Source organism: Vibrio sp. SSH13-20, from assembly GCF_040104475.1.
Classification (GTDB): Bacteria; Pseudomonadota; Gammaproteobacteria; order Enterobacterales; family Vibrionaceae; genus Vibrio; species Vibrio harveyi.
Genome location: NZ_JBECOU010000014.1, coordinates 1 through 44462 on the forward strand (window position 1 = coordinate 1; position 44462 = coordinate 44462).

Below are 44462 nucleotides of genomic sequence, written 5' to 3' on the forward strand. Positions count from 1 at the left end.
TACGCTTGAAGGGATAAATAACAAGATAAAGTTAATCAAGCGGATGGGGTATGGCTATCGAGATACCGATTATTTCTTCTTAAAGATAAAAGCGGCTTTCCCCGGAAAGCCGCGATGAACCTTTTTTTTTGCGTGGAACTTTTTTCCTTTTCCTTCCTCTAACTCAATGAAAGCAATGCATTTGAGGTTTCAACCTCGTCAAAACGAACAAAATGCAACCCATTGAGTAAAAACATTTAGCAAACAATCATTTTCCTTCTATTCTTATTTCTGTAACAAAACTGTTGCTTAATGCACCACGTAAGAATAGGAGAGCTCAAGGACTGGTTCCTTCGACAATGATTTTTTGAGGTAATCCTCACGCTATTTGAGATATGACTCTGTCAATTTGTCTAAGGCAGCACAAATCTCTAAAGCCAAGTACCTCAACTGCACTTAATACTATTGCTGTCACAATAATTTTTACGCGAAAAACGTAGAATAACTGGGCTAGGTAAGAGATAAGGAAGAGTAAATATGAGACTGTTTAAGCGCTATACACCAGGTATGATTGCTAAACACATAAGTCGTCTTTTTAAAGGAAGAATCTATATTTACGGAGTCGGTAAGTTCGAGTTTGATAACGGAAAATTGATGTTGCCAGAGAAAGCTGAGAAACGTCACTTTCAGGCAGTAAAAGAGATTAACCAAGAGATTATGAAGCTCAGATGCGCATACGCTTAGCTTAAACATCGATGTAAAAAGAAAGGCTGGATTAACCAGCCTTTTTTGTATCTTTTGTTTGCGAAGCGAAGAACGTATTTATTGACGCGCTAGTTCCGGCAGGTTGCCTTTCAAACCTAATGCACGCTTCATGATTTCATCTTTCGCACCCGGCAGTTGTCCTGCTAGGCTCAAACCAATACCACGAACCAACTTCTTGGCAGGATTCTCACCAGAGAACAGATCACGGAAGCCTTGCATTGCCGCTATCATCTTCGCCGCTTCGGCTTTACGCCAACGCTCGTAACCACGTAGATTACGTTTGGTGCCAATGTCTTGCCCTTGCTTCCACAGTGCCAACACTTCTTGCGCTAAGCTTGCTGCATCTAATAAACCAAGATTCACACCCTGCCCTGCCAGCGGATGAATGGTATGGGCAGCATCGCCAACTAACGCCACGCGTTCAACCACAAAGTCACGCGCATAACGCATCTTAAGTGGGAATGCTGCACGTTCGCCAACTACTTCACACATGCCTAAACGTGCATCGAATTCGCTAGTCAGTGCTTTATTAAACTCTTGCTCGTTCATCGCCAGCAGTTGCTCTGCGCGATTTGGATCGGTAGACCAAACAATCGAACACATGTGAGGATCAGACATTGGAAGGAAAGCTAATGGACCTTGCGGTGTAAAGATCTGACGCGCAACACTGTTGTGTGGGTCAGCGGTTTTCACGTTCGCAACAAGCGCGCTATGACCGTAATCCCAATGCGTTAGTGGGATATCCATTTGGTTACGCAGCCAAGAATTTGCACCATCAGCGCCAACCACTAACTTCGCTGTCATAGCTTGACCATTATCGAGCGTTAGCCAGCTTTCTTGCTCACCCACCGCAAGCGTTGCACAACGAGCAGGCATAAACAGCGTCACGTTATCGAGCTTTTGAACTTGCTCTAGCAGCGCCAATTGAATTACGCGGTTTTCAACGATATGACCAAGATCCGGTTGAGCCATGCTCTGCGCATCAAATGCGATATTCGCGAAGCTGTCTTGCTCCCACACTTCCATCGCATGGTATGGTGAAGCGCGACGCTGCTCGATACCTTGCCAAGCACCAAGCTTGCGAAGGATGGTTTCACTTGAACGGCTCAACGCCGACACACGTACATCTGGCAGTTCATTTAGGGTGTCGTTTGGCACTGCACCTTCGATAACGGCTACTCGCAGGTCACTGTCCTTAAAAGCGGCAGCTAATGCTAAACCCACCATTCCACCACCGATGATGGCGATATCTACACTTTGCATCATTGCTTTTGTTACCTAATTCGTTGCCGTTTATCGTTTCACTAGACCAAGTGTATGGCGTAGCAGCGGCTGCTTAAAAGTAGAAAGGTTATCCATCGTTGCGAGAGCAAGGTTACGCCCAATTCGCATCGCCGGTAAATCATTTGAGAAAATATGCACGAGAGAGCTAGTTAACCAAATCGTTTCGCTGCGATCATCTTCACGGCGCTGGCTAAATCGCATCAAACCTTGGTAGCGACCGGCATCTTCAGCTTGCTTAACCACCTCTTCCGCTAATGATGCCACATCACGAATACCAAGGTTGAAGCCTTGCCCAGCAATCGGGTGAAGCGTTTGTGCAGCATTGCCGACAATAGCAAAGCGGTGCGAAATGTTCTGCTTACGATGACGCAGAAGAAGCGGATAGCTCGCGCGTTGTCCGACTTTCTGCATCGCACCTAGTCGCCAACCAAAATCGTTCTGCAAGCGCTCAAGAAACTCTGCGTCAGACAAGTTCACGACGCTTTGCGCTTCTTCAGGACGCAGACACCATACTAACGACATACGGTTATCACTCATCGGCAACAGTGCGACTGGACCATTCTCTGTAAAGCGTTCAAAAGCGCGACCTTGATGAGGCTCTTGCGTCACAATATTCGCGATCACTGCCACTTGGTCGAAATCATGCTCAGACAGTTCTAAACCGATTTGCTGGCAACATTGCGACACAGCGCCATCAGCAGCCACTAGCAACTTAGCTTCCAGCTTCTCACCGCTGCTCAACTCAATGTGTGCTTTGTCTTGCTCACGCTCGATGTTCGCAACCGAATCAGGGCAAAACAGAGTGATTGCTTTGCTCTTATCCAAGAGCTCTTGGTAGACACGACCTACATCGGCAAGTTCCACTACGTAGCCAAGGGCTTCAACGCCAACTTCGTGCTTGGTAATCTCAGTCATGCCCGCATGAGAGCGGTCAGAAACATGAATATGTTCAATTGGAGTTGCACAAGGCTCGATAGCAGACCACAACTGCAAGTGACGCAGAATGTTAACGGTACCGTAGGACAAAGCAATCGAGCGCGAATCAAAGCCCGGATGTTGATCCGATTGAGCTTTAAAAGGCTCAACAACCGCAATTTGCAGCGCGCCTTTAGATAAACGGTCGATTGCCAACGCAAGTGTGGCACCTGCCATGGCTCCACCAGCAATTACAACGTCATATTGCCTCATGCTAACCTCTAGAAGCTATTCGATAATGGGAAACAAGTGATTAATGAATCGTTGGTTTGTTTTCGTTGCTTTCAGGACGAGCACCAAACTCTGCATGAATAGTTAATACGCAGGCTTTAACGTGTTCGATTACTTGCTCTAACAATAGTGCTTGCTCGCCTAGATCATCATCTTCATCAATGCCCAGTTTGGCAATTTCTTCTAGATCCGCTAAGGCTTCTTTTGCATCGTCTGACGCTTTATCAATCGCAATACCCGCTAAACCCATTCCTGAGATAAAGTGGTTCACAAAATCAGACACACCATCTGCTAGTGCGAACAAACCTTCTTCACCCGCTTCATCAGGAAGCAGCAAAGACAACTCCATAGAAGTGCCAGTTAGCTCGTTAACGGTTACTTGGAACACGCTTTGTGCCAGTGCTAATGCGCTTGATGGCCAGCCCATACCTTCGTTGGTGTAATCAAACAGAATTGGTTGCCAGGTTTGGTCGTTAATCGCCAATCCACCACTGAGCATGCCAACAAGTAGACCATGCAACTCTGCTGGTGTCACAGCAAGGCTTGCAGATTTCAATTCGGCAGCAATAGATTGGTATTCAGGAAGGGTGATTTCACTCATAATCTTGGCTCATTCTTGCGTAATAATGTATCGACATATCCTACCATCAAGCCTAGTCGGCTGAAACGGCTATCAAATTCAATTTTGGACACCATTTGAGCAATTTGCCCAATTCCTGTGTGATCACTTCACCATTTTTCTTTCTGTGAAGGGAAATGCTTGAATCTTAATAGCGGTTTTCCTATAGTTTCCTCCTCGGTAGTTGTATAACGCAACGCCTTAGATAGCGCGAATATAGAGTTTATTCATCATGAGCAATCAAGCGATCGACGTTGAAATCCTTGGCAAAATGACACGAGTGAATTGTCCTGCGGGGCAAGAAGAGTCACTAATTACAGCGGCTAAAGATCTTGATCGTCGATTGAAAGAGATGAGCGAGCGTACTAAGGTAACCAATGAAATTCAGCTACTGACCTTTGCTGCATTGAACATTTGCTATGAATTGCATACCAAATCATACGAATCTAACGGTCAGCAACAAGAAATTACTGAGCGAATGGAAAAGCTCACCGCGTCTTTAGAAAGCGCGCTTAGTAAAGTGAAGCAAGGATAGCAGTAGATACCAAATTTACCCTGGGGTGTGCGTCAGTTGGATTTAAGTCCCTGAGCCGATAAGCAATACCAAAGGGTTAGTACTTGATAGCTATTGAGCAAGCTTGGCATGCACCGAGAAGCCTACGGTTATCATTGCTGATCCGCCTTGAACCAGCTGGTTCAAGGGCCACAATCCTCAACGGCACCCTGGGGTATCCTCTCTATGTCTGACCTATCTCGACAAGAATTCCGCAAACTTATCCGCGAAAAACGCAACGCACTTTGCAGCGATACTCAGTTTCAAGCTGGACGCGATCTCGTTCACCAGTTTTCGCAGTTACCGGAAATCAAAAGCGCACAGCACATTGCTATCTATTTGTCTGCCGATGGCGAGTTAGACACCAAACCTCTGATTGAATCACTATGGCAGCAAGGTAAGTCGATTTACCTGCCCGTCATTCATCCTTTCTCTAAAGGTCAATTACTCTTCTTGCAATACATCGATGATGAACAGTTGATATACAACAAATACGGAATCTTAGAACCTGCGCTTGATATCCGCTTCCTCAAACCAGTTCGTGAGCTTGATGTCATTTGCACGCCACTAGTCGGATTTGACAGTGTTGGGCATCGCCTGGGAATGGGCGGAGGCTACTACGACCGGACGCTTTCACGTTGGTTTAGTACTGGAGAAGGCGCAAAACCTATCGGCATCGCCCATGATTGTCAGCATGTCGAGCATCTTCCCGTCGAAAGTTGGGATATTCCATTACCTAAGATCGTGACTCCAAGCCAAATCTGGCAATGGGAAAAGTAACGCTTAACCGCTATAATCACGCCGCAAACGTTAACGAACATCTATTCAGGAGATTGGCATGACTCAAGATGAAATGAAGAAAGCGGCTGGTTGGGCAGCACTTAAATATGTTGAGAAAGGCAGCATTGTCGGTGTTGGTACTGGCTCTACCGTGAATCACTTCATCGATGCCCTAGGCAGTATCAAAGATGATATCAAAGGCGCAGTGTCTAGCTCTGTTGCTTCTACTGAGCGTCTAAAAGAGCTTGGTATCGAGGTTTACGAGTGTAACGACGTAGCAATGCTAGATATCTACGTTGATGGTGCAGATGAAATCAACGCAGCGCGTGAAATGATCAAAGGTGGCGGTGCTGCACTGACTCGTGAAAAGATCGTTGCGGCTATTTCAGAAAAATTCGTATGTATCGTTGACGGCACAAAAGCCGTTGACGTACTTGGTCAGTTCCCACTTCCTGTAGAAGTTATCCCAATGGCACGCTCTTACGTGGCTCGTGAATTGGTAAAACTAGGTGGTGACCCTGCATACCGTGAAGGTGTAACAACGGACAACGGCAACGTGATCCTAGACGTACACAACATGCAAATCACTAACCCGAAAGAACTTGAAGACAAGATCAACGCCATTGCAGGCGTAGTAACTGTGGGTCTATTCGCTCACCGCGGTGCAGACGTGGTTATCACTGGCACACCAGAAGGTGCGAAAATAGAAGAATAAATCATTAGATGATTTAAATTTTCTGTTATTTCATTACAGACGGCGCCCTAGGGCGCCGTTTTTTCTTCCTTTTTCTAAGAAAAGCATGCCTTATTCCGTAATTTTCTTACCCAAAGCAAAAATTTTTTGTTACTTTATTGAACAGAAGACGCACAAGGAAACGTTTGTCTTCCGACAAAACTGTTAATTATCCCCTTTTTAATAGTTTTGCTTTATGTGCGCCACATTAGCCCACCTTTCCATTTTAAGGACGAGAAAAATGGCCAAAGTTTCACTGGAAAAAGAAAAGATTAAGATCCTCTTGCTAGAGGGACTCCACCCTTCTTCAGTTGAAGTTCTTCAAGCAGCTGGCTACAGCAACATTGAATATCACAAAGGTTCCCTTCCGGAAGAAGAACTGATTGAAGCAGTAAAAGACGTGCACTTCATCGGTATCCGTTCTCGAACGAACTTATCGGAAGAAGTGATCAATGCAGCGAACAAGCTAGTTGCAATTGGCTGTTTTTGTATTGGTACCAACCAAGTTGATTTAGGCGCGGCAGCAAGCCGTGGTATTCCTGTTTTTAATGCACCATTCTCAAACACGCGCAGTGTTGCTGAACTAGTATTAGGTCAGATCCTACTCCTTCTTCGTGGTATTCCGGAAAAGAACGCGCTAGCGCACCGTGGTATTTGGAAGAAGAGTGCAGACAGTTCTTACGAAGCACGTGGTAAGCGTCTGGGCATCATCGGTTACGGTCACATCGGTACTCAGTTGGGTATCATTGCAGAAAACTTGGGGATGCGCGTTTACTACTACGACATTGAAAACAAATTGTCGCTAGGTAACGCTACGCAAGTGTTCACTATGAGTGAGCTTTTGAACAAGTGTGACGTGATTTCTCTACATGTACCAGAAACACCAGAAACCAAGAACATGATGGGCGAAGAAGAGTTTGCTCGCATGAAGCCGGGCGCTATCTTTATCAACGCCGCGCGCGGTACCGTGGTAGACATCCCTGCTCTATGTCATAGCTTAGAATCTGGTCATATCTCAGGAGCAGCGATTGACGTGTTCCCTGTAGAGCCGAAAACTAACGCCGATGCGTTTGAGTCTCCACTGCAGAAGTTCGACAACGTAATCTTAACTCCGCACGTCGGTGGTTCAACGCAAGAAGCGCAAGAAAACATTGGTGTTGAAGTTGCTGGTAAACTAGCGAAATACTCTGACAACGGTTCAACCTTATCAAGTGTGAACTTCCCAGAGGTATCATTGCCTGAGCATCGTGAATGTTCACGTCTATTACACATCCACAAAAACCGCCCTGGTATCCTGACGCAAATCAACACCATCTTTGCTGAAGACGGCATCAACATCGCAGGTCAGTACCTACAAACTGCCGCTGAGATCGGTTACGTAGTTATCGACGTTGAGACTTCTCGCGCAGAAGAAGCACTAGTGAAACTAAAAGGCATCGAAGGCACAATCCGTGCTCGTATCCTTCACTAATCTATTTGAACAAACACAAAAGGCAGGGATTCCCTGCCTTTTTTCGTTTTATTCGTCCGTATTTACTTAAGCATTATTTCAGCCTGTAAACCACATCCACTTGGTCACGAATCACGAGTGTAGAGTCTTGGTAACTGTTTGTACTTTCTCTTGCATCCATTGCCATTGAACGCATCAATACCGGGCGAGCATGCATTTGGTTATAGTTGATCTGCCAAACGTCTCCTAACTTCTTATCAAATCCGGTCGCTAATGAGGCAGCTTTACTCTGCGCGTCTTTAATCGCTGCCATGCGTGCCTTTTGCTGATATTCAGACTGGTTGCTCACTTTTAACTGAATATTGTCGACTTGGTTGATGCCGGCTTTCAGCGCCATGTCCAAGTACTCATTCAAGTTCGCAAGATCATTGACCGTCACGTCAATGCTACGTGATGCACGGTAACCCACAAGTTCCGCCTTGCCCGATTTTGGGTAGTGATATTGTGGAGCCAAGTATAAGTTTGAGCTAGTAATGTTATCTTTTGATAAACCTGCATCTGCAAGGCTCTTAAGAAACGCATCAACTGTATTGTCGACCGATTGCTTCGCTTGCTCTGCTGTCATTGTCGTATCAACTACCTTCACAGAAAAAGTAGCCATATCTGGTGTTGCAACTACCTCACCGTAACCAGTGGTTGATACATGGGCAAAACTTGGTACATCGCTCGCAAACACAGAAATACTGGTAAGGCTTAATGCAGACGCCAATAAACATGAAGACAGTTTCATTCGACAAATCCATCCGTTTTGAAAGATTAAGGTCACTCCAGTGTCAGATTTCATCTCAAGAGACTCGGTGAACACTGTAGCAACTGAGTTGGTATCCTAGCTTCAACGAGGAGAGACGCCAATGAACTGGAGTGTATATAGACTCATCATAGAAACTTCTGCCAATTATCCAAGCGCCCTAAGCGACTTCTAACACAACTTTGACTGTGTTACTTCGCAGTGATTTCAACTTAAAACGCGAGCCAACTGGGAACTTATTGCGGTAAATGTTGTTGAGCGTAACCAATAATCGCTTGTGAGATTTCTTGAAGAACCCCCGTTTCTAGCTGCCAGTGGTGCCAGTAAATTCGATAGGACATCAAAAAACCCGGCGTAATATCAATCAACTTACCATTTTCTAATTCATCGGTGATCTGTAATCGAGGAATCAAACAATAAGCCACACCTGCTAACGCCATCTTGAGGAAAGCTTCTGAGCTACTAATGTTGTGATGGATGACACTGTCAGGTCTTACGTTGAAATGTTCAGTCAAAAACTTCTTATGCAGATCATCATATTGGTCGTAAGACACCGCCGGCGCTTTCGCGAGTGTTTGATTGTTAACCCCTTCAGAGAAATAGCGTTGATAAAATTCTGGGTTGGCGACACAGACATAATCGATGCGACCGAGATAGTCTGCACGACAGCCCGGGATGGCTTGAGATTCCAAACTGATAGCCCCTGCAACCTCACCACTTCTTAGCTTTTCAATTGAGCGCGATTCACCGTAGATGGTTAACTTAAGCTCCACTTGGCGATGCTTCATTACATCCTGCAGCGCAGGTAACAACCATGTTGCGAGGCTATCTGCATTAGTCGCCAAGGAGAGTTGTACAGGGCGAGTGGTAGTGTCGTTCTTCAGTTCAGGGAGGATTTCATGCTCTAGAAGTCTAACGCGGCGATATAGTCCAAGTAACTTCTTACCAATCGGTGTCGGCTTTGGTGGTTGCTCACGGATAAGTACAGGTTGAGCAAGATACTTTTCGAGCTGTTTAATTCGCTGGGAAATAGCTGATTGTGAAACAAATAAGTGTTCTGCTGCTCGGTCAAAACTGCCTTGATGCACGACGGCATCTAAAGCTTCTATCCATTTATAATCCAATCCTCGCACGTGCTTTTCCTCCCTAACAAACGCCAAACACACAAGATAAGTAACACTAATAATATATTAAAATCATTAATTATACTTATTTCAATAAAAGCTTTATCTTCCATTTCTCTGTTGTTCTATTGCTAATTTTTGAGGTGTGTTGTGAGCTTTTGGGTGTTATTACAAGGATTCGGTTTAGGTGCGACGATGATCATTCCAATCGGTGCGCAGAATGCGTACGTCCTTAACCAAGGTATTAAGCGTCAACATCACCTGACGACTGCGACTATCTGTAGCATCCTAGATATGATCTTCATTTCGCTCGGTATTTTCGGTGGCGGTGCGATCCTGTCGCAAAATGAAATCCTACTGACATCGGTGACATTAGGTGGTATCGCTTTCTTGAGCGTTTACGGTTTGCTGTCACTAAAGAGCGCATTCAAACCATCTGATGCATCGGAGTCAAAAAGTGAAGTGGTCGCACGCGGTCGTCGCACTGTAATTCTTGGCGCACTTGCCGTCACCGTTTTGAACCCACACCTATACTTGGATACTGTGGTGATCTTGGGATCCATCGGTGGTCAGTTCGAAGGCAACGATCGCATCGCATTTGCAATGGGAACCATCATGGCATCATTTGCGTGGTTCTACACGCTGTCATTAGGTGCGGCGAAATTAGGTCCGACGCTCTCAAAACCAAAAGTGAAAAAAGGCATCGATATTGCGGTTGCCGTTATGATGTTTACTATCGCTTTTGCTCTCGCAAATGAGCTAATCACCAAATACTGGTAAAGAAAAATAGGAAAGAAATACGACATGGAGTCACTGCAGAAAATCTACCAACTCAATCGAGAGCGGTTTAGTGCGCTCTCCATCCCCTTTCGAGAATGGCAGCATGAAGCCATTCTCGACTTTGAAACCGATATCAAAGTTGCCGCTGAACTCGGCTGGACAGGCACTCACACCAAGAGCCTTTTTCTCAAACTGAAAGGGTTAGGTTACGCCATATACTTGACCGACAAAGACTCGCGTTTAGACTCTAAACAAATCAAAACCATTACCGGCAAACGACCTTCAATTTGTAGTGATGATGAAATGATCGAACAACTAGGCTGCGTACCCGGTGCGGTTTGTCCGATAGGGTTACCAGAGCATGTCACTATCATTGTGGATACTGCACTTTATCAACATGAAGAATTGCTCTATACCCCGGGTTTACCCGAATCGACTTTCGGTTTTGCAGGCAAAGAACTCAAGCGACTACTCCTAGCCGGCAGTAATACTTTATTAGAAATATAAAAGCGCTAGAGATAAAAAAAGCGAGGCAAACGCCTCGCTTTTTATGTTCTCAATCGAAGTGATTAAGCTTCTACTTTGTTCAAGTGAACATCCATTTGTGGGAATGGAATTTCGATGCCTGCTTCGTCTAACGCTTCTTTGATTGCTTGAGTAGAATCGAAGTAAACGTCCCAGTAATCCGCTGTTTTACACCATGGGCGAACCACAAAGTTTACTGAAGAGTCAGCTAGAGCCAGCACACCAATTTGGATTGCTGGATCTTTAAGGATACGCTCATCTTTTTCTAGCACATCACGGATAACTTGCTTAGTTTGTTTAAGGTCAGCGCTGTAAGAAACACCGATAACTAGGTCTACACGACGCGTAGCGTGGCGAGAGTAGTTAGTGATTGCACCACCGATAACTGATGAGTTCGGTACAACAACCATTTTGTTGTCAGGTGTTTTTAGTACAGTTTGGAAGATTTGAATTGCTTCAACACTACCCGCTACACCGCCAATTTCTACGTAGTCACCAGACTTGAATGGACGGAATGCAACAATCAGTACGCCCGCAGCGAAGTTAGATAGTGAACCTTGTAGAGCAAGACCAACAGCAAGACCTGCCGCACCGATTACCGCAACTACAGATGCAGTTTGAACACCGACACGACCTAGTGCCGCGATAAGTACGATAACGAATAGAAGGTAACGAACTAAACCATTGACGAATTCAACAACAGCTTTGTCCATCTTTTTCTTTTCAAGCACTTTTGAAACGCTGTTTGCTACCGCTTTAACGATAATGTTACCGATAAATAGGATCAGCAATGCAGAAATGATGTTCACACCGTATTGAATAAGAAGATCTGAGTTGTTATTTAGCCATGTTTCAGCTTTGCTCAAACCATCTGTTAAAGAGGTATCGATACCCATCGATTCACCTGCCATAATTCGTATCCTCAAAATAAAGATATTAAATCTAATTGCCGTTAATTTATGAACCTTGTTTTTTATAGGTTCTTATTCACAACAACATCCCTATTGTTTTCCTGAACAGTGTCAGATTTTTGGCACAATATCTCAAAACTGAAATTTTGCAAAGTCAGAGTTTAGCAAAGACCTACAAAACAAAGCTTTATCAGAATTTTCTGATACCGGCATGTTACAGAGTACGCAATGGATTTACATTCCGCCACACTTTTTACTTGGTTTTCTGCCACTTGATGCGGAAATGCGCTGAGTTTCGAAATTTGTACCAACATGAAGGGATATGAAGTTAGGCGATCATATAGCAGCTGACTAAGTTATCAATTGCACGCAGAGGAAGAATAGGATTTGTCTCATTGTTTAGACATAAAAAAACCCGCTCTAAGAGCGGGTTTTTAGAAACTCAGTTGAGACGAATTATAGTACGTCTACTGCGTTTAGGTCAGCAAATGCTTTCTCTAGGCGAGCGACCATTGAAGCTTGACCAGCACGTAGCCATACGCGTGGATCGTAGTACTTCTTGTTTGGAGCGTCTTCGCCAGTTGGGTTACCGATTTGACCTTGTAGGTAATCGTGGTTGTCAGCTTCGTACTGACGGATACCATCCCAAGTTGCCCACTGTGTATCAGTATCGATGTTCATTTTGATAACACCGTAGCCGATAGACTCTTGGATTTCTGCTTCAGTAGAACCAGAACCACCGTGGAATACGAAGTTTAGAGCGTTTGGTGCGATACCGAACTTCTCTGCACAGTATGCTTGAGAGTCACGTAGGATAGTTGGAGTTAGAACAACGTTACCTGGCTTGTAAACGCCGTGTACGTTACCGAAAGAAGCTGCGATAGTGAAGCGGTGTGAAACAGCGCTTAGTTTCTCGTATGCGTAAGCAACGTCTTCTGGAGAAGTGTATAGCTCAGATGCGTCCATGTGAGAGTTATCAACGCCATCTTCTTCACCACCAGTACAACCAAGTTCGATCTCGATTGTCATGTTCATCTTAGCCATGCGCTCTAGGTACTTAGCACATGTTTCGATGTTTTCTTCTAGAGACTCTTCAGAAAGGTCTAGCATGTGAGAAGAGAATAGAGGTTTACCAGTTTGAGCGAAGAACTCTTCACCAGCGTCTAGTAGACCGTCGATCCATGGAAGAAGTTTCTTAGCAGCGTGGTCAGTGTGTAGGATTACTGGCACACCGTAAGCTTCAGCTACAGTGTGAACGTATTTAGCACCAGCTACAGCACCAAGGATTTGAGCACCTTGACCTTCAAGTTTCACGCCTTTACCAGCGAAGAAACCAGCACCGCCGTTAGAGAACTGAACAACAACTGGAGCTTTAACTTTTGCAGCTGCTTCTAGTACTGCGTTTACAGAATCAGTACCAACAACGTTTACTGCAGGAAGAGCAAATTTGTTTTCTTTTGCTACTTCAAATACTTTCTGAACGTCATCGCCAGAGATAACACCTGGTTTTACGAAGTCGAAGATCTTAGACATGGATGTAATCCTATTTATCTGTCGTTTTTTAAACAAAACTTGTTAAATTGAAAAATCTTGCAAACGTTTGCTCACAACTGAGGCTATTCTAGCAGAGTTCCACTCTCGTTGCAGCAAACAAGAAAGCGGGAGATGACTCCCCCGCTTTGCGATTATTACTTAGCGCGTGCTTCTAGCATTTCAACTGCTGGAAGTACTTTACCTTCTACAAACTCAAGGAAAGCGCCGCCGCCAGTAGAGATGTAAGATACGTCAGCTTTGATACCGAACTTGTCGATAGCTGCTAGCGTGTCACCACCACCTGCAACAGAGAAACCTTCAGAAGCTGCGATAGCTTCAGAGATACCTTTAGTACCTGCTTCGAAGTTCTTGAATTCGAATACGCCTACTGGACCGTTCCAAAGGATAGTCTTAGCGTTCTTAAGGATTTCTGCTAGTTCAGCAGTTGAATCTGGACCAAGGTCGAAGATCATGTCGTCGTCTTGTACTTCAGAAACGTGCTTGATTTCAGCTTCTGCGTTCTCATCGAATGCTTTCGCACATGCAACGTCAGTTGCTACTGGAATTGCACACTCGTCCATTAGCTTCTTCGCTGTTTCAACTAGGTCTGCTTCGTATAGCGACTTACCAACGTTGTGACCAGCAGCTGCGATGAATGTGTTAGCAATACCACCGCCAACAACTAGTTGGTCAGCGATTTTAGATAGAGACTCAAGAACAGTTAGCTTAGTAGAAACTTTTGAACCACCTACGATAGCAACCATTGGACGAGCAGGCTTGTCCATTGCTTTACCTAGTGCTTCTAGTTCGTTTGCTAGTAGAGGACCAGCACATGCTACGTCTGCGTGCATACCAACACCGTGAGTAGATGCTTGTGCACGGTGAGCTGTACCGAATGCGTCCATTACGAAGATGTCACATAGAGAAGCGTACTGCTTAGATAGTTCTTCTTCGTTTTTCTTCTCGCCTTTGTTAAAGCGAACGTTTTCAAGAACGACTAGTTCACCAGCGTTTAGTTCTAGACCGTTTAGGTAGTCTTTCGCTAGTTTAACTTCGCAGTCTAGTGCGTCGTTTAGGTAGTTAACTACTGGTTGTAGAGAGAACTCTTCAGCGTATTCACCTTCAGTTGGGCGACCTAGGTGAGAAGTAACCATAACTCTAGCACCAGCTTCTAGACAGTGCTTGATAGTTGGAAGAGATGCGATGATACGTGCATCTGAAGTTACTTTACCGTCTTTTACTGGCACGTTTAGGTCAGCACGGATAAATACACGTTTACCTGCAAGATCCAGGTCAGTCATCTTGATTACAGACATGATGTGTCCTCTCAAATATTAAATAATTAAAGTTTTTAAAAACTCGGCAATCCTGCCAAGCCCGTTAATTCTTCAAACTGGTTATTGATATGGAGATACGTCAGATTTATTTCAAGGCTTAAAATAAAAATTTTCTCCATCGCTTATTCACTCTTATTGCTCCACCTGTGAAGAAGCTTGCATTGCTAAAGCGGTATCCAGCATCCGGTTAGCAAAGCCCCATTCGTTATCGCACCAAACGAGCATTTTTACGAGTTGCCCGTTACTCACTCTTGTCTGAGTTCCATCCACAATTGCACTATGGGGATCGTGATTAAAGTCGATGGAAACGAGTGGCGATTCAGTATAGTCAACAATGTCACGTAATGTACACTGAGATGCGTTAACAATGGTTTGATTTACGTCATTAACTTTCACATTTGTACTAATTGTGACACTTAAATCCATCGCAGTGACGTTAACTGTTGGAACTCGAACCGAAATTGCTTCAAATTTGTTAGAAAATTTCGGGAAGATTCTTTCAATTCCTTTATGCAACTTAGTGTCCACCGGAATAATCGATTGACTGGCAGCACGAGTGCGACGTAAATCATTGTGATAAGCGTCGATAACCTGCTGATCGTTCATTGAAGAGTGAATCGTTGTGATAGTACCCGACTCTATGCCGAACGCCTCGTCCAAAACTTTGATGATAGGGACAATACAGTTGGTGGTGCATGAGCCGTTCGACACCACGCGGTGTTCGTCTTTGAGAGTTTCGTGGTTCACACCATAGATAATGGTGTTATCGAGATCGCTTGCGCCAGGGTGTGAGAACAGAACTTTATGAGCCCCTGCTTCAATATGGGCTTGTCCGTCAGCTTGTGAGCCGAAGACGCCAGTACAATCCAGTACGATATCGACTTCTAAGTCACGCCATGGCAAAAGTTCGATTTCAGCAAGGTGGAGGATTCTAATTGGATCGTATTCGCCACTGTCGTGGTGAACGTAGAGGTGTTCTTGGTCATGCGAGATTTTCTTTCCGAAACGACCATGACTAGTATCATACTGAAGAAGATGTGCCATCGCTTCTGGTTGAGCCAGTTCATTAACTGCAACAACCTTGATCTGCTGGTGCTTACCGCTCTCGTATACTGCTCGCAGTACATTACGACCGATACGTCCAAATCCATTGATCGCAACTTTTAGCATTTATCCTTCGCCTCACCAAAAATTCGTGTCACAGATAGTACCTGATACGAAGACTGAACGCATTAAGTAAGTGATCTCCCTCGCGGTAAACTATCTTTTCACTTCCCGAAATATTCATTTCACTAATATATTGATTTCTGACATCGCATGTTTCGCTTGGCATTTTAACTCCTTGTTTGACCACCAAAAGGAAATGCGTATGTCAGGTTTTCCCACTGCTCACTTTTGCAAGCGATGCAATAGAGAAACACCACACTCAGAGGTGCTGGTCCGTAAACCAAGCAGTTACGATACGGATAAATCGATTCTTGGAACCTTAAAACTTTGGGCTCATACCCTGATAAACGGCGGTCACTATTACGATATGGATCGTTATGTCACTTGTAAGGAATGTGGACACAAAGAGAAGGATAACTGGGGAAACGAATTTGAATAGGCACAAAAAAACCGAGCACTAATGCTCGGTTTTTCATTTCTAGCGCTAAATTACGCTAATAGTTCTTTTGCTGTGTTCACTACGTTTTCTACAGTGAAACCAAACATTTCGAACAGTTGGTCAGCCGGTGCAGACTCACCGAATGTTGTCATACCGATGATACGACCGTCGAAACCAACGTACTTGTACCAGAAGTCTGCAATGCCCGCTTCTACAGCGATACGTGCAGTTACGTCAGATGGCAGTACTGATTCACGGTAAGCTGCGTCTTGCTTGTCGAATGCATCTGTTGATGGCATTGAAACAACGCGCACTTTCTTACCTTCAGCGGTTAGTTGCTCAGCCGCTTTCACTGCTAGTTCAACTTCAGAACCAGTTGCAATTAGGATTAGCTCAGGCTTGCCATCGCTGTCTTTCAGGATGTAAGCACCTTTCGCGATGTCCGCTACTTGCTCAGCCGTACGCTCTTGTTGTGCAAGGTTTTGACGAGAGAAGATAAGTGCAGATGGTGCATCTTTACGTTCAATCGCCAGTTTCCATGCAACTGCAGACTCAACTTGGTCACATGGACGCCATGTGCTCATGTTTGGAGTCAGACGTAGAGACGCGATTTGCTCAACTGGTTGGTGAGTTGGACCATCTTCACCAAGACCGATAGAGTCGTGCGTGTAAACTTGGATGTTCTGAACTTTCATCAGAGCAGCCATACGCATAGCGTTACGAGCGTATTCCATAAACATTAGGAATGTTGCACCGTAAGGAACAAAACCGCCGTGTAGTGCGATACCGTTCATGATCGCTGTCATACCGAATTCACGTACACCGTAGTGGATGTAGTTACCAGAGAAGTCGTTCGCTTCTAGAGACTTAGAACCAGACCACATAGTTAGGTTAGAAGGCGCTAGGTCAGCAGAGCCGCCCATGAATTCTGGAAGCATTTGACCAAACGCTTCTAGTGCGTTTTGAGATGCTTTGCGTGATGCGATGTTCGCAGGGTTTGCTTGAAGGTCTGCAATGATTTGATTTGCTTTCTCTTCCCACTGCGCAGGAAGTTCGCCATTTAGACGACGCTTAAGCTCTGCTGCTTCTGCAGGGTAAGCCGCTGCATATGCTTCGAACTTCGCGTTCCAAGCCGCTTCTTTCTCAGAACCTGCCGCTTTAGCATCCCACTCAGCGTATACGTCCGCAGGGATTTCAAATGCTGGGTGTTCCCAACCTAGGAATTCACGCGCTGCTGCGATTTCTTCAGCACCTAGTGGTGCACCGTGACAGTCGTGTGAACCAGATTTGTTTGGTGAACCAAAACCGATGATAGTTTTAGTACAGATAAGTGTAGGGCGTGGATCTGCTTTCGCAGCGATGATTGCTGCGTTGATCGCTTCAGAGTCGTGACCATCTACAGCAGGGATTACGTGCCAGCCGTAAGATTCAAAACGCTTAGGCGTGTCGTCAGAGAACCAACCTTCAACGTGACCATCGATAGAGATGCCGTTGTCATCCCAGAATGCGATCAGTTTGCCAAGACCTAGCGTACCAGCAAGAGAACATGCCTCGTGCGAGATACCTTCCATCAGACAGCCATCGCCCATAAACACGTAAGTGAAGTGATCAACGATGTCGTGGCCTTCTTTGTTGAACTGAGCCGCTAGTGCTTTCTCAGCCATCGCCATACCAACAGCGTTAGTGATGCCTTGACCTAGAGGACCCGTTGTAGTCTCGATACCAGGTGCGTAGCCGTACTCTGGGTGACCAGGAGTCTTAGAGTGAAGCTGACGGAAGTTCTTAAGATCGTCGATAGATAGCTCGTAACCGCTCAGGTGCAGTAGAGAGTAAATCAGCATAGAGCCGTGACCGTTAGACAGTACGAAACGGTCGCGGTCAGCCCACTCTGGGTTAGCTGGGTTGTGGTTTAGGTGAGAACGCCAAAGAACTTCAGCGATATCAGCCATACCCATAGGTGCGCCTGGGTGGCCAGAGTTAGCTTGTTGAACACCATCCATGCTAAGAGCGCGGATTGCATTTGCGAGCTCTTTGTTTGAAAGAACGTTACGAGAAGACATGTCTGCTCCTGAGTGCATTAAGCGAATTGATAAAGGAATGTGGGCACATTAACCGAGTAAACTGGGCATAAAAAGTGCGGACAACATTCTCTCAAAGCCAAAATCCGACTGCAAACGTTTTACTCACCATTTTTGCGGTTTTAACTCAATCTTTTCGCACTTAATAGGTAATTTATTAGAAATTCACCCCATCAAAAGCAAACGATTGGGAAATAAGCTAGGCGAATTCAAATCGAAAAAGAGCTTGTAATTCGACTGTGGGAAATTAAAATAGACGTCTAGATGTAGAAACACCTACAAACTGTATTGTATTTTTCGTGGCAAGCTTGCGTTAGTTAGCCATGAGTAAACCTTAAGATTGGAGCTATCATGGCTAAGCACCTGTTCACTTCTGAGTCGGTATCAGAAGGTCATCCAGATAAAATCGCAGACCAAATCTCTGACGCAGTTCTTGATGCAATTCTTGAGCAAGACCCGAAAGCACGTGTTGCTTGTGAGACTTACGTTAAAACCGGCATGGTTATGGTTGGTGGTGAAGTAACGACTTCTGCATGGGTTGATATCGAAGAAATCACTCGTGAAACTGTTCGTGAAATTGGTTACGTTCACTCTGATATGGGCTTTGATGCGAACTCGTGTGCGGTTCTAAACACCATCGGTAAGCAGTCTCCAGACATCAACCAAGGTGTTGATAAAGCAGACCCTAAAGAGCAAGGCGCAGGCGACCAAGGCATCATGTTTGGTTACGCTACAAACGAAACTGAAATTCTAATGCCAGCTCCAATTACTTACTCTCACCGCCTTGTTCAAAAACAAGCTGAAGTTCGTAAGAGCGGTAAACTAGATTTCCTTCGCCCAGATGCGAAATCTCAAGTAACTTTCCAATACGACCAAGGTAAGATTGTTGGTATCGATGCTGTTGTTCTTTCAACTCAACACTGTGATTCAGTAACAACACCTGACCTACGTGAAGCGGTAATGGAAGAGATTATCAAGCCAGTATTGCCTTCAGAGTGGATCACTAAAGACACGAACTTCTTCATCAACCCAACCGGTCGTTTCGTTATCGGTGGCCCAATGGGTGACTGTGGTCTAACTGGTCGTAAAATCATCGTAGATACTTACGGCGGCGCAGCTCGTCACGGTGGTGGTGCGTTCTCTGGTAAAGATCCATCGAAAGTAGACCGCAGCGCAGCTTACGCAGCACGTTACGTAGCGAAAAACATCGTAGCAGCTGGCATGGCTGACCGTTGTGAAATCCAACTTTCATACGCTATCGGTGTTGCTGATCCAACGTCTATCATGGTTGAAACGTTCGGTACTGAGAAAGTATCACACGAAATCATTATTGAAGCGGTTCGTCAACACTTCGACCTACGTCCATACGGTCTACAAGAAATGCTTAACCTGCTTCAACCTATCTACAAGCAGACGGCAGCATACGGTCACTTCGGTCGCGAAGAGTTCCCATGGGAAGCAACGGATAAAGCAGCTATCCTACGCGATTTCGCAGGCATCAAGTAATCGAGCCACGCAAGAATCGATAAAGCCCTCGCCTCTGGCGGGGGCTTTTTGTTTCTGCCCCTTCTTCTCCTTCTCATGTCTTCTCTTGAACAAAAATTCAGCAATTATTTGTAAATTGCCCCATCTCTGCCAATAGTTAACATAATGTTAAATGCACTTTTCGATGTATATAACGTAAAGAACTATGATGCAGGCTCACGTGGCTAATAGAGTCATGAAAAACGTCAGCCAAACATCTTTATATGGCCTAGGTGCCACCGTGGGAATAAATCAAGGAGGAGTTATGCCTCGTACCGTGAACCCGTCTGACTTCCAAGGTAAACGAAAGGAAGTTCCAGATAATGAATACGCCAGAACCATTCCGTGCAATACCGTTAGCTTATCGGCACCATTCCATTGGCTCGCGTTGGGTCTGCATGACTTTGTCCGCATGCCGCTCATCAGCGCCTTCTACGGCATCTGCTTTATGGCAGCTGCGATTGGTATCGTGCTTCTGGTTCAATGGCAAGGCACGCATCTTGTCGTGATGCCAAGCCTGATTGTTTACATGTTAATCGGGCCATTCTTAGCCCTCGGCTTATATGATGCAAGTTGGGAGAGAGAACGCGGACACAAACCAAGCTTATTCCATTCAATGAAAGCCATTGGACGCAACTCTAGCTCTCAGTGGGCATTTGCTGTGATGCTCGCGGTATGTATGATTTTCTGGATGCGAATTGCTGCCCTGCTCCATGCTCTATACCCTTCTGTACAAGGCGCTCCACTGACTGAGTTCTTGCCTTTCTTAGTTATTGGTTCGCTAGTAGGTTTTGTCTTGGCTTGCGTGGTATTTAGCATTTCAGCTTTCTCAATTCCACTCATGATGGAACGTCGCGTCGATATGATGACTGCCGTTTTCACCAGCTTTAACGCCGTGAAATCCAACATTCCTGCGATGATCGTATGGGCAGCCATAATTTGTGGTGGTATCTTAATCGGCTTCGCGACGTACGGTATTGGTATGCTCTTCACCATGCCAATCCTAGGTTACGGCACATGGCATGCGTACCACGCGACAATTAAGAAAAAACACACGCCTTAGAAAACTGATGCTATGATCCAGCCCTCGCAAACGCGGGGGCTTTTTTATTGAATAAACGGAGTGAGTTGTGGATATAGAACTGAGCTACAAAGCCAAACAAGTGATGGCAGATTGCATCGCGATGGCAGAGCAAGCATTCAAACGTTCTTTTATCATCCCTTCTCTGGCTTTCAATGTTCGTGGTAAAGCAGCCGGCAAAGCCTACTTGCAGTCGAATGAAGTTAGATTGAATCCGAAGCTCTTTAAAGAAAATCCTCAAGCTTTTCTTGAAGAAGTGATTCCACATGAAGTCGCGCATCTCATTACTTATCAAGTGTACGGTCGCGTTCGACCTCACGGAAAAGAGTGGCAAGGCGTGATGGAAGCGGTATTTAAAGTTCCAGCTAAAACCACTCACAGCTTTGATGTGGCTTCTGTACAAGGTAAAACTTTTGAATACCGCTGTGCTTGTATGACTTACCCACTTTCAATTCGTCGTCACAACAAAGTGCAGCGCAAAGAAGCGATGTATTCTTGCCAAAAATGTCGCCAACCGCTGAACTTTACTGGTATTCAGCTCTCGTAACGCCCATCCTTTTCCTCCTTTAGCCTTCAAAAAATAGAGACATACGCACTCAAATTGCTGCTTTTTACTCACTATTGTCAGGTTACTCATCACTAAAGCTAATTTATGCGTGTTAGAATGAATAAAGTCATACTTTATAAAGACTTTAATCATGAAATACCTGTTCTCTCTATTCCTATTTGCGCTTTCTAGTACAGCGATTGCTGCGCCTCCAAGCTCTTTTTCCGCCGCTAAGCGTGAAGCGGTAAAAATCTACGCCGATCACCCAACCAGCTTCTACTGTGGTTGTGACATTAAATGGCAAGGCAAAAAGGGCGTGCCGGATCTCTCTTCTTGTGGCTATCAAGTTCGCAAGCAAGAAAAACGCGCATCTCGCATCGAGTGGGAGCACGTGGTTCCTGCATGGCAGTTCGGCCACCAGCGTCAATGTTGGCAAAATGGTGGACGCAAAAACTGCACAAGAAACGACAAAGTCTTCAAATCTATGGAAGCCGATCTCCACAACCTAACTCCGGCTATCGGAGAGGTAAACGGTGACCGCTCTAACTACAACTTCAGTCAGTGGAATGGCATGGATGGCGTCAGCTACGGTCGTTGTGAAATGCAAGTGAACTTTAAGCAGCGTAAAGTCATGCCACCCGATCGCGCACGCGGCTCAATTGCGCGTACTTACCTGTACATGAGCAAAGAATACGGTTTTAAACTTTCGAAGCAGCAGACTCAATTGATGAGTGCTTGGAACAAAACCTACCCTGTAGATAAATGGGAATGTGAGCGTGATGAACGCATTGCTAAGATTCAAGGCAACCACAACCCATTCGTTCAAGAGGCTTGTCGCGCACTGTAATTCTTCCCGTAATTACCGCAGTACACCTCCACTATTCGAGGCGTTGTCATTTACTGGAATGGAAACGCCTCTTGCCCCTTGTTTTTTCGGTAGAAAGCATCCATGTTAGTGTCTAAACACTCGCGTATGCAGGAAATCGAAACACTATGCGTATCCCTCGAATTTATCATCCAGAAACCATTCAACAACTTGGCATCATTGCTCTAAGCGACGATGCAGCAGGTCACATTGGTCGTGTGCTTCGCATGAAAGAAGGTCAAGAAGTCCTATTATTTGACGGCAGCGGTGCTGAATTCCCAGCTGTCATCAGCGAAGTCAGCAAAAAGAATGTGATGGTTGAGATCTCTGAACGCGTAGAAAGCAGCATTGAGTCACCGCTTGATCTTCACCTTGGTCAGGTCATTTCGCGTGGCGATAAGATGGAGTTCACCATCCAAAAATCAGTAGAACTTGGCGTGAATACAATTACACCGCTGATCTCTGAGCGTTGTGGCGTGAAATTAGACCAAAAACGTTTCGAGAAGAAGCTAGCTCAGTGGCAGAAGATTGCGATCAGTGCGTGTGAACAGTGCGGTCGCAACGTAGTACCTGAAATTCGCCCTATCATGAGCTTAGAAGAGTGGTGCCAAGAAGAGTACGACGGCTTGAAGCTTAACCTGCATCCACGTGCGAAGTACTCAATCAACACCTTGCCAATACCTGTTGAAAAAGTTCGTCTATTAATTGGTCCTGAAGGCGGTCTATCTTCTGACGAGATCGACATGACTCGCGAATATCAATTTGAAGAGACGCTACTCGGCCCTCGTGTTCTGCGTACCGAAACAGCGGCTCTGACAGCAATTACAGCCTTACAAGTTCGTTTCGGCGATCTTGGTTAAAACGGAGAAAAATAATGATCAAACTCGGTATCGTAATGGACCCAATCTCGTCCATTAACATCAAGAAAGACTCTAGCTTTGCCATGATGCTTGAAGCGCAACGCCGCGGCTACGAAATCCACTACATGGAAATGAATGATCTGCACCTAGACCAAGGTAAAGCAATCGCAGACACCAAAGTGGTTGAGTTAAAAGAAGATCCAACGGGTTGGTACGAATTCAAATCAGAGCAGACCATTGAACTGTCTGAACTTGATGCTGTGCTAATGCGTAAGGATCCTCCGTTCGACACAGAGTACATCTACGCAACTTACATCCTTGAGCGCGCTGAAGAGCAAGGCGCACTGATCGTTAACAAGCCACAAAGCCTACGTGACTGTAACGAGAAACTGTTCACAGCTTGGTTCCCAGAGCTAACACCAACCACTATTGTGACGCGTAAAGCTGAGAAGATTAAAGCCTTCCGTGAAGAACACGGTGATGTGATCCTAAAACCACTTGATGGCATGGGCGGCGCATCTATCTTCCGCGTGAAAGAGAACGATCCAAACGTATCAGTTATCATCGAGACACTAACAAACCATGGTCAAAACTACGCGATGGCGCAAACCTTCGTGCCAGATATCAGCAATGGTGACAAGCGCATCCTAGTGGTTGATGGTGAGCCAATGCCTTACTGCCTTGCTCGTATCCCTGCAAAAGGTGAAACACGTGGTAACCTAGCGGCAGGCGGCACAGGTGAAGCTCGCCCACTTAGCGAAACTGATATGAAGATCGCTCAAGCGGTTGCACCGACCCTAAAAGAAAAAGGTCTTATCTTTGTGGGTCTTGATGTGATTGGCGACAAGCTAACGGAAATCAACGTAACGAGCCCAACCTGTATTCGTGAAATTGAAGCGGCTTTTGATATTTCAATCACAGGCAAGCTAATGGACGCGATTGAGCGCCGAGTGAAAGGCGAATAACTCAAACTGTATTACAGTTAAATAAGAGCGTTGTGGATTAACTTAAGCAAACTCATGCACATACCCGTACAGGTGAAAACATGGGGTTTGCTTAAGTATTTTTAATAGCCTTATAAGGTCGAGATGAGAATGAACCTCACAAACCATTTCTTAGTTGCCATGCCGGGAATGAAAGATCCCTACTTCCAGAATAGCGTTATCTACGTCTGTGAACACAACGAAGAAGGCGCTATGGGGTTGATGATCAACGCACCTGTCGATATCACGGTTGGTAGTATGCTCAATCAAGTCGAAGTGCAACCTGTGCACCCTCGCCTGTTTGAAGCAAGCTTAGATAGACCAGTGTACAACGGCGGTCCTGTTTCTGAAGATCGTGGTTTTATCTTGCACAAACCAAAAGACTACTACGAATCAAGCATTCAAATGACTGACGAACTGGCAGTTACCACGTCTAAAGACATCTTGTCAGTACTTGGTACAGAAGCGGAACCAAGCGACTATTTAGTGGCACTTGGATATTCCGGCTGGAGTGCAGGTCAATTAGAAACTGAGTTGGCAGAGAATTCTTGGCTGACCATCGAAGCGACGCCAGAGATCATTTTCGATACTCCAATTATCGATCGTTGGAAAAAAGCAGTCGAGAAATTAGGTATCGATCCAAGCCAGCTATCTTCGGATGCAGGGCACGCTTAACGCGCTTCCACACTCAACCTATTTTATTTAGTTAGATTCGAGACACATTATGTCACGCACAATCATGGCCTTCGATTTCGGTACCAAGAGCATTGGTAGTGCTATCGGGCAAGAAATCACCGGCACGGCTTCCCCACTTAAAGCATTCAAAGCGAATGACGGCATTCCAAACTGGGACGACATCGAGAAACAAATTAAAGAGTGGCAACCAGACCTATTGGTGGTGGGTTTGCCAACAGACTTGCACGGTAAAGACTTAGAAACCATCACGCCACGAGCGAAGAAGTTCGCCAATCGCCTGCACGGTCGTTACGGCTTACCCGTTGAATTGCATGATGAACGCCTATCAACAGCAGAAGCACGCGCAGAGTTGTTCAGTATGGGTGGCTACAAAGCGCTGTCGAAAGGCAATATCGACTGCCAATCAGCGGTCGTGATTCTTGAGAGTTGGTTTGAAAACCTTTGGGGTGAGTAAACACTTCAAGCACAATGAAAAAGGTTGGTTTCGCCAACCTTTTTCGTTTCTGAATTGGATTAATCCATATCGATCTTAACGTTCGCCAAACTGCCCGTAGAGAATGCTTCACCACGTTGCGTCTTCAACATCAAACGCAGATCGTTGGCAGAGTCCGCACTGTGCAATGCATCTTCTTCACTGATCTTACCTTGCATCACTAACTTGTAGAGCGATTGGTCGAAGGTCAACATCCCAAATTCATTGGATCGAGCCATGGTTGCTTTCAACTCATGAAGATCGCCTCGACGGATCAGATCGGATACTCGCGGGCTATTTAATAAGATCTCAAACACGCCATGACGCCCCTGACCGTTCTTATCACGGATCAACTGCTGACCTACTACGCCTTTTAAGTTCATCGACAGATCAAACAAGAACTGATCTTTCTGGTCTTTCGGCACCAAGTGCAAAATACGTTCAAGTGCTTGGTTTGCGTTGTTGGCGTGCAATGTAGCCATGCACAAGTGACCAGTTTCAGCAAAGGTCATTGCGTATTCCATCGTTTCTCGGCTTCGGATCTCACCAATCAAAATCATGTCTGGTGCCTGACGCAACGAATTCTTCAACGCCACTTCATAGCTGTCAGTATCCAAGCCCACTTCACGCTGAGTCACAATACAACGTTTATGCTCATGCACAAATTCAATTGGGTCTTCTACCGTAAGAATATGACCAGTCTTGTTGTTGTTGCGATAACCCGTCATCGCAGCCATGGTGGTCGACTTACCAGAGCCTGTCGCACCAACCACCAGCACCAAACCACGCTTGGCAATTGCAAGATCTTGCAGCACCAAAGGCAACTTAAGCTGCTCAAACGTTGGAATATTGGTTTCAATACGACGAATGACGGCTCCCGGTAATTCACGTTGGAAGAAGGCACTGACACGGAAGCGACCGCAATCACGGACAATGGCAAAGTTCGACTCACGGCTTTTGCGAAACTCTTGTCGTCGCTCCGGGTCCATTGCACTATCAAGCAACAAGGCTACGTCATTTTCGCTCAGCTTATCGCCTTGCGGACGCAATTCGCCATCCACACGAAACAAGATCGGGGCACCGACAGTGATGTATAGATCCGACGCTTTTAACGCCAGCATGCCTTCGAGAAATTTATTCAGATCCATCGTCCGTATTCGCTATTTCCTAAGTAATTCGTTACGAGAATTGCTGCGCTTCAATTTCAACTTTCTTATCCACTTCTTCACGCGATACCATGCCTTGTGCCATCAATTGACGAGCATTCTGCTCCATGGTCTGCATGCCATGCGCCGCACCGGTCTGAATGATCGAATACATCTGCGCGACTTTGTCTTCACGAATAAGGTTACGGATCGCAGGTGTCGCCATCATGATTTCATGACAAGCAATACGACCACCACCATTACGTTTTAACAGTTTTTGTGCAATAACCGAACGCAGCGACTCCGACAGCATCGAACGCACCATGTCTTTGTCACTACCTGGGAATACGTCGATAATACGGTCGATGGTTTTCGCTGCTGAGCTAGTGTGCAGCGTACCGAAAACAAGGTGACCCGTTTCAGCAGCCGTCAGCGCCAAACTGATGGTTTCTTTATCACGCATCTCACCAACTAGAATCACATCCGGGTCTTCACGTAATGCGCTGCGCAGTGCGTTTTGGAAGCTGTGTGTATCACGGTGTACTTCACGTTGGTTGATCAGACACTTATTGTTGGTGTGAACAAATTCAATCGGATCTTCAATTGTTAGGACGTGCTTATTGTGATTACGGTTAATGTAGTCAACAATGGCTGCCAAGGTAGTCGATTTACCAGAACCCGTTGGACCGGTAACCAGTACCAGGCCTTTTTCAGCATTGGCAATCTTTCTGAAGATCTCTGGGGCTTCTAGCTCTTCCAGTGTTGGAATGCTACTTGGGATGGTACGGAACACAGCCGCACAACCGCGAGATTGGTTGAAAGCGTTGACACGAAAACGGCCAACGTTATGCAATTCAAATGAAAAATCGACTTCGAGTTTTTCTTCGAACTCACTGCGCTGCGCATCGTTCATGATTTCAAAAACCAAACGATGCACTTCTTGGTGTGTAAACGCTGGAATGCCCAGCTTTCTTACATCACCATCAATACGAACCATTGGTGGTACACCTGCAGAAAGATGTAGATCCGAAGCATTATGTTTTACACTAAAATCCAGTAACTCAGTGATATCCATTTAAAATCCTTAAGTCTAAAGTACAGCTATGAGTAGTATTCAACAAAACATTGAACATATCACCTCTCAAATTCGACACGACGAACAAAAATGCGGTCGTGCTCCAGAGTCAGTGCAACTTCTAGCAGTAAGCAAAACTAAACCTGTCGAGGCAATTCTCGAAGCTTACCAATCTGGCCAAGAGGCGTTTGGTGAAAACTACGTCCAAGAGGGCGTCAGTAAAGTTCAGCACTTTGCCGAGCATTATCCAGATAATCGAATCGAATGGCACTTCATTGGTTCAATTCAATCCAATAAATCACGCCCTGTTGCTGAACATTTCGATTGGGTTCACACCATTGATCGCGCTAAGATCGCTCAACGCCTCAATGACCAGCGTCCAAGCGAGCTAAAACCACTGCAAGTTCTGATTCAAGTTAACACCAGTGGTGAAGAGTCAAAATCTGGCGTTGCTGATGCAGAAATATTCGAACTGGCTGAGTTGATTTCTCGCCTTCCAAACCTCACGTTAAGAGGGTTGATGTCGATTCCTGCCAACGTACCAGATTACGAATCGCAACTTCGCGCATTTAAGCAACTTGAAGAGCTAAAGCAAAAGCTAGCCCAGCAGTACCCGGATGTCGACACGCTATCCATGGGTATGAGCGGAGACATGGATGCGGCAATCGAAGCAGGTAGCACTATGGTGCGAATTGGCACAGCGATTTTTGGCGCGCGCGACTACAGCAAACAGCAATAAAAGCGACTCGTTGTTAGACACTGCGAATTTGAGTCTGAGTGCCTTCTATTTCGGCACTCAGAGCAAAGTGGTGCAATTATACACCTGAGCGCACAACAAATTGTAAGAATTTATATTTGGAAATCAGACATATGGAACATAAAAAGATTGCCTTTATCGGCGCGGGAAACATGGTGCGTGCGATTGTTTCTGGTCTCGTAGCAAATGGCTACCCAGCACAGAACATCATTGCGACCGCCCCATCGGAGACACGTCGCCAACCTCTTGAGCAAAACTTTGGTATCCGTACCACCAGCGATAACATCGCAGCCGCGACAGAAGCGGATGTTGTGGTATTGTCTGTGAAGCCACAAATGATGGAAGAAGTGTGTAAACCACTGCAATCTATCGACTTCAGCAATAAACTGGTTATCTCTATTGCGGCTGGCATCAACTGTTCACGCTTGGATGACATGCTAGCGACTAAGCTCAACTTGGTTCGCGTGATGCCAAATACACCATCGCAACTTGGTTTGGGCATGAGTGGTCTTTACGCGCCTGAACACGTGCAAGAACAAGATAAAGCCTTCGCGGCAGAGCTAATGCAAGCCTGCGGTAAGGTATGCTGGGTCGAACAAGAATCTGGCATCAACAATGTGATTGCCGCGGCAGGCAGCGCACCAGCTTACTTCTTCCTGTTTATGGAAGCGATGCAAGCAGAAGCAATTGCTCAAGGTTTCGATAAAGACACGGCTCGCACGTTAGTTCAACAATCCGCACTTGGTGCTGCAAGTATGGTGGTAGAAAACCCACAAACTGAGCTTTCAACACTGCGCGAGAACGTGACATCAAAAGGTGGCACAACGGCAGAAGCACTACGTACGTTCAACGAGCACCAACTGTCTGATATTGTGGCGAAAGCAATGCAAGCTGCGGTTGCTCGCGCTGAAGAAATGGAAAAACTGTTTTAATGACTTGAGTGATACCCACTCTGTGTCACTCACTTACTTGTTAAGGGTACCTTATGAATTCAATGAGTTTTCTCATCTCAACCCTATTTGACCTGTACATCATGGTCGTCATTTTGCGTATATGGTTGCAAGCTGCTCGTGCAGATTTCTACAACCCATTCTCGCAGTTCATCGTCAAAGCAACCCAACCGGTTGTGGGTCCACTGCGCCGCGTGATCCCATCCATTGGTAGCATCGATCTAGCGACAGTGCTGTTTGCTTACGTGTTGTGTGTGCTTAAGTTTGTTGCGCTGATCCTGATCGCTTCTAGCGGGTCAGTTTCATTTAGTATGGACTTCCTATTCCTAGGCTTATTGTCTCTGATTAAAGCCGCTGGCGGCTTGTTGTTCTGGGTACTATTGATCCGTGCAATCCTGAGCTGGGTTAGCCAAGGTCGCAGCCCTATCGAGTACGTATTCCATCAACTAACTGAACCAATGCTAGCGCCAATCCGTCGCATCATCCCTGCAATGGGCGGCTTCGACTTGAGCGTGCTAGTGCTGTTCATTGGTCTGCAATTTGCTAACTTCCTGATGGGCGACATGATTGGTCCTATCTGGTATCAACTATAATGTCAGAAGCAGTTTGGCATGACGGCGAGGATGTGGTACTTCGGCTCTATATCCAACCAAAAGCAAGCCGCGACAAGATCGTCGGCTTGCATGGTGAAGAGCTCAAAATTGCCATCACCGCACCGCCTGTCGATGGTAAAGCGAATGCGCACCTAACCAAGTTTTTAGCCAAACAATTTAAAGTTGCTAAAGGCTTGGTTCACATAGAAAAAGGTGAACTGGGACGTCATAAACAAATTCGGATAGAATCCCCAGTGCAAATACCAACAGAAATTAAAGCCATCATTTGATGGCTTTTTATTTACGAAATTACGAAATTCGTACCAATAATTAAACGCCCGATTCGAGGAAGTGATAATGAGCAAATGGATTACCGCCCTACTGATCAGCCTGTTGTCTTTACCAAGCATGGCAGGTCAGTTCAAAACCATGAAAGACATCGAGGTCCACTACATCGCGTTTAACTCGACCTTTTTAACTCCCAAGATCGCCCGTAGCTACGACATCAAGCGTAATGGCTACAATGCAGTACTGAACATCAGCGTGCTCGATAGTGCCTCTTTAGGTAAACCTGCCGTTGAAGCTAAAATCAGTGGTCAGGCGAAAAACCTTATCGGTCAAACGCAAAAGCTCACCTTCCGTGAAGTGAAAGAAGGCGATGCGATTTACTACCTAGCAGAGCTCGGTATCACTAACGAAGAAACTTTTACCTTCGATATTGACGTTAAAGCTGGAAACAAAGGCTCAGGTAAGCTTAAATTCACCCAGAAATTTTATGTCGAAGAGTAATTGGGTTGTGATGATCTAAAAGCTTTTAGAACATCATAGCCTTAGAACCAATTTAATCAGGGAGAACACTGCGTTCTCCCTTTATCGCTACAGAAAGAGACGACCATGAAAAAGATAGTGCTAGCAACAGGCAACCAAGGCAAAGTTCGTGAGATGGCAGATCTGCTGTCTGACTTCGGTTTTGAAGTATTGGCGCAAAGTGAATTCAACGTATCTGAAGTAGCAGAAACTGGCACGACTTTCATCGAAAACGCGATCATCAAAGCTCGCCATGCCGCACAAGAAACGGGTCTTCCTGCGATTGCGGACGACTCAGGCTTAGAAGTCGATTTCTTGAAAGGTGCTCCGGGCATTTACTCTGCACGTTACGCAGGTGAAAAAGCCTCTGACCTAGAGAACCTAGAGAAGCTACTTAAAGCAATGGAAGGCGTACCAGAAGCAGAGCGCACCGCTCGTTTCCACTGCGTATTGGTTTTGATGCGTCACGAGAACGATCCAACCCCTATCGTTTGTCACGGTAAATGGGAAGGTCGCATTCTAACTGAAGCACACGGTGAAAATGGCTTTGGCTACGACCCAGTCTTCTTCGTTCCTGAAGACAACTGCGCGTCTGCCGAACTTGAGCCAGCACGTAAGAAGCAACTGTCTCACCGCGGTAAAGCACTCAAGTCGTTGTTTGCTCAATTGTCTGAGCAAGTGTCTCAGTAATCTCGAGCGAATTAGACCATGTTAACGCCCCCAGCACTGAGCTTGTATGTACACATCCCGTGGTGTGTACAAAAGTGCCCATATTGCGACTTTAACTCTCACGCGCTTAAAGCCGAGATCCCAGAAGAAGAGTACATCAATGCTCTTCTTGAAGATTTGGATACCGACATTGAGAAATACCGTCTTAACGAAGCGCCACGTCCACTGCATTCAATCTTCATTGGTGGTGGTACGCCGAGTTTGATTTCGGCAGAAGGTATCGAGCGTCTACTTAAGGGCATTGAAGCGCGTATTCCGTTCAAGCCTGAAATCGAAATCACCATGGAAGCTAACCCTGGCACCATTGAAGCTGAGCGTTTTGTTGGCTACCGCAAGGCTGGTGTAACGCGCATTTCTATCGGCGTGCAAAGCTTTGAGCAACAGAAGCTTGAGCGTTTGGGGCGCATTCACGGTCAAGACGAAGCCGTCAATGCTGCTAAGCTGGCACACCAAATCGGTTTGAACAGCTTTAACCTCGATCTCATGCACGGCTTACCTGATCAAAGCATCGAACAAGCCTTGGCTGATTTGGACAAAGCGATTGAGTTGGCGCCACCGCACCTGTCTTGGTATCAGCTGACCATCGAACCAAATACCATGTTCTACTACAAGCCACCGACTCTGCCAGATGACGATGACTTGTGGGATATCTTCGAACAAGGACATGAGAAACTCGCAGCGGCGGGTTATGTTCAATACGAGATTTCTGGTTACAGCAAGCCGGGCTATCAGTGTCAGCATAACCTGAACTACTGGCGCTTTGGTGACTACCTTGGCATTGGTTGTGGCTCACACGGTAAGCTGAGCTTTGCTGATGGTCGCATCATTCGTACCACTAAGGTCAAACACCCGCGTGGCTATCTGATGGCATACCAAAACATGGTGAAGCCATACTTGGATAGTGAACAGCTTGTGGCTGATGAAGATCGTCCGTTTGAGTTCTTTATGAACCGTTTCCGCTTAATGGAAGCGTGCCCGAAACAAGACTACATCGATACAACAGGTCTGCCGTTGAGCTCGATTCAAGAGACTATCGATTGGGCGCTAGAGATGGGTTACCTGAGTGAAACCGAGACTCACTGGCAAATTACCGAGAAAGGTAAGCTGTTCCTCAATGATTTGCTTGAAGCTTTTATGGCGGAAGAGGAATAAGAAAAGGAATCGAGATTCGGGAACGGACTGCGTCCTTCGAGAAACAAAAAGGGTTGGCGCTCAAACGCCAACCCTTTCTTTTATTCGTAACAACACTTATCTAAAGCGAAGCGTTCCTAAGTCCCTAATACACAAGGACGAAGTCCGATCTCGCTTCTCGTCTCTTTTCCTTAGAAAATCGAACGACCAATGCGCTCGGCAAGTAGTTCAAGTGCTTTAGTGCCAGCGAGTGAGTTACCAGATGCATCAAGCTCTGGAGACCAAACAGCAATCGTCATTTCACCCGGTACGACAGCGATGATGCCACCACCAACACCTGACTTACCCGGCATACCAACGCGGTAAGCAAATTCTCCAGCACCATCGTACAAACCACATGTTGCTAGTAGTGCATTCAACTGCTTGGTTTGCGTTGGTGATACCACAGGCTTACCCGTTTGCACCGACGTACCTTTATTGGCTAAGTAGCTAAAGGTCTTTGCGAGATCGACACAGCTCATCTTCAATGCACACGCATGGAAGTAGTTTTGCAGAACAGGGATAACCTCGTTCTCGAAATTACCAAATGAACGCATCAAGTACGCAATCGCAGCGTTACGGTCACCATGCATCATTTCAGACGCTGCAACCACTTTGTCGTATACGATATGAGTATCACCAGATAGCTGACGAGCAAATTCCAACAGACGCTGACGAGGCGCAGAGAGACGGCTTTGCAGCAAATCAGCAACCACAATAGCACCGGCGTTAATGAACGGGTTACGTGGAATGCCCTGCTCCATCTCTAACTGGATCATCGAGTTAAACGCTTGACCAGAAGGCTCTTTACCTACACGACACCAGATCTCTTCTTGCTTGTACAAGCACATTGCCAGAGTCAGGCTCAACGCTTTTGAGATCGACTGAATCGAAAATGACTCTTCTGCATCGCCCGCTTTAATCACTTCACCCTCATTGGTGTATACCGCAATACCCAGTTTGGTATTAGGTACTTTTGCCAATGCGGGAATGTAGTCGGCGACTTTGCCTTGACCAATTAGAGGGCGAACTTCCGCTAGAATGTCTGTCAAAATTTGCGCTGTAGGTTTCATCTTCTACCTTCTTGTCACAAGAACCCAAATGGCTGAGTTCAGAGGTAAAAAAAACCAACGCGGACGTTGGCTTTTCCATGGAATTGATTCGACTCAAGTCGATTATGGTTTTATTGCCACAATGATGTTGCGGTTGATGGATTGATCAACACGGTGAAGATAACCGATGTAAGGCTCTTCTGAAAGTACCTTCCACCCTTGCTCTTCAAATAATGCCGCCACGTCTTTCCACTTCAAGGTAAATTCGTTGAAAGACAGCACTACAGAACCTTGCTTCTTCAGAACCACTTTCCATGCAGGCAGAGCCTCTTTTAGAAGCTCCAGTGGGCTGCGGTTCAGTTTGCTGTCTTTGGCATTTTTGCTGCCGTGTTGCACGCCGTAAGGCAAGTCAGACACCATCACATCTACCGAGTTTTTCTTCACAACTTGGTCTGCAATACGCGTATCTGCTGAGTACAGCTTCATCGTTTGAAGATTACCTTTGTTGTAATCGTCTTTGTCTGCTGCAGCCTCAACCACGAAGCCATCTGCCACTTTTTTACCACCAGAAGTGCGCTTTTCTTTGCTCACTTTGTGCTTAAAGCGACCGTTCTTCATGAACTTAACGATGAAGGTTTGGATCTCTTGAACCCATTTCTGGTTGATCTCAACACCCACAACATTCAAGCCGTGGATCAAACCTTCAAACAGTGTTGTACCTTTACCACACATAGGATCCATCAGCGTTAATTGCGCACTGCCCGTGTTGGCAGCACTGACGCCTAGGTTCACCATCAAACGCGTAAACTGCTCGTTTGTTTTACCTGTGTAACGCAGGATCTGACTCATGCTCTCAGGGAAAGTATTGAATGCAGGCGCCTGAATTGGACGTAATAAGCCATCTTCACGCACTTCAAATAGCGCGTAGTAGATAGATGACGCAGCAATCTTGCCTGCCTGTGCTTCACTTAGTTCGGTTTCGCAAGAGAACACAAGTGCAGCAGGCAGACCCACGTCTTTGTTGCCAATTTCAGTTACTTCAACACCTTCCGACGCTAAAATCGCTTTCAGCTCAGAACATGCAATCGTCATTGCGCTATCAAAGTAAATACGGTTATGACCCGGATTCGCTAATATCGCGTAGTGGTACATCTACTGGCTCCTTAAGCAGTACGTTTGAATTTGATATCCCACACACCGTGACCTAGACGGTGACCGCGAGCTTCAAACTTAGTCAGTGGACGTTCTTCTGGACGAGGAATGAAGTCGCCTTCTTCAGCGATGTTTTCGAAACCAGGAGCTTGGTTCATGATTTCAATCATGTGCTCAGCGTAGTTTTCCCAGTCAGTCGCCATGTGGAAGATACCTTCATTAAGGATAAGCTTCTGACGAACCATTTCAGCGAACTCAAGCTGTACGATACGACGCTTGTGGTGACGCTTTTTGTGCCATGGGTCAGGGAAGAACAGTTGTAGCGTTGCTAGGCTGCCATTTGGGATCATGTGTTCGAATACTTCTACCGCATCGTGACACATTACACGTAGGTTCGTGATACCGGCTTCGCGAGCATCTGCAAGACAAGCACCAACACCTGGACTATGCACTTCGATACCGATGAAGTTTTTCTCTGGCGCGTTCTTTGCCATTTCAACCAATGAAGCACCCATACCAAAACCGATTTCAAGCACTACTGGGTTATCGTTGCCAAACACTTCTTTCCAATCAAGAAGTTCAGCTTTGTAGTCGATACCCATTGTTGGCCAGCACTCGTTCATCGCATTTTCTTGGCCCTTAGTTAGACGACCTTCGCGACGCACGAAACTGCGGATTTTACGGATCATTTTACCGTCTTCGTTGTATTCGTTAGTGGTTACTTCACTCATTGATTTTGCCTGCACATTGATTAATCAAAGCGGGGATTATCCAAAGAATTCACTTAGGTGCAAGTATTTGTTGAGCTATCGGACTATGGCAGCCCAAAAGCAAGCAAACCAGACACAATATCCCCACAGTTTATCTGTTGTACTTACACCACAATCTGTGGTGCAATTTTGCTCCTAACCAATAATAGAATACAGAGCAAGTCGTGACACCTTTCGCCAGTGCCATCTTAGAATGGTATGACGCATATGGAAGAAAAGATCTTCCGTGGCAACAAAACAAGACCGCTTATAGTGTCTGGTTGTCTGAAATCATGCTTCAGCAAACTCAGGTCACTACGGTTATTCCTTATTACCAACGCTTTTTGGAGCGCTTCCCGACCGTGGTCGATCTTGCCAATGCTGAGCAAGATGAAGTGCTGCACCTTTGGACCGGCTTAGGTTATTACGCACGTGCTCGTAACCTTCATAAAGCCGCAAAAGAGGTCGCCCATAAATACAATGGTGAGTTTCCTCTAGACCTAGAGCTGATGAATGCCCTACCGGGGATTGGTCGCTCCACCGCAGCTGCGGTTCTTTCGTCTGTCTATAAACAGCCACATGCGATATTAGACGGCAACGTAAAGCGCACACTCTCGCGCTGTTTTGCCGTGGATGGATGGCCGGGACAAAAGAAAGTCGAGAATCAATTGTGGGAAATCGCAGAAACGCACACGCCACAAACAGACGTCGACAAGTACAATCAAGCCATGATGGATATGGGTGCCATTATGTGTACCCGCAGCAAGCCTAAATGCACCTTGTGTCCAGTCAGCGATCTTTGTGTGGCAAAGAAACAAGGTAATGTGCTTGATTATCCGGGTAAGAAGCCCAAAAAAGACAAACCAGTTAAGCAAACACGTTTCGTCATGCTGCATCACAAAAATGGTGATAGCCACGAAGTTTGGCTAGAACAAAGACCGCAGACGGGAATTTGGGGCGGGCTATTTTGCTTTCCACAAACTGAGCATATTGATGTAGAGAGCGATATTGAATTGCTGCTGGAACAACGTGGTATTCAAGCCGACGATATTAAACGTCAAGAAACTCTGATTACGTTTCGTCATACATTCAGCCATTACCATCTCGATATCACACCGATTTTGATTGACCTGTCAAAGCAACCTAATGTGGTGATGGAAGGTAACAAAGGTCTTTGGTATAACTTATCTAAACCTGAAGAAGTCGGTTTGGCAGCCCCAGTAAAACTCTTACTGGAAGCTCTGCCCCACGAGCTTCGTTAATTAATTGCAAGGAGTCATTATGAGCCGCACTGTTTTTTGTGCTCGACTAAAGAAAGAAGGCGAAGGTCTAGACTTTCAACTTTACCCAGGTGAACTAGGTAAACGTATTTTCGATAATATCTCGAAAGAAGCTTGGGCTCAGTGGCAACACAAACAAACGATGTTGATCAATGAGAAGAAGCTTAACATGATGGATCCTGAGCATCGTAAACAACTTGAAACAGAGATGGTGAATTTCCTGTTTGAAGGTAAAGATGTACACATCGAAGGCTACACGCCACCAAGCGAATAAAGCAAACTTGTTTTAAAACAATGACATCACAACCAACCTTGTGGTGTCATTTTTGTATTAACGTCTAACAACCCTAATAACTATGAAAAAGATTGCCTTTATCGCTACTGCACTTTTAATGGCTGGTTGTAGCCGTGAATTCGTCGAAAAAATTTACGACGTCGATTACGAGCCAACCAACCGTTTTGCTAACAACCTTGCAGAATTGCCGGGACAGTTTGAAAAAGATACCGATGCACTCGACGCACTGATCAACAGCTTCTCAGGCAACATTAAGAAACGTTGGGGGCAACGTGAAGTGAAGTTTGCCGGTAAAAGCAATTACGTAAAATACATCGATAATTATTTGAGTCGTGCTGAAGTCGACTTCCAAAAAGGTGTTATTACCATCGAAACGGTTTCTCCCACCGAACCGCAAAAACACCTAAAGAACGCCATTATCACCACGTTGTTAACGCCAGATGACCCGGCTAATGTCGACTTATTCTCTTCTAAAGAGATCAAACTTGAGGGGCAACCTTTCCTGTATAAGCAGGTTGTCGACCAAGACAAAAAGCCGATTCAGTGGTCATGGCGAGCAAATCGCTTTGCCGATTACTTGATCGCCAACCAAGTCAAAACTAAAGATGTCGACTTTAAGAAAGCGTATTACGTTGAAATCCCGATGGTAGAAGATCACTTCTCGCAGCGCAGTTACCAATATGCGGACATCGTACGTCGTGCATCAAAGAGATACGATATTCCTGAAGATTTGATTTACGCCATCATCAAAACCGAAAGTAGCTTTAACCCATACGCAGTAAGTTGGGCAAATGCATATGGCTTGATGCAAGTCGTACCTAAAACAGCAGGTCGAGACGTATTTAAGCTAGTGAAGAATCGTTCTGGGCAGCCAAGTCCTGAATACTTATTTAACCCAGAAAACAATATTGATACTGGAACGGCTTACTTTTACATCCTTAAGAACCGTTATTTAAAAGACGTACAGCATCCAACTTCATTAGAATACAGCATGATTTCTGCCTATAATGGCGGAACTGGTGGTGTTTTGAACACTTTCCATCGCACTGATCGCAAACGCGCGATGAGAGATTTAAATTCTTTGCAACCAAACCAAGTTTATTGGGCACTTACCAAGAAACACCCGAACGCAGAAGCGCGTCGTTACCTAGAAAAAGTTACAAATTTCAAAAAGGAATTTAACTCCGGACACACTTTGTAGTGACAGTTGAATAAAAAGCGTTCGAACAACCACTTTTTTGAAATTATTTAAAAAAAGTGGTTGACGCAAAGCGGGAAAATCCGTTTAATAGCGCTCCGTCGCCCGGATAGCTCAGTCGGTAGAGCAGAGGATTGAAAATCCTCGTGTCGGTGGTTCGATTCCGCCTCCGGGCACCACAATTTAAAATTGTTGGTGCTTAGCACGAACAGTTAAAAAAGAAAACGGTACGCCGACTTAGCTCAGTAGGTAGAGCAACTGACTTGTAATCAGTAGGTCACCAGTTCGATTCCGGTAGTCGGCACCATTCTTTTGCCTCGATAGCTCAGTCGGTAGAGCAGAGGATTGAAAATCCTCGTGTCGGTGGTTCGATTCCGCCTCGAGGCACCATATTTGGTGCGCTTGCTTAAAGTAAGACACAAAACAGAATAGTTCCTCCTTAGCTCAGTTGGTAGAGCGACGGACTGTTAATCCGCAGGTCACTGGTTCAAGTCCAGTAGGAGGAGCCAACTTCTAGAGTTTCATGTAAATGAGATTCTAAAAAATGGAGAGTTTACTCTTCAAAAAAGAAAACGGTACGCCGACTTAGCTCAGTAGGTAGAGCAACTGACTTGTAATCAGTAGGTCACCAGTTCGATTCCGGTAGTCGGCACCATTCTTTTGCCTCGATAGCTCAGTCGGTAGAGCAGAGGATTGAAAATCCTCGTGTCGGTGGTTCGATTCCGCCTCGAGGCACCATATTTGGTGCATTTGCTTAAAGCAAGACACAAAACAGAATAGTTCCTCCTTAGCTCAGTTGGTAGAGCGACGGACTGTTAATCCGCAGGTCACTGGTTCAAGTCCAGTAGGAGGAGCCAACTTTGAAAGCCAAGTCTTCGGACTTGGCTTTTTTCTTATCTGCATTATAAAAACACTTATCTACTTTCAGTATCTCCATTTAACTTTAAGACTCCTCCCCTTCAAAAAACCTTATAAACTCAAGATTCATTTGATAAAACACACTTATTTCACGCTAAAAATTTAATCCAAATCATAGTTTCAACATTGATGCATAGGCGCGTGTATACATCTTCAATATGATGAATTTATTATTACACCCCCTAATAAGCTATGCATTGCATAGTATTAAATACGTCTCGTGAGCTAACTATGAAATTAAAAACTCAAGCCTATTTATTATCTGCAATCATCTTGATTGCGTTACTTGCTCTTACTGCAACAGGTCTTTGGACACTACGCGTCGCAAGTAACCTTGATAACAAAGCTCGAGTGACTGAGCTATTTAAGAGTGCATACAGCATTCTAACTGAAGTTGAGAAAATGGCAGTGGAAGGCAAGATGCCTGAAGATGAAGCCAAAGCATTGGCTACTCGCCTACTTCGCAACAATATCTACAAAGACAACGAATACGTTTATGTTGCCGACGAAAACATGATTTTTGTGGCAGCACCGCTCGACCCTCAATTGCATGGCACCAGTTTCCATGATTTCCGCGATGGCGACGGCAACAGTGTTGGTCAATTAATCTTAGATGTCCTAGGTCGTAAAACAGGTCAAATCGTTGAATACACTTGGACACAAAAACTCCCTGACGGCACGATCGAAGAAAAACACTCCATTGCAGAGAAAACGCCCCATTGGAACTGGGTGGTAGGCACTGGCATCGGGTTTAATGAGGTCAATGCTCGCTTCTGGTCAACAGCTCAATGGCAACTAGCACTGTGTCTAGCAATTGCGGGGGCGATACTAGGTGGGTTGATTATCTCCATCCGTAAGATGCTTAATCTACTCGGCGGTGAGCCAAATGACGTACGTGAAGCGGTTCAAGCCGTTGCTCAAGGAGATATCCAAACCAGCTTTGAATATACCGCACCAAAAGACAGCATCTATGGTGCTGTACAAGAGATGAGTCAATCTCTGGCTAAGATGGTAACTAACCTGGACGAATCAATGCACGCCTTGCGTTCAGAGCTATCAGCGGTAGAGTCTCGCTCTAATTCGATCGCTGATCTAACCATGTCTCAGCAACAATCGACGGCAATGATCGCAACAGCAATGACAGAAATGGCTTCTTCGGCTAACCATGTAGCAAGTTCGGCAAGCGATACAGCACAAAACACCGATGAAGCAGATAAACAGAGTCAGCACACGCAATCATTAATCCATAGCACTGTAGACAACATCCAAGGGTTGGCGACTCAGTTGAATACGGCAAGTAAAGCGGTTGCGGACCTTGATCAAGATGTAAACAGTATCGTAAAAGTTCTCGACGTGATCGGCGATATTGCAGAGCAAACTAACCTACTGGCGCTAAATGCCGCGATTGAAGCAGCCCGTGCAGGAGAACAAGGTCGAGGCTTTGCAGTTGTTGCCGATGAGGTACGCAACCTAGCAGGTCGCACGCAAGACAGTACAAAAGAGATTCAACAGATGATCTCTAACCTTCAAGAGGGTTCGCGCAATGCTATCCATACAATGGAGATATGTGCCGAGACCAGCGAAAGCACAGTAACTGAATCAATGAACGCCTCAGAGGCACTTCAACAGATAGTAACCGCGTTAGAGTCTATTACTGCGATGAGCCAACAAATTGCAACAGCAGCGGCTGAACAAACGCAAGTGAGTGATGACATTGCACACCGCATCAACCTAATTGAAGAAAGCGGCAGCCAGCTAAATACGGTGGTAACAGAAAGCCAATCAAGCACCCAAACATTGGCATCTTTAGCTGATGAACTTGAAGGTTGGGTGAACAAGTTCTCAGTAAAGCACTAGTTTAAAGTCAATTGTTCAATAAAAAGCACGTTTTCAGACGTGCTTTTTTGTTTTTATCGCCTTTATTTTGCGACAGAACGCCCTACTTTTCTTAAAACAGCGCTTAAAGCATGGTGCATTGCTGCTCAAAATGCATAAAAACAGCCCACTCCGAGCACAAATCCATCAAACGATAATTTATTTTAATTTTATTGTTGACCTGAAAGCCGAAAAGCCTTTTAATACACCTCGTCGCCCGGATAGCTCAGTCGGTAGAGCAGAGGATTGAAAATCCTCGTGTCGGTGGTTCGATTCCGCCTCCGGGCACCACAATTTAAAATTGTTGGTGTCTAACACGAACAATAGAAAGAATAACGGTACGCCGACTTAGCTCAGTAGGTAGAGCAACTGACTTGTAATCAGTAGGTCACCAGTTCGATTCCGGTAGTCGGCACCATTTATTCTTAAACAAGATAATTCCTCCTTAGCTCAGTTGGTAGAGCGACGGACTGTTAATCCGCAGGTCACTGGTTCAAGTCCAGTAGGAGGAGCCATCTTTCGGTTAGTAAGTCGATTACTTATTAACGAAAATGTGCCGACTTAGCTCAGTAGGTAGAGCAACTGACTTGTAATCAGTAGGTCACCAGTTCGATTCCGGTAGTCGGCACCACTTATTAAAATTTGTTCCTCCTTAGCTCAGTTGGTAGAGCGACGGACTGTTAATCCGCAGGTCACTGGTTCAAGTCCAGTAGGAGGAGCCATATTAGAAAAAGCCGCATCACTTGATGCGGCTTTTTTGCATCTGAAGAAAACGCACCGCTCCCTCTCTTCACCCAACTTTATCTCAATAAACAAAAAGCCAGGCGATGTACCTAGCTTTCTCTTTTTGTATCGTATCAATGAGTGTCTAAGCGGAAGGCTAGCTCAAACCGCCAAGGCAGATGTACTTCGTCTCTAGATACTCATCCATGCCTTGCTTAGCCCCTTCACGACCAATGCCAGATTCTTTGATCCCACCAAACGGCGCAACTTCCGTAGAGATAATCCCTTCATTTACCCCCACCATGCCATATTCCAAACCTTCACTAAATTTGATGATACGCTTCAAGCTATCGGTGTAGAAGTAACAAGCTAAACCATATTCAGTATCATTCGCCATCGAGAGCACTTGCTCATCATCATCAAAACTAATGACTGGCAGAACCGGGCCAAACAGCTCTTGTTGCACTATCGCCATACCTTGTTCCACATTATCTAAGATAACAGGCTCCATAAAGCGCCCAGAGCGTTTTTGAGGCAGATTAAGCATCGTTGCCCCTTCTTGTACTGCCTGATCGATCACTGCTTCTAGACGATGCTTAGAAGCCATTGTAATCACAGGACCAAGAGTTGTATTTTTCTCAAGACCATTACCGACCGTCAGGCTTGTTACCTTATCTAGAAGCTTAGTTAAGAACGCCTCTTTTACGTTCTGATGCACATACAAGCGGTTGGTACACACACAGGTTTGTCCGGCATTACGAAACTTAGAGGCAATCAAGCCATTCGCCGCAGCTTCTAAATCTGCATCGTCAAAAACAATAAAAGGCGCATTGCCACCTAATTCCATAGAAGCAGCTTTAACCGTATCACTTGCCTGCTTCATCAAGATCTTGCCGACACGTGTCGAACCCGTGAAAGAGATCTTCTTAATTCGCGGATCGGTACTTAATACCAAACCAAACTCTGCCGCTTGCTCAGAAACAACGGTAGACAATAGAGCTTTAGGGATGCCAGCCTGGTGAGCAAGCTCAACCACAGCCACAGCAGTCAAAGGCGTTAATTCAGAAGGTTTAATGATCATCCCACATCCCGCAGCCAAAGCAGGAGCCGCTTTTCGAGTGATCATTGCAATAGGGAAATTCCATGGTGTAATCGCAGCACACACGCCGACAGGCTGTTTAATGGTAGAGAGTCGTCTATCTACCGCTGGTGCAGGTATAACCTCACCATAGGCGCGCTTAGCCTCTTCTGCGAACCATTCAACAAAAGATGCTCCATATGCGACTTCTCCACGACTTTCAGAAAGCGGTTTGCCTTGTTCTAAGGTAATGATGTTAGCAATATCTTCCGTGTGCTCTATAAGTAATTGAAACCACTTTTTCAGCGAAGCGGAACGTACTTTAGCACTGAGTTTTTCCCACTCAACTTGAGCCGCTTTACACGTTTCTATTTGCACATCTAGCTCGTCCAAAGAGCTAGGTTTTAAGCGAATCAGTTCTTGCTCAGTCGCAGGGTTAATAACTGCAATCCCATCTTGAGAAGACAGGCTTTCGAATAAGACTCTTAGTGTTTCACTTTGTATCTGCTGCATCATTAGGTTGTACTCCCAAAAGAACCTTTACTAGGTTAATCCTTCTGACAAATAAGAGTAAAGCAAACAAAGTTTTCTTCAGCGTAAATATGAGAAGTGATGACCAAGTACAGTTAACCAGTGATACAGAGAAGGGAACACAAACAGAGATTGCTATGATTGAAGAAGATAAGTATTTGGTGTGTCATATACTTGGTTTTATTAGATAAACCCTGTCTTTGATGTAAGAGAGCAAATAGAGGGTATCTCAGACGTAACCAAATGATAGGTTAGATTTCTCAATACTCGTGGAAAGACTGGGGTGCGAATGTAGAGCTTTATCTGAATAAGTGGTTGAGCTTGTAGGCTACAGATAAAACCTTGCGAGACTTATTTTCCCATAAGAGAAAATCATGTTCCCTAAAACGACAAAACCCACTCCGGAGACTGGACTTCTAAATAAATGGCGGACGGCCGGGATTGCGGGCAACCGGGACTCATTCCCTGAAAGGGAAATTATTATGCTCAAAAACGACAAAACCCAGTCCGGAGACTGGGTTTCTAAATAAGTGGCGGACGGCCGGGGTTGCGGGCAACCGGGACTCATTCCCTGAAAAGGAAATTATTCTGTTCAAAAACGATAAAACCCAGTCCGGAGACTGGGTTTCTAAATAAGTGGCGGACGGCCGGGGTTGCGGGCAACCGGGACTCATTCCCTGAAAAGGAAATTATTCTGTTCAAAAACGACAAAACCCAGTCCGGAGACTGGGTTTCTAAATAAGTGGCGGAGCGGACGGGACTCGAACCCGCGACCCCCGGCGTGACAGGCCGGTATTCTAACCAACTGAACTACCGCTCCGCACTGGTTAGACTCTGGAGTCTAAATAAGAACCTGGCGATGTTCTACTCTCACATGGGGAAGCCCCACACTACCATCGACGCTACTTCGTTTCACTTCTGAGTTCGGAATGGAAGTCAGGTGGGTCCAAAGCGCTATGGTCGCCAAGTAAAATTCTGATTGTAATGGTGCTGATACCCAGACTCGAACTGGGGACCTCATCCTTACCAAGGATGCGCTCTACCACCTGAGCTATATCAGCATCAAGATGTCCCTTTAGGACTAAAAAAGCCCGCTTTTTCAAACGGGCTCTCTTAACTTTTGTCTTCACCTTTTTTAAAAAGGCAAAAACTAAATTTAAAGCCTGGCGATGTCCTACTCTCACATGGGGAAGCCCCACACTACCATCGGCGCTAATTCGTTTCACTTCTGAGTTCGGAATGGAAGTCAGGTGGGTCCAAATCGCTATGGTCGCCAAGCAAATTCT

44 protein-coding genes, 14 tRNA genes, 2 rRNA genes and 1 other RNA gene are annotated in these 44462 nt (G+C 45.6%); 41 read left to right on the forward strand and 20 right to left on the reverse strand.

Translation table 11 applies throughout. The features are described from left to right. Both ABMY42_RS24665 and ABMY42_RS24670 read left to right on the forward strand, forming a co-directional pair. A partial coding sequence (locus ABMY42_RS24665; protein ID WP_131169860.1) for a transposase occupies positions 1-118 on the forward strand: 118 nt, incomplete at its 5' end. A gap of 398 nt (positions 119-516) precedes the next feature. Continuing rightward, the gene (locus tag ABMY42_RS24670) at positions 517-723 is read left to right on the forward strand and encodes a DUF1107 domain-containing protein (protein WP_005449772.1); all 207 of its coding nucleotides are present in this window, start codon (positions 517-519) and stop codon (positions 721-723) included. A gap of 78 nt (positions 724-801) precedes the next feature. On the opposite strand, the gene ABMY42_RS24675 is transcribed toward ABMY42_RS24670, so the two are convergent. Genes ABMY42_RS24675 through ABMY42_RS24685 form a run of 3 tightly spaced genes read right to left on the reverse strand, consistent with a single transcriptional unit; the run spans position 802 to position 3835 of the window. Beyond that, complete coding sequence (locus tag ABMY42_RS24675) at positions 802-2010, reverse strand: FAD-dependent 2-octaprenylphenol hydroxylase (RefSeq protein ID WP_017817662.1); 1209 nt, start codon at positions 2008-2010, stop codon at positions 802-804. Between the two features lie 27 nt (positions 2011-2037). Next, positions 2038-3216: a 2-octaprenyl-6-methoxyphenyl hydroxylase gene (ubiH, locus tag ABMY42_RS24680; RefSeq protein ID WP_005449769.1), complete on the reverse strand. Its 1179-nt coding sequence runs from the start codon at positions 3214-3216 to the stop codon at positions 2038-2040. Between the two features lie 40 nt (positions 3217-3256). Next, the gene (locus ABMY42_RS24685) at positions 3257-3835 is read right to left on the reverse strand and encodes a YecA family protein (protein ID WP_009699857.1); all 579 of its coding nucleotides are present in this window, start codon (positions 3833-3835) and stop codon (positions 3257-3259) included. Positions 3836-4085: 250 nt separating this feature from the next. Between ABMY42_RS24685 and zapA the strand changes: the two genes are divergently transcribed. From zapA to serA, 5 genes are all read left to right on the forward strand, one after another. Next, positions 4086-4388, forward strand: coding sequence for a cell division protein ZapA (zapA, locus tag ABMY42_RS24690; protein WP_005449766.1), 303 nt, complete (start codon positions 4086-4088; stop codon positions 4386-4388). A 14-nt stretch (positions 4389-4402) separates the two neighbouring features. Continuing rightward, a non-coding RNA gene (ssrS, locus tag ABMY42_RS24695) (6S RNA) lies at positions 4403-4587 on the forward strand. Positions 4588-4592: 5 nt separating this feature from the next. Further along, positions 4593-5186: a 5-formyltetrahydrofolate cyclo-ligase gene (locus tag ABMY42_RS24700; RefSeq protein WP_005449765.1), complete on the forward strand. Its 594-nt coding sequence runs from the start codon at positions 4593-4595 to the stop codon at positions 5184-5186. 58 nt (positions 5187-5244) lie between these two features. Further along, positions 5245-5901, forward strand: a complete 657-nt coding sequence (gene rpiA, locus ABMY42_RS24705; protein WP_038898667.1) for a ribose-5-phosphate isomerase RpiA — start codon at positions 5245-5247, stop codon at positions 5899-5901. Between the two features lie 259 nt (positions 5902-6160). Continuing rightward, on the forward strand, positions 6161-7390 hold the full coding sequence (gene serA / locus ABMY42_RS24710; RefSeq protein ID WP_005449764.1) for a phosphoglycerate dehydrogenase: 1230 nt from the start codon (positions 6161-6163) through the stop codon (positions 7388-7390). Between the two features lie 73 nt (positions 7391-7463). Here the strand turns inward: serA and ABMY42_RS24715 are convergent, their stop codons facing one another. Together ABMY42_RS24715 and ABMY42_RS24720 are read right to left on the reverse strand one after the other, a co-directional pair. Beyond that, positions 7464-8159, reverse strand: coding sequence for an oxidative stress defense protein (locus ABMY42_RS24715; RefSeq protein WP_009698785.1), 696 nt, complete (start codon positions 8157-8159; stop codon positions 7464-7466). Between the two features lie 254 nt (positions 8160-8413). Then, a complete protein-coding gene (locus ABMY42_RS24720) occupies positions 8414-9310 on the reverse strand; it encodes a LysR family transcriptional regulator ArgP (protein WP_005449760.1) in 897 nt (298 codons plus the stop codon). A 141-nt stretch (positions 9311-9451) separates the two neighbouring features. Here ABMY42_RS24720 and ABMY42_RS24725 point away from each other — a divergent pair, with 141 nt between their 5' ends. Further along, positions 9452-10081, forward strand: coding sequence for a LysE/ArgO family amino acid transporter (locus tag ABMY42_RS24725; protein WP_005449759.1), 630 nt, complete (start codon positions 9452-9454; stop codon positions 10079-10081). A gap of 24 nt (positions 10082-10105) precedes the next feature. Continuing rightward, the gene (locus tag ABMY42_RS24730) at positions 10106-10588 is read left to right on the forward strand and encodes a YbaK/EbsC family protein (protein WP_009698786.1); all 483 of its coding nucleotides are present in this window, start codon (positions 10106-10108) and stop codon (positions 10586-10588) included. Positions 10589-10650: 62 nt separating this feature from the next. Here ABMY42_RS24730 and mscS read toward each other — a convergent pair whose 3' ends face one another. The 4 genes from mscS to epd form a co-directional block, all read right to left on the reverse strand. After that, positions 10651-11517 (reverse strand): small-conductance mechanosensitive channel MscS, encoded by an 867-nt coding sequence (gene mscS / locus ABMY42_RS24735; RefSeq protein WP_005436480.1) that lies wholly within the window; start codon positions 11515-11517, stop codon positions 10651-10653. A gap of 456 nt (positions 11518-11973) precedes the next feature. Then, entirely contained in the window at positions 11974-13050 is a 1077-nt protein-coding gene (gene fbaA, locus ABMY42_RS24740) for a class II fructose-bisphosphate aldolase (RefSeq protein WP_005449757.1), read from the reverse strand. A gap of 155 nt (positions 13051-13205) precedes the next feature. After that, positions 13206-14366, reverse strand: coding sequence for a phosphoglycerate kinase (locus ABMY42_RS24745; protein ID WP_349266895.1), 1161 nt, complete (start codon positions 14364-14366; stop codon positions 13206-13208). Positions 14367-14519: 153 nt separating this feature from the next. Then, positions 14520-15557: an erythrose-4-phosphate dehydrogenase gene (epd, locus tag ABMY42_RS24750; protein WP_009698787.1), complete on the reverse strand. Its 1038-nt coding sequence runs from the start codon at positions 15555-15557 to the stop codon at positions 14520-14522. A gap of 199 nt (positions 15558-15756) precedes the next feature. Here epd and ABMY42_RS24755 point away from each other — a divergent pair, with 199 nt between their 5' ends. Next, positions 15757-15993 carry a hypothetical protein gene (locus tag ABMY42_RS24755; RefSeq protein ID WP_005449753.1) on the forward strand — a complete coding sequence of 79 codons (237 nt, stop codon included), beginning with the start codon at positions 15757-15759 and terminating at the stop codon, positions 15991-15993. 50 nt (positions 15994-16043) lie between these two features. Here ABMY42_RS24755 and tkt read toward each other — a convergent pair whose 3' ends face one another. Further along, positions 16044-18053, reverse strand: a complete 2010-nt coding sequence (gene tkt, locus ABMY42_RS24760; RefSeq protein ID WP_047512970.1) for a transketolase — start codon at positions 18051-18053, stop codon at positions 16044-16046. A gap of 369 nt (positions 18054-18422) precedes the next feature. Here tkt and metK point away from each other — a divergent pair, with 369 nt between their 5' ends. From metK to ruvX, 8 genes are all read left to right on the forward strand, one after another. After that, positions 18423-19577: a methionine adenosyltransferase gene (metK, locus tag ABMY42_RS24765; RefSeq protein WP_005449748.1), complete on the forward strand. Its 1155-nt coding sequence runs from the start codon at positions 18423-18425 to the stop codon at positions 19575-19577. A gap of 283 nt (positions 19578-19860) precedes the next feature. Beyond that, positions 19861-20658, forward strand: coding sequence for a DUF2189 domain-containing protein (locus ABMY42_RS24770; protein WP_005449746.1), 798 nt, complete (start codon positions 19861-19863; stop codon positions 20656-20658). Between the two features lie 67 nt (positions 20659-20725). Further along, positions 20726-21223, forward strand: coding sequence for a SprT family zinc-dependent metalloprotease (locus tag ABMY42_RS24775; protein ID WP_009697583.1), 498 nt, complete (start codon positions 20726-20728; stop codon positions 21221-21223). Positions 21224-21374: 151 nt separating this feature from the next. After that, a complete protein-coding gene (gene endA, locus ABMY42_RS24780) occupies positions 21375-22070 on the forward strand; it encodes a deoxyribonuclease I (RefSeq protein WP_005449743.1) in 696 nt (231 codons plus the stop codon). Between the two features lie 146 nt (positions 22071-22216). Further along, positions 22217-22948 (forward strand): 16S rRNA (uracil(1498)-N(3))-methyltransferase, encoded by a 732-nt coding sequence (gene rsmE / locus ABMY42_RS24785; protein WP_069687480.1) that lies wholly within the window; start codon positions 22217-22219, stop codon positions 22946-22948. A 14-nt stretch (positions 22949-22962) separates the two neighbouring features. Beyond that, positions 22963-23913 carry a glutathione synthase gene (gshB, locus tag ABMY42_RS24790; protein ID WP_005449741.1) on the forward strand — a complete coding sequence of 317 codons (951 nt, stop codon included), beginning with the start codon at positions 22963-22965 and terminating at the stop codon, positions 23911-23913. Between the two features lie 129 nt (positions 23914-24042). Next, positions 24043-24606 carry a YqgE/AlgH family protein gene (locus ABMY42_RS24795; protein WP_005449740.1) on the forward strand — a complete coding sequence of 188 codons (564 nt, stop codon included), beginning with the start codon at positions 24043-24045 and terminating at the stop codon, positions 24604-24606. Positions 24607-24655: 49 nt separating this feature from the next. Next, positions 24656-25081, forward strand: a complete 426-nt coding sequence (gene ruvX, locus ABMY42_RS24800; RefSeq protein WP_005449738.1) for a Holliday junction resolvase RuvX — start codon at positions 24656-24658, stop codon at positions 25079-25081. A gap of 59 nt (positions 25082-25140) precedes the next feature. Here the strand turns inward: ruvX and ABMY42_RS24805 are convergent, their stop codons facing one another. Both ABMY42_RS24805 and ABMY42_RS24810 read right to left on the reverse strand, forming a co-directional pair. Next, positions 25141-26247 carry a PilT/PilU family type 4a pilus ATPase gene (locus ABMY42_RS24805; protein ID WP_017817653.1) on the reverse strand — a complete coding sequence of 369 codons (1107 nt, stop codon included), beginning with the start codon at positions 26245-26247 and terminating at the stop codon, positions 25141-25143. Between the two features lie 31 nt (positions 26248-26278). After that, positions 26279-27319 carry a type IV pilus twitching motility protein PilT gene (locus ABMY42_RS24810; protein ID WP_005425810.1) on the reverse strand — a complete coding sequence of 347 codons (1041 nt, stop codon included), beginning with the start codon at positions 27317-27319 and terminating at the stop codon, positions 26279-26281. A gap of 28 nt (positions 27320-27347) precedes the next feature. On the opposite strand from ABMY42_RS24810, the gene ABMY42_RS24815 reads away from it, so the two are divergent. The 7 genes from ABMY42_RS24815 to hemW all read left to right on the forward strand — a co-directional run bounded on the left by ABMY42_RS24815 (position 27348) and on the right by hemW (position 32307). After that, a complete protein-coding gene (locus ABMY42_RS24815; RefSeq protein WP_349266896.1) occupies positions 27348-28058 on the forward strand; it encodes a YggS family pyridoxal phosphate-dependent enzyme in 711 nt (236 codons plus the stop codon). 131 nt (positions 28059-28189) lie between these two features. Then, positions 28190-29008 carry a pyrroline-5-carboxylate reductase gene (proC, locus tag ABMY42_RS24820; protein ID WP_050937496.1) on the forward strand — a complete coding sequence of 273 codons (819 nt, stop codon included), beginning with the start codon at positions 28190-28192 and terminating at the stop codon, positions 29006-29008. Between the two features lie 53 nt (positions 29009-29061). After that, positions 29062-29619 (forward strand): YggT family protein, encoded by a 558-nt coding sequence (locus ABMY42_RS24825; RefSeq protein WP_005425806.1) that lies wholly within the window; start codon positions 29062-29064, stop codon positions 29617-29619. Beyond that, entirely contained in the window at positions 29619-29909 is a 291-nt protein-coding gene (gene yggU / locus ABMY42_RS24830) for a DUF167 family protein YggU (protein WP_005425805.1), read from the forward strand. The genes ABMY42_RS24825 and yggU overlap by 1 nt, the downstream gene beginning before the upstream one ends. 67 nt (positions 29910-29976) lie before the next feature. Next, positions 29977-30408 (forward strand): DUF4426 domain-containing protein, encoded by a 432-nt coding sequence (locus tag ABMY42_RS24835; protein WP_005425804.1) that lies wholly within the window; start codon positions 29977-29979, stop codon positions 30406-30408. A 105-nt stretch (positions 30409-30513) separates the two neighbouring features. After that, a complete protein-coding gene (locus ABMY42_RS24840) occupies positions 30514-31116 on the forward strand; it encodes an XTP/dITP diphosphatase (protein WP_017189094.1) in 603 nt (200 codons plus the stop codon). Positions 31117-31134: 18 nt separating this feature from the next. Beyond that, entirely contained in the window at positions 31135-32307 is a 1173-nt protein-coding gene (gene hemW / locus ABMY42_RS24845; RefSeq protein WP_045480178.1) for a radical SAM family heme chaperone HemW, read from the forward strand. A gap of 170 nt (positions 32308-32477) precedes the next feature. On the opposite strand, the gene glsB is transcribed toward hemW, so the two are convergent. The 3 genes from glsB to trmB all read right to left on the reverse strand — a co-directional run bounded on the left by glsB (position 32478) and on the right by trmB (position 35260). Further along, entirely contained in the window at positions 32478-33398 is a 921-nt protein-coding gene (gene glsB, locus ABMY42_RS24850; RefSeq protein ID WP_005425799.1) for a glutaminase B, read from the reverse strand. Between the two features lie 102 nt (positions 33399-33500). Next, complete coding sequence (locus ABMY42_RS24855; RefSeq protein ID WP_005425798.1) at positions 33501-34529, reverse strand: DNA methylase; 1029 nt, start codon at positions 34527-34529, stop codon at positions 33501-33503. A gap of 11 nt (positions 34530-34540) precedes the next feature. Beyond that, positions 34541-35260: a tRNA (guanosine(46)-N7)-methyltransferase TrmB gene (trmB, locus tag ABMY42_RS24860; protein WP_005449665.1), complete on the reverse strand. Its 720-nt coding sequence runs from the start codon at positions 35258-35260 to the stop codon at positions 34541-34543. Positions 35261-35463: 203 nt separating this feature from the next. On the opposite strand from trmB, the gene mutY reads away from it, so the two are divergent. From mutY to ABMY42_RS24940, 16 genes are all read left to right on the forward strand, one after another. Continuing rightward, positions 35464-36540 carry an A/G-specific adenine glycosylase gene (gene mutY / locus ABMY42_RS24865; RefSeq protein ID WP_349266897.1) on the forward strand — a complete coding sequence of 359 codons (1077 nt, stop codon included), beginning with the start codon at positions 35464-35466 and terminating at the stop codon, positions 36538-36540. A gap of 19 nt (positions 36541-36559) precedes the next feature. Then, positions 36560-36832, forward strand: coding sequence for an oxidative damage protection protein (locus ABMY42_RS24870; protein ID WP_005425792.1), 273 nt, complete (start codon positions 36560-36562; stop codon positions 36830-36832). Between the two features lie 82 nt (positions 36833-36914). Further along, entirely contained in the window at positions 36915-38054 is a 1140-nt protein-coding gene (gene mltC / locus ABMY42_RS24875; protein WP_009697576.1) for a membrane-bound lytic murein transglycosylase MltC, read from the forward strand. Positions 38055-38154: 100 nt separating this feature from the next. Then, a tRNA-Phe gene (locus ABMY42_RS24880) sits at positions 38155-38230 on the forward strand. Positions 38231-38282: 52 nt separating this feature from the next. Next, positions 38283-38358, forward strand: a tRNA-Thr gene (locus ABMY42_RS24885). Positions 38359-38365: 7 nt separating this feature from the next. After that, positions 38366-38441, forward strand: a tRNA-Phe gene (locus tag ABMY42_RS24890). A gap of 43 nt (positions 38442-38484) precedes the next feature. Then, positions 38485-38560 (forward strand) — tRNA-Asn (locus ABMY42_RS24895). 70 nt (positions 38561-38630) lie between these two features. Further along, a tRNA-Thr gene (locus tag ABMY42_RS24900) sits at positions 38631-38706 on the forward strand. Positions 38707-38713: 7 nt separating this feature from the next. Beyond that, positions 38714-38789, forward strand: a tRNA-Phe gene (locus ABMY42_RS24905). 43 nt (positions 38790-38832) lie between these two features. Then, positions 38833-38908, forward strand: a tRNA-Asn gene (locus ABMY42_RS24910). Positions 38909-39200: 292 nt separating this feature from the next. Continuing rightward, the gene (locus ABMY42_RS24915) at positions 39201-40826 is read left to right on the forward strand and encodes a methyl-accepting chemotaxis protein (protein ID WP_005449658.1); all 1626 of its coding nucleotides are present in this window, start codon (positions 39201-39203) and stop codon (positions 40824-40826) included. Positions 40827-41059: 233 nt separating this feature from the next. Then, a tRNA-Phe gene (locus ABMY42_RS24920) sits at positions 41060-41135 on the forward strand. Between the two features lie 51 nt (positions 41136-41186). Continuing rightward, positions 41187-41262: transfer RNA gene (locus ABMY42_RS24925), tRNA-Thr, on the forward strand. 21 nt (positions 41263-41283) lie between these two features. Next, positions 41284-41359, forward strand: a tRNA-Asn gene (locus ABMY42_RS24930). 40 nt (positions 41360-41399) lie between these two features. After that, positions 41400-41475, forward strand: a tRNA-Thr gene (locus ABMY42_RS24935). Positions 41476-41490: 15 nt separating this feature from the next. Beyond that, positions 41491-41566: transfer RNA gene (locus ABMY42_RS24940), tRNA-Asn, on the forward strand. Positions 41567-41724: 158 nt separating this feature from the next. Here the strand turns inward: ABMY42_RS24940 and ABMY42_RS24945 are convergent. The 5 genes from ABMY42_RS24945 to rrf (ABMY42_RS24965) all read right to left on the reverse strand — a co-directional run bounded on the left by ABMY42_RS24945 (position 41725) and on the right by rrf (ABMY42_RS24965) (position 44454). Beyond that, positions 41725-43161 carry an NAD-dependent succinate-semialdehyde dehydrogenase gene (locus ABMY42_RS24945; RefSeq protein ID WP_349266898.1) on the reverse strand — a complete coding sequence of 479 codons (1437 nt, stop codon included), beginning with the start codon at positions 43159-43161 and terminating at the stop codon, positions 41725-41727. Between the two features lie 758 nt (positions 43162-43919). After that, positions 43920-43996, reverse strand: a tRNA-Asp gene (locus tag ABMY42_RS24950). Between the two features lie 31 nt (positions 43997-44027). Further along, positions 44028-44144: ribosomal RNA gene (rrf, locus tag ABMY42_RS24955) — 5S ribosomal RNA — on the reverse strand. A 17-nt stretch (positions 44145-44161) separates the two neighbouring features. Further along, positions 44162-44237: transfer RNA gene (locus ABMY42_RS24960), tRNA-Thr, on the reverse strand. 100 nt (positions 44238-44337) lie between these two features. Then, a 5S ribosomal RNA gene (gene rrf, locus ABMY42_RS24965) occupies positions 44338-44454 on the reverse strand. Between the last annotated feature and the right edge of the window lie 8 nt (positions 44455-44462).

Coding starts and splice junctions, on each gene's coding strand:
- ABMY42_RS24670 (WP_005449772.1), top strand. CDS start 517: ATGAGACTGTTTAAGCGCTATACACCAGGTATGATTGCTAAACACATA.
- ABMY42_RS24675 (WP_017817662.1), bottom strand. CDS start 2,010: ATGATGCAAAGTGTAGATATCGCCATCATCGGTGGTGGAATGGTGGGT.
- ubiH (WP_005449769.1), bottom strand. CDS start 3,216: ATGAGGCAATATGACGTTGTAATTGCTGGTGGAGCCATGGCAGGTGCC.
- ABMY42_RS24685 (WP_009699857.1), bottom strand. CDS start 3,835: ATGAGTGAAATCACCCTTCCTGAATACCAATCTATTGCTGCCGAATTG.
- zapA (WP_005449766.1), top strand. CDS start 4,086: ATGAGCAATCAAGCGATCGACGTTGAAATCCTTGGCAAAATGACACGA.
- ABMY42_RS24700 (WP_005449765.1), top strand. CDS start 4,593: ATGTCTGACCTATCTCGACAAGAATTCCGCAAACTTATCCGCGAAAAA.
- rpiA (WP_038898667.1), top strand. CDS start 5,245: ATGACTCAAGATGAAATGAAGAAAGCGGCTGGTTGGGCAGCACTTAAA.
- serA (WP_005449764.1), top strand. CDS start 6,161: ATGGCCAAAGTTTCACTGGAAAAAGAAAAGATTAAGATCCTCTTGCTA.
- ABMY42_RS24715 (WP_009698785.1), bottom strand. CDS start 8,159: ATGAAACTGTCTTCATGTTTATTGGCGTCTGCATTAAGCCTTACCAGT.
- ABMY42_RS24730 (WP_009698786.1), top strand. CDS start 10,106: ATGGAGTCACTGCAGAAAATCTACCAACTCAATCGAGAGCGGTTTAGT.
- mscS (WP_005436480.1), bottom strand. CDS start 11,517: ATGGCAGGTGAATCGATGGGTATCGATACCTCTTTAACAGATGGTTTG.
- fbaA (WP_005449757.1), bottom strand. CDS start 13,050: ATGTCTAAGATCTTCGACTTCGTAAAACCAGGTGTTATCTCTGGCGAT.
- ABMY42_RS24745 (WP_349266895.1), bottom strand. CDS start 14,366: ATGTCTGTAATCAAGATGACTGACCTGGATCTTGCAGGTAAACGTGTA.
- epd (WP_009698787.1), bottom strand. CDS start 15,557: ATGCTAAAAGTTGCGATCAATGGATTTGGACGTATCGGTCGTAATGTA.
- ABMY42_RS24755 (WP_005449753.1), top strand. CDS start 15,757: ATGTCAGGTTTTCCCACTGCTCACTTTTGCAAGCGATGCAATAGAGAA.
- tkt (WP_047512970.1), bottom strand. CDS start 18,053: ATGTCTTCTCGTAACGTTCTTTCAAACAAAGAGCTCGCAAATGCAATC.
- metK (WP_005449748.1), top strand. CDS start 18,423: ATGGCTAAGCACCTGTTCACTTCTGAGTCGGTATCAGAAGGTCATCCA.
- ABMY42_RS24770 (WP_005449746.1), top strand. CDS start 19,861: ATGCCTCGTACCGTGAACCCGTCTGACTTCCAAGGTAAACGAAAGGAA.
- endA (WP_005449743.1), top strand. CDS start 21,375: ATGAAATACCTGTTCTCTCTATTCCTATTTGCGCTTTCTAGTACAGCG.
- rsmE (WP_069687480.1), top strand. CDS start 22,217: ATGCGTATCCCTCGAATTTATCATCCAGAAACCATTCAACAACTTGGC.
- gshB (WP_005449741.1), top strand. CDS start 22,963: ATGATCAAACTCGGTATCGTAATGGACCCAATCTCGTCCATTAACATC.
- ABMY42_RS24795 (WP_005449740.1), top strand. CDS start 24,043: ATGAACCTCACAAACCATTTCTTAGTTGCCATGCCGGGAATGAAAGAT.
- ruvX (WP_005449738.1), top strand. CDS start 24,656: ATGTCACGCACAATCATGGCCTTCGATTTCGGTACCAAGAGCATTGGT.
- ABMY42_RS24805 (WP_017817653.1), bottom strand. CDS start 26,247: ATGGATCTGAATAAATTTCTCGAAGGCATGCTGGCGTTAAAAGCGTCG.
- ABMY42_RS24810 (WP_005425810.1), bottom strand. CDS start 27,319: ATGGATATCACTGAGTTACTGGATTTTAGTGTAAAACATAATGCTTCG.
- ABMY42_RS24815 (WP_349266896.1), top strand. CDS start 27,348: ATGAGTAGTATTCAACAAAACATTGAACATATCACCTCTCAAATTCGA.
- proC (WP_050937496.1), top strand. CDS start 28,190: ATGGAACATAAAAAGATTGCCTTTATCGGCGCGGGAAACATGGTGCGT.
- ABMY42_RS24825 (WP_005425806.1), top strand. CDS start 29,062: ATGAATTCAATGAGTTTTCTCATCTCAACCCTATTTGACCTGTACATC.
- yggU (WP_005425805.1), top strand. CDS start 29,619: ATGTCAGAAGCAGTTTGGCATGACGGCGAGGATGTGGTACTTCGGCTC.
- ABMY42_RS24835 (WP_005425804.1), top strand. CDS start 29,977: ATGAGCAAATGGATTACCGCCCTACTGATCAGCCTGTTGTCTTTACCA.
- ABMY42_RS24840 (WP_017189094.1), top strand. CDS start 30,514: ATGAAAAAGATAGTGCTAGCAACAGGCAACCAAGGCAAAGTTCGTGAG.
- hemW (WP_045480178.1), top strand. CDS start 31,135: ATGTTAACGCCCCCAGCACTGAGCTTGTATGTACACATCCCGTGGTGT.
- glsB (WP_005425799.1), bottom strand. CDS start 33,398: ATGAAACCTACAGCGCAAATTTTGACAGACATTCTAGCGGAAGTTCGC.
- ABMY42_RS24855 (WP_005425798.1), bottom strand. CDS start 34,529: ATGTACCACTACGCGATATTAGCGAATCCGGGTCATAACCGTATTTAC.
- trmB (WP_005449665.1), bottom strand. CDS start 35,260: ATGAGTGAAGTAACCACTAACGAATACAACGAAGACGGTAAAATGATC.
- ABMY42_RS24870 (WP_005425792.1), top strand. CDS start 36,560: ATGAGCCGCACTGTTTTTTGTGCTCGACTAAAGAAAGAAGGCGAAGGT.
- mltC (WP_009697576.1), top strand. CDS start 36,915: ATGAAAAAGATTGCCTTTATCGCTACTGCACTTTTAATGGCTGGTTGT.
- ABMY42_RS24915 (WP_005449658.1), top strand. CDS start 39,201: ATGAAATTAAAAACTCAAGCCTATTTATTATCTGCAATCATCTTGATT.
- ABMY42_RS24945 (WP_349266898.1), bottom strand. CDS start 43,161: ATGATGCAGCAGATACAAAGTGAAACACTAAGAGTCTTATTCGAAAGC.